General features: G+C 57.5%; 61 protein-coding genes, 4 tRNA genes and 1 pseudogene (1 of these 66 only partly in view). 57 read left to right on the top strand and 9 right to left on the bottom strand.

Going from position 1 to position 52067, the window contains the following annotated elements:
• Window positions 1-85 precede the first annotated feature (85 nt).
• From INT39_RS19030 to INT39_RS18800, 47 genes are all read left to right on the top strand, one after another.
• Window positions 86-400: a hypothetical protein gene (locus INT39_RS19030; RefSeq protein WP_193075562.1), complete on the top strand. Its 315-nt coding sequence runs from the start codon at window positions 86-88 to the stop codon at window positions 398-400.
• A 146-nt stretch (window positions 401-546) separates the two neighbouring features.
• Window positions 547-631 (top strand) — tRNA-Tyr (locus INT39_RS19025).
• 30 nt (window positions 632-661) lie between these two features.
• Window positions 662-735, top strand: a tRNA-Gly gene (locus INT39_RS19020).
• Between the two features lie 22 nt (window positions 736-757).
• Window positions 758-833: transfer RNA gene (locus tag INT39_RS19015), tRNA-Thr, on the top strand.
• Between the two features lie 86 nt (window positions 834-919).
• Window positions 920-2119: an elongation factor Tu gene (tuf, locus tag INT39_RS19010; protein WP_193075552.1), complete on the top strand. Its 1200-nt coding sequence runs from the start codon at window positions 920-922 to the stop codon at window positions 2117-2119.
• A 57-nt stretch (window positions 2120-2176) separates the two neighbouring features.
• Window positions 2177-2252: transfer RNA gene (locus INT39_RS19005), tRNA-Trp, on the top strand.
• Between the two features lie 37 nt (window positions 2253-2289).
• Window positions 2290-2658, top strand: a complete 369-nt coding sequence (gene secE / locus INT39_RS19000; RefSeq protein WP_193075561.1) for a preprotein translocase subunit SecE — start codon at window positions 2290-2292, stop codon at window positions 2656-2658.
• Between the two features lie 10 nt (window positions 2659-2668).
• Entirely contained in the window at window positions 2669-3202 is a 534-nt protein-coding gene (gene nusG, locus INT39_RS18995) for a transcription termination/antitermination protein NusG (RefSeq protein ID WP_090275801.1), read from the top strand.
• Window positions 3203-3318: 116 nt separating this feature from the next.
• Complete coding sequence (rplK, locus tag INT39_RS18990) at window positions 3319-3750, top strand: 50S ribosomal protein L11 (protein WP_193075560.1); 432 nt, start codon at window positions 3319-3321, stop codon at window positions 3748-3750.
• Window positions 3751-4443, top strand: a complete 693-nt coding sequence (gene rplA / locus INT39_RS18985; RefSeq protein ID WP_193075559.1) for a 50S ribosomal protein L1 — start codon at window positions 3751-3753, stop codon at window positions 4441-4443.
• Window positions 4444-4654: 211 nt separating this feature from the next.
• Entirely contained in the window at window positions 4655-5155 is a 501-nt protein-coding gene (gene rplJ / locus INT39_RS18980; RefSeq protein ID WP_193075558.1) for a 50S ribosomal protein L10, read from the top strand.
• Between the two features lie 82 nt (window positions 5156-5237).
• Complete coding sequence (gene rplL, locus INT39_RS18975) at window positions 5238-5606, top strand: 50S ribosomal protein L7/L12 (protein WP_193075557.1); 369 nt, start codon at window positions 5238-5240, stop codon at window positions 5604-5606.
• Window positions 5607-5812: 206 nt separating this feature from the next.
• Complete coding sequence (gene rpoB, locus INT39_RS18970) at window positions 5813-9883, top strand: DNA-directed RNA polymerase subunit beta (protein WP_193075556.1); 4071 nt, start codon at window positions 5813-5815, stop codon at window positions 9881-9883.
• Between the two features lie 65 nt (window positions 9884-9948).
• Window positions 9949-14148, top strand: a complete 4200-nt coding sequence (gene rpoC / locus INT39_RS18965) for a DNA-directed RNA polymerase subunit beta' (RefSeq protein ID WP_193075555.1) — start codon at window positions 9949-9951, stop codon at window positions 14146-14148.
• A gap of 145 nt (window positions 14149-14293) precedes the next feature.
• The gene (gene rpsL, locus INT39_RS18960) at window positions 14294-14665 is read left to right on the top strand and encodes a 30S ribosomal protein S12 (RefSeq protein WP_036993737.1); all 372 of its coding nucleotides are present in this window, start codon (window positions 14294-14296) and stop codon (window positions 14663-14665) included.
• Between the two features lie 98 nt (window positions 14666-14763).
• Window positions 14764-15237 (top strand): 30S ribosomal protein S7, encoded by a 474-nt coding sequence (rpsG, locus tag INT39_RS18955; RefSeq protein WP_193075554.1) that lies wholly within the window; start codon window positions 14764-14766, stop codon window positions 15235-15237.
• 21 nt (window positions 15238-15258) lie between these two features.
• On the top strand, window positions 15259-17361 hold the full coding sequence (gene fusA / locus INT39_RS18950) for an elongation factor G (RefSeq protein WP_193075553.1): 2103 nt from the start codon (window positions 15259-15261) through the stop codon (window positions 17359-17361).
• 33 nt (window positions 17362-17394) lie between these two features.
• Window positions 17395-18594 carry an elongation factor Tu gene (gene tuf / locus INT39_RS18945; protein ID WP_193075552.1) on the top strand — a complete coding sequence of 400 codons (1200 nt, stop codon included), beginning with the start codon at window positions 17395-17397 and terminating at the stop codon, window positions 18592-18594.
• A 156-nt stretch (window positions 18595-18750) separates the two neighbouring features.
• Window positions 18751-19062, top strand: a complete 312-nt coding sequence (rpsJ, locus tag INT39_RS18940) for a 30S ribosomal protein S10 (RefSeq protein WP_193075551.1) — start codon at window positions 18751-18753, stop codon at window positions 19060-19062.
• A 93-nt stretch (window positions 19063-19155) separates the two neighbouring features.
• The gene (gene rplC, locus INT39_RS18935; RefSeq protein ID WP_193075550.1) at window positions 19156-19794 is read left to right on the top strand and encodes a 50S ribosomal protein L3; all 639 of its coding nucleotides are present in this window, start codon (window positions 19156-19158) and stop codon (window positions 19792-19794) included.
• A 12-nt stretch (window positions 19795-19806) separates the two neighbouring features.
• Window positions 19807-20409 carry a 50S ribosomal protein L4 gene (gene rplD / locus INT39_RS18930; protein ID WP_193075549.1) on the top strand — a complete coding sequence of 201 codons (603 nt, stop codon included), beginning with the start codon at window positions 19807-19809 and terminating at the stop codon, window positions 20407-20409.
• On the top strand, window positions 20406-20702 hold the full coding sequence (rplW, locus tag INT39_RS18925) for a 50S ribosomal protein L23 (RefSeq protein ID WP_193075548.1): 297 nt from the start codon (window positions 20406-20408) through the stop codon (window positions 20700-20702). The genes rplD and rplW overlap by 4 nt, the downstream gene beginning before the upstream one ends.
• Window positions 20703-20716: 14 nt before the next feature.
• Window positions 20717-21541 carry a 50S ribosomal protein L2 gene (rplB, locus tag INT39_RS18920; RefSeq protein ID WP_193075547.1) on the top strand — a complete coding sequence of 275 codons (825 nt, stop codon included), beginning with the start codon at window positions 20717-20719 and terminating at the stop codon, window positions 21539-21541.
• Window positions 21542-21556: 15 nt separating this feature from the next.
• Window positions 21557-21832: a 30S ribosomal protein S19 gene (gene rpsS / locus INT39_RS18915; protein ID WP_090275827.1), complete on the top strand. Its 276-nt coding sequence runs from the start codon at window positions 21557-21559 to the stop codon at window positions 21830-21832.
• 12 nt (window positions 21833-21844) lie between these two features.
• A complete protein-coding gene (rplV, locus tag INT39_RS18910; protein WP_193075546.1) occupies window positions 21845-22177 on the top strand; it encodes a 50S ribosomal protein L22 in 333 nt (110 codons plus the stop codon).
• Window positions 22178-22188: 11 nt separating this feature from the next.
• Window positions 22189-22869 carry a 30S ribosomal protein S3 gene (rpsC, locus tag INT39_RS18905; RefSeq protein WP_193075545.1) on the top strand — a complete coding sequence of 227 codons (681 nt, stop codon included), beginning with the start codon at window positions 22189-22191 and terminating at the stop codon, window positions 22867-22869.
• An 11-nt stretch (window positions 22870-22880) separates the two neighbouring features.
• Entirely contained in the window at window positions 22881-23294 is a 414-nt protein-coding gene (gene rplP, locus INT39_RS18900) for a 50S ribosomal protein L16 (protein ID WP_036993714.1), read from the top strand.
• Window positions 23294-23485: a 50S ribosomal protein L29 gene (rpmC, locus tag INT39_RS18895; RefSeq protein ID WP_036993711.1), complete on the top strand. Its 192-nt coding sequence runs from the start codon at window positions 23294-23296 to the stop codon at window positions 23483-23485. Before rplP ends, rpmC begins: the two co-directional genes overlap by 1 nt.
• A 2-nt stretch (window positions 23486-23487) precedes the next feature.
• Window positions 23488-23751 (top strand): 30S ribosomal protein S17, encoded by a 264-nt coding sequence (gene rpsQ, locus INT39_RS18890; RefSeq protein ID WP_193075544.1) that lies wholly within the window; start codon window positions 23488-23490, stop codon window positions 23749-23751.
• 44 nt (window positions 23752-23795) lie between these two features.
• A complete protein-coding gene (rplN, locus tag INT39_RS18885) occupies window positions 23796-24164 on the top strand; it encodes a 50S ribosomal protein L14 (protein WP_036993708.1) in 369 nt (122 codons plus the stop codon).
• Between the two features lie 11 nt (window positions 24165-24175).
• The gene (gene rplX / locus INT39_RS18880) at window positions 24176-24490 is read left to right on the top strand and encodes a 50S ribosomal protein L24 (protein WP_193075543.1); all 315 of its coding nucleotides are present in this window, start codon (window positions 24176-24178) and stop codon (window positions 24488-24490) included.
• Window positions 24491-24507: 17 nt separating this feature from the next.
• Window positions 24508-25047 (top strand): 50S ribosomal protein L5, encoded by a 540-nt coding sequence (gene rplE, locus INT39_RS18875; protein ID WP_090275840.1) that lies wholly within the window; start codon window positions 24508-24510, stop codon window positions 25045-25047.
• A gap of 10 nt (window positions 25048-25057) precedes the next feature.
• Window positions 25058-25363 (top strand): 30S ribosomal protein S14, encoded by a 306-nt coding sequence (gene rpsN, locus INT39_RS18870; RefSeq protein WP_193075542.1) that lies wholly within the window; start codon window positions 25058-25060, stop codon window positions 25361-25363.
• Window positions 25364-25402: 39 nt separating this feature from the next.
• Complete coding sequence (gene rpsH, locus INT39_RS18865) at window positions 25403-25795, top strand: 30S ribosomal protein S8 (protein ID WP_193075541.1); 393 nt, start codon at window positions 25403-25405, stop codon at window positions 25793-25795.
• A gap of 12 nt (window positions 25796-25807) precedes the next feature.
• Complete coding sequence (rplF, locus tag INT39_RS18860) at window positions 25808-26338, top strand: 50S ribosomal protein L6 (RefSeq protein ID WP_193075540.1); 531 nt, start codon at window positions 25808-25810, stop codon at window positions 26336-26338.
• A 10-nt stretch (window positions 26339-26348) separates the two neighbouring features.
• Window positions 26349-26699, top strand: a complete 351-nt coding sequence (gene rplR / locus INT39_RS18855) for a 50S ribosomal protein L18 (RefSeq protein ID WP_193075539.1) — start codon at window positions 26349-26351, stop codon at window positions 26697-26699.
• 10 nt (window positions 26700-26709) lie between these two features.
• A complete protein-coding gene (gene rpsE / locus INT39_RS18850) occupies window positions 26710-27213 on the top strand; it encodes a 30S ribosomal protein S5 (protein WP_036993694.1) in 504 nt (167 codons plus the stop codon).
• A 6-nt stretch (window positions 27214-27219) separates the two neighbouring features.
• Window positions 27220-27402 carry a 50S ribosomal protein L30 gene (gene rpmD / locus INT39_RS18845; protein ID WP_193075538.1) on the top strand — a complete coding sequence of 61 codons (183 nt, stop codon included), beginning with the start codon at window positions 27220-27222 and terminating at the stop codon, window positions 27400-27402.
• A 3-nt stretch (window positions 27403-27405) separates the two neighbouring features.
• A complete protein-coding gene (gene rplO / locus INT39_RS18840) occupies window positions 27406-27840 on the top strand; it encodes a 50S ribosomal protein L15 (RefSeq protein WP_193075537.1) in 435 nt (144 codons plus the stop codon).
• 7 nt (window positions 27841-27847) lie between these two features.
• Window positions 27848-29176, top strand: a complete 1329-nt coding sequence (secY, locus tag INT39_RS18835; protein ID WP_193075536.1) for a preprotein translocase subunit SecY — start codon at window positions 27848-27850, stop codon at window positions 29174-29176.
• A 24-nt stretch (window positions 29177-29200) separates the two neighbouring features.
• Complete coding sequence (gene rpmJ / locus INT39_RS18830) at window positions 29201-29317, top strand: 50S ribosomal protein L36 (protein ID WP_076939769.1); 117 nt, start codon at window positions 29201-29203, stop codon at window positions 29315-29317.
• 172 nt (window positions 29318-29489) lie between these two features.
• Window positions 29490-29846 (top strand): 30S ribosomal protein S13, encoded by a 357-nt coding sequence (gene rpsM / locus INT39_RS18825; RefSeq protein WP_090275859.1) that lies wholly within the window; start codon window positions 29490-29492, stop codon window positions 29844-29846.
• Between the two features lie 20 nt (window positions 29847-29866).
• Complete coding sequence (rpsK, locus tag INT39_RS18820) at window positions 29867-30256, top strand: 30S ribosomal protein S11 (protein WP_193075535.1); 390 nt, start codon at window positions 29867-29869, stop codon at window positions 30254-30256.
• A gap of 15 nt (window positions 30257-30271) precedes the next feature.
• Entirely contained in the window at window positions 30272-30892 is a 621-nt protein-coding gene (gene rpsD, locus INT39_RS18815; RefSeq protein WP_193075534.1) for a 30S ribosomal protein S4, read from the top strand.
• A gap of 26 nt (window positions 30893-30918) precedes the next feature.
• The gene (locus tag INT39_RS18810) at window positions 30919-31920 is read left to right on the top strand and encodes a DNA-directed RNA polymerase subunit alpha (protein ID WP_090275863.1); all 1002 of its coding nucleotides are present in this window, start codon (window positions 30919-30921) and stop codon (window positions 31918-31920) included.
• 25 nt (window positions 31921-31945) lie between these two features.
• Window positions 31946-32329, top strand: a complete 384-nt coding sequence (gene rplQ / locus INT39_RS18805) for a 50S ribosomal protein L17 (RefSeq protein ID WP_036993680.1) — start codon at window positions 31946-31948, stop codon at window positions 32327-32329.
• Window positions 32330-32544: 215 nt separating this feature from the next.
• Window positions 32545-34005: a catalase gene (locus INT39_RS18800; protein ID WP_193075533.1), complete on the top strand. Its 1461-nt coding sequence runs from the start codon at window positions 32545-32547 to the stop codon at window positions 34003-34005.
• Window positions 34006-34211: 206 nt separating this feature from the next.
• Here INT39_RS18800 and INT39_RS18795 read toward each other — a convergent pair whose 3' ends face one another.
• The 4 genes from INT39_RS18795 to uvrA form a co-directional block, all read right to left on the bottom strand.
• Window positions 34212-34985 (bottom strand): MetQ/NlpA family ABC transporter substrate-binding protein, encoded by a 774-nt coding sequence (locus INT39_RS18795; protein ID WP_193075532.1) that lies wholly within the window; start codon window positions 34983-34985, stop codon window positions 34212-34214.
• 42 nt (window positions 34986-35027) lie between these two features.
• Window positions 35028-35693, bottom strand: coding sequence for a methionine ABC transporter permease (locus INT39_RS18790; protein ID WP_193075531.1), 666 nt, complete (start codon window positions 35691-35693; stop codon window positions 35028-35030).
• Window positions 35690-36694: a methionine ABC transporter ATP-binding protein gene (locus tag INT39_RS18785; protein ID WP_193075530.1), complete on the bottom strand. Its 1005-nt coding sequence runs from the start codon at window positions 36692-36694 to the stop codon at window positions 35690-35692. Before INT39_RS18785 ends, INT39_RS18790 begins: the two co-directional genes overlap by 4 nt.
• Before the next feature lie 96 nt (window positions 36695-36790).
• A complete protein-coding gene (uvrA, locus tag INT39_RS18780) occupies window positions 36791-39628 on the bottom strand; it encodes an excinuclease ABC subunit UvrA (protein ID WP_193075529.1) in 2838 nt (945 codons plus the stop codon).
• 202 nt (window positions 39629-39830) lie between these two features.
• Between uvrA and INT39_RS18775 the strand changes: the two genes are divergently transcribed.
• From INT39_RS18775 to INT39_RS18760, 4 genes are all read left to right on the top strand, one after another.
• Window positions 39831-41201 carry an MFS transporter gene (locus tag INT39_RS18775; protein ID WP_193075528.1) on the top strand — a complete coding sequence of 457 codons (1371 nt, stop codon included), beginning with the start codon at window positions 39831-39833 and terminating at the stop codon, window positions 41199-41201.
• Between the two features lie 28 nt (window positions 41202-41229).
• Entirely contained in the window at window positions 41230-41730 is a 501-nt protein-coding gene (gene ssb, locus INT39_RS18770; RefSeq protein WP_193075527.1) for a single-stranded DNA-binding protein, read from the top strand.
• Window positions 41731-41840: 110 nt separating this feature from the next.
• Window positions 41841-42518, top strand: coding sequence for a histidine phosphatase family protein (locus INT39_RS18765; protein WP_193075526.1), 678 nt, complete (start codon window positions 41841-41843; stop codon window positions 42516-42518).
• 71 nt (window positions 42519-42589) lie between these two features.
• Entirely contained in the window at window positions 42590-43471 is an 882-nt protein-coding gene (locus tag INT39_RS18760; RefSeq protein ID WP_193075525.1) for a sugar nucleotide-binding protein, read from the top strand.
• A 72-nt stretch (window positions 43472-43543) separates the two neighbouring features.
• On the opposite strand, the gene INT39_RS18755 is transcribed toward INT39_RS18760, so the two are convergent.
• Window positions 43544-44227 carry an OmpW family outer membrane protein gene (locus tag INT39_RS18755; RefSeq protein ID WP_193075524.1) on the bottom strand — a complete coding sequence of 228 codons (684 nt, stop codon included), beginning with the start codon at window positions 44225-44227 and terminating at the stop codon, window positions 43544-43546.
• 194 nt (window positions 44228-44421) lie between these two features.
• On the opposite strand from INT39_RS18755, the gene INT39_RS18750 reads away from it, so the two are divergent.
• Genes INT39_RS18750 through INT39_RS18725 form a run of 6 tightly spaced genes read left to right on the top strand, consistent with a single transcriptional unit; the run spans window position 44422 to window position 49267 of the window.
• A complete protein-coding gene (locus INT39_RS18750; RefSeq protein ID WP_193075523.1) occupies window positions 44422-45189 on the top strand; it encodes a DUF3450 domain-containing protein in 768 nt (255 codons plus the stop codon).
• On the top strand, window positions 45186-46532 hold the full coding sequence (locus tag INT39_RS18745; protein WP_193075522.1) for a MotA/TolQ/ExbB proton channel family protein: 1347 nt from the start codon (window positions 45186-45188) through the stop codon (window positions 46530-46532). Before INT39_RS18750 ends, INT39_RS18745 begins: the two co-directional genes overlap by 4 nt.
• Window positions 46525-47040, top strand: coding sequence for a MotA/TolQ/ExbB proton channel family protein (locus INT39_RS18740; RefSeq protein WP_319021390.1), 516 nt, complete (start codon window positions 46525-46527; stop codon window positions 47038-47040). Before INT39_RS18745 ends, INT39_RS18740 begins: the two co-directional genes overlap by 8 nt.
• A 12-nt stretch (window positions 47041-47052) precedes the next feature.
• Window positions 47053-47466, top strand: a complete 414-nt coding sequence (locus INT39_RS18735; RefSeq protein ID WP_193075521.1) for an ExbD/TolR family protein — start codon at window positions 47053-47055, stop codon at window positions 47464-47466.
• Complete coding sequence (locus INT39_RS18730) at window positions 47466-48155, top strand: energy transducer TonB (RefSeq protein ID WP_193075520.1); 690 nt, start codon at window positions 47466-47468, stop codon at window positions 48153-48155. The genes INT39_RS18735 and INT39_RS18730 overlap by 1 nt, the downstream gene beginning before the upstream one ends.
• 2 nt (window positions 48156-48157) lie before the next feature.
• On the top strand, window positions 48158-49267 hold the full coding sequence (locus INT39_RS18725; RefSeq protein WP_193075519.1) for a tetratricopeptide repeat protein: 1110 nt from the start codon (window positions 48158-48160) through the stop codon (window positions 49265-49267).
• Window positions 49268-49275: 8 nt separating this feature from the next.
• Here INT39_RS18725 and INT39_RS18720 read toward each other — a convergent pair whose 3' ends face one another.
• The 4 genes and pseudogenes from INT39_RS18720 to trxA form a co-directional block, all read right to left on the bottom strand.
• Entirely contained in the window at window positions 49276-49788 is a 513-nt protein-coding gene (locus tag INT39_RS18720) for a DUF3299 domain-containing protein (RefSeq protein WP_193075518.1), read from the bottom strand.
• A gap of 11 nt (window positions 49789-49799) precedes the next feature.
• Window positions 49800-51098, bottom strand: a complete 1299-nt coding sequence (locus INT39_RS18715) for an ABC transporter permease (protein WP_193075567.1) — start codon at window positions 51096-51098, stop codon at window positions 49800-49802.
• Entirely contained in the window at window positions 51098-51808 is a 711-nt protein-coding gene (locus tag INT39_RS18710) for an ABC transporter ATP-binding protein (protein ID WP_193075517.1), read from the bottom strand. Before INT39_RS18710 ends, INT39_RS18715 begins: the two co-directional genes overlap by 1 nt.
• A 139-nt stretch (window positions 51809-51947) precedes the next feature.
• A pseudogene (trxA, locus tag INT39_RS18705) lies at window positions 51948-52067 on the bottom strand (thioredoxin) (its annotated part continues 210 nt past the right edge of the window); the annotation flags it as partial.

Here is a 52067-nt window from a genome sequence, read left to right as displayed (position 1 = left end):
CTTCATGCCTCATTCTCTCAAGAGTTGAGGCCTCCACGAAACCCGGTGCGATTCAGTGGGTGGCGAGCGGCATGCGGTTATTCAATTGTCGGCGCTTCAGGAGCAGGGGATAGACAGCTTCCTGATTACCCGCGGCGAGATGATGGGAAGTCTTTCGCTGGGGGTGTTCTCCCGCGAAGACTATGCGCAGGTCAGGCAAGGGCAATTGCAGCAGTTGGGGCTTGATGTGCGAATACATGCGTTGAGTAAGAAGGATCAGCAGTTCGTCGTCGAGGTAGGGAGCAAAGCCAGACGCCTGGTAGATCAGGCCATGCTGACGCGGTTGCGAGTCGATTTCCCTGGCCTGCAGCATCAATACCAGCCGTGCAAGGGTGTTGCCAACAATGGGGGCATGCCCTAGAATAGCCGCCGCTCCAGCATGACTCCCAGATGGTTGATGGGTAGTGGCTAGGGAGATAACACTGAAAAAACTGTTCAAGTTGCGGTTTTTTCTAAGAAAAGTGTTGACACGGCGGCGCCAACTGATGAAAATGGCGCCTCTTTTACGGAGGGGTTCCCGAGCGGTCAAAGGGATCAGACTGTAAATCTGACGGCTTAGCCTTCGAAGGTTCGAATCCTTCTCCCTCCACCAGATTTAGTATTACCGGGCAAGTTGCTCCTGGCGGGTATAGTTCAACGGTAGAACTTCAGCCTTCCAAGCTGATAGTGCGGGTTCGATTCCCGCTACCCGCTCCAGTCCGGTAATGCGATGGTATAAGCTCATGTAGCTCAGTTGGTAGAGCACACCCTTGGTAAGGGTGAGGTCAGCGGTTCAACTCCGCTCATGAGCTCCAGTATCAAGGCAGATATGCAAATATCTGCCTTTTATTTAATGGTCGCGTGACTCGCGCATTGCACTCAGCATAGGGGATCTCTCGAGATGGCTAAAGAGAAGTTCGAACGCAGCAAACCGCACCTGAACGTGGGCACCATCGGTCACGTTGACCATGGCAAAACCACTCTGACCGCTGCTCTGACCCGTGTCTGCGCCGAAGTATTCGGTAGCGCCGGTACGTCCAAGGGCTACGATCAGATCGACAACGCGCCGGAAGAGAAGGCTCGTGGTATCACCATCAACACGTCCCACGTTGAGTATGATTCCCCGACTCGTCACTACGCACACGTTGACTGCCCCGGTCACGCTGACTACGTCAAGAACATGATCACCGGTGCTGCGCAGATGGACGGCGCTATCCTGGTTTGTTCCGCTGCTGACGGCCCTATGCCGCAGACCCGTGAGCACATCCTGCTGTCCCGTCAGGTTGGCGTTCCTTACATCGTCGTGTTCCTGAACAAGGCAGACATGGTTGATGATGAAGAGCTGCTGGAACTGGTTGAGATGGAAGTGCGCGATCTGCTGAGCACTTACGACTTCCCTGGTGACGACACTCCGATCATCATCGGTTCCGCGCTGATGGCGCTGAACGGTCAGGATGACAACGGCATGGGCACCACTGCAGTCAAGACTCTGGTCGAGACTCTGGACAGCTACATCCCCGAGCCTGAGCGTGCCATCGACAAGCCGTTCCTGATGCCAATCGAAGACGTCTTCTCCATCTCCGGTCGCGGTACCGTTGTGACTGGTCGTGTTGAGCGCGGTATCGTGCGTATCCAGGAAGAAGTGGAAATCGTCGGTATCAAGGACACCGTCAAGACCACTTGTACTGGTGTTGAGATGTTCCGCAAGCTGCTCGACGAAGGTCGTGCTGGTGAGAACGTTGGCGTACTGCTGCGTGGCACCAAGCGTGAAGACGTTGAGCGTGGTCAGGTTCTGGCCAAGCCGGGCACCATCAAGCCGCACACTCAGTTCGAAGCTGAAGTGTACGTGCTGGGCAAGGATGAAGGCGGTCGTCACACTCCGTTCTTCAAGGGCTACCGTCCGCAGTTCTACTTCCGGACCACTGATGTGACCGGTTCCTGCGAACTGCCCGAAGGCGTGGAAATGGTCATGCCTGGCGATAACGTCAAGCTGGACGTTACGCTGATCGCTCCGATCGCCATGGAAGACGGCCTGCGCTTCGCGATTCGCGAAGGTGGTCGTACCGTTGGTGCCGGCGTGGTTGCCAAGATCATTGCTTAATTAGTAATTGATCTTGAACTGTTGAGCCGGTATCATTGCCGGCTCAACTGCGATTACAGGCCAGTAGCTCAATTGGCAGAGCGGCGGTCTCCAAAACCGCAGGTTGGGGGTTCGATTCCCTCCTGGCCTGCCAGATTATCTGGCAAAGACAAAACAGGATTTTACGATTGATGAGCACCAAGGCAGAGACTAACGACGGCCGCTTAGATGTCCTTAAGTGGATCGCCGTAGCTATACTCGTTTTTGTCGGCGTATACGGTAATCATTATTTCGCAGCCGAATCTGTTTTGTATCGTGCCGTAGCGCTGGTTGCGCTCGGCCTGGTGACGGGCTTCGTGGCCCTGCAAACCGAAAAAGGCAAGGCCTTCTGGGCGCTGCTCAAAGAAGCACGCATCGAGATCCGGAAGGTTGTCTGGCCAACTCGTGCGGAAACCACTCAGACAACTCTCATTGTTGTGGCAGTTGTCCTGGTCATGGCCCTGATCCTGTGGGGGCTCGATACCCTCCTGGGTTGGATTATTTCTAAGTTCATTGGCTAAAGGGTGCTCCGTGTCTAAGCGTTGGTACGTCATACATGCATACTCCGGTTTTGAAAAGCATGTAATGCGCTCGCTCCAGGAGCGCGTGAAGCTGGCCGGAATGGAAGAGCAGTTCGGTGACATCCTTGTGCCCACTGAAGAAGTAGTGGAAATGCGCAACGGCCAGAAGCGCAAGAGTGAGCGCAAGTTCTTCCCTGGCTACGTTCTGGTTCAAATGGAAATGAACGAAGGAACCTGGCACCTGGTCAAGGACACCTCTCGCGTACTGGGCTTTATCGGTGGTACTGCCGATAAGCCGGCGCCAATCACCGACCGCGAAGCAGAAGCTATCCTGCGCCGTGTGGCCGATGGTAGTGACAAGCCCAAGCCGAAGACACTGTTCGAGCCGGGTGAGGTGGTCAGGGTTACTGACGGCCCATTCGCTGATTTCAATGGTGTTGTTGAAGAAGTTAACTATGAGAAAAGCCGGGTTCAGGTGGCTGTTCTCATATTTGGTCGCCCCACACCAGTGGAGCTCGAATTCAGTCAGGTCGAAAAAGGCTGAGTTCAATCGCCCACCTGAACCCTGCAGTGCCCGATGGCAGTGCGGGGTTTTGTTGTCAGTGGGCATTATATTAAGTCGGGGAGCCGCGAGGCGCTATTACCCATTGGAGAGCTAAAATGGCAAAGAAGATTCAGGCTTATATCAAGCTGCAAGTCAAGGCCGGTCAGGCTAACCCGAGTCCGCCAGTAGGTCCGGCCCTGGGTCAGCACGGCGTAAACATCATGGAGTTCTGCAAGGCGTTCAACGCCAAGACCCAAGGCGTTGAGCCAGGTCTGCCGACGCCTGTGATCATCACTGTTTACAGCGACCGCAGCTTCACTTTTGAAACCAAGAGTACGCCTGCTGCTGTACTGCTGATGAAGGCTGCTGGTGTCAAGAGCGGTTCTGCTCGTCCGAACAGCCAGAAAGTGGGCACGGTTACTCGTGCTCAGATCGAAGAGATCGCCAATATCAAGCAGGCTGATCTGACTGCTGCCGGTCTGGAAGCATCTGTACGCACCATCGCGGGCTCTGCTCGTAGTATGGGTCTGACCGTGGAGGGCGTTTAAATGTCCAAGCTGACCAAGCGTCAAAAAGCAATCAACGAGAAAGTTGATAGCACCAAGGTTTACGGCTTCGAAGAAGCTGCAGCCCTGCTGGCCGAAGTTTCCAGCGTCAAGTTTGTTGAATCCGTCGACGTTGCCGTCAACCTGGGTGTTGATCCGCGCAAATCCGACCAAGTCGTTCGTGGCGCAACTTTGCTGCCCCATGGTACCGGCAAAACCGTTCGCGTTGCTGTGTTCACTCAGGGTGCCAACGCTGAAGCGGCTCTGGCTGCGGGCGCTGACAAAGTAGGTATGGATGACCTGGCTGCCGAAATGAAGGCCGGTGATCTGAACTATGACGTCGTTATCGCTTCTCCGGATGCGATGCGTGTTGTGGGTCAGCTGGGTCAGCTGCTTGGCCCGCGCGGCCTGATGCCGAACCCCAAAGTGGGCACGGTTGCTGCTGATGTTGGTACTGCAGTGAAGAATGCCAAGGCTGGTCAGGTTCGTTACCGCACCGACAAGAACGGCATCATTCATTGCTCCGTAGGCAAGGTCGGCTTCGAGCCGGTCAAGCTGAAAGAGAACGTTGAGGCGCTGCTTGCCGACCTGAGAAAGGCCAAGCCGTCGACCTCCAAGGGTGTTTATCTGCAGCGCGTTTCCCTGAGCACCACCATGGGGCCGGGCATCCAGGTCGATCACTCCGCGCTGGACTGATTATTGGTTTAACGACGCGCCTCTCGCGGCGCGTCCATTATTGGGGTCCCTGCCAGTTGGGGGCTATCCAAGACCGTAGGTGGCGAAAGCCTCAAATCGAGGAGTAATCCTCAGGCCTACGCAGATGGTGCTCACGATTCAGTGCAGGCTGGATCAGACACCAAAACATATCGCCCCAGGGCGATCAATGGTAAATCCAGGAGTAGAACCCGTGGCAATTAAGCTCGAAGACAAAAAGGCCATCGTCGCTGAAGTCAACGAAGCTGCCAAAGGTGCGCTGTCTGCCGTTGTGGCTGATGCCCGCGGTGTAAGCGTATCTGCCATGACTGGTCTGCGCAAAGATGCACGTGAAGCTGGTGTTTATGTACGCGTTGTACGTAACACCCTGCTGCGTCGTGCGGTTGAAGGCACTCAGTATGACTGCCTCAACGACGTCTTTGTCGGTCCGACCCTGATTGCGTTCTCCAACGAACATCCGGGCGCTGCTGCCCGTTTGTTCAAGGACTTCGCAAAGGGTCAGGACGCATTCCAGATCAAGGCAGCTGCGTTTGAAGGCAACTACCTTTCAGCTGACCAGATCGACATTCTGGCCACGCTGCCAACTTACGACGAGGCGATCAGCCAGCTGATGAGCGTGATTCAAGGCGCTACCAGCAAGTTCGTTCGTACATTGGCTGCTGTCCGCGATCAGAAGGAAGCCGAGGCGGCCTAATTTGCCTGCTGACGCTTTACTCTTTTGCTTTTAATGTTTTGACAGCCCAAAGGGTTGTCCCCCAATACAGGAATAGTGAGTCATGGCTCTGACCAACGAAGATATCATCAATGCAGTATCCGAAATGTCCGTTATGCAGGTCGTTGAACTGATCAGCGCAATGGAAGAGAAGTTCGGTGTTTCCGCTGCCGCAGCTGTTGCTGCTGGCCCAGCTGCCGGTCCGGCTGCTGCTGAAGAGCAAACCGAATTCAACGTCATCCTGACTGCTGCTGGCGAGAAGAAAGTTAACGCCATCAAGGCAGTGCGCGAGCTGACCGGTCTGGGCCTGAAAGAAGCCAAGGCTATGGTTGACGGCGCTCCTGCTACCGTCAAGGAAGGTGTTTCCAAGGACGAAGCCGAAGCAGCGAAGAAGACGCTGGAAGAGGCTGGTGCAACGGTCGAGCTCAAGTAAGCTTGCGCGACCTTGCGTCGACAGTCTGATCAACGGTCAGATTGATGGCTGGTGGCCTGTGTGCCACCGGCCTTTTGCCGTTCCAGCCTGATCTCAGGCGAACGGATCCACTCCAAGCGAGTGAGCAAGACTAGGTCTTGCAAGCATTTTCAGGCTTTCCCGTCAGGGGGAGCCAATCAAGCAGGTGACCAAGCTGGGGAACGCTGATGGCTTACTCATATACTGAGAAAAAACGTATCCGCAAGGACTTTGGCAAACTGCCGCATGTGATGGATGTGCCTTATCTGCTGGCGATTCAGCTGGATTCCTATCGGGAGTTCCTGCAGGCCGATGCAGGCAAGGACAGCGTTCGTGATATCGGTCTGCACGCGGCCTTCAAATCTGTCTTCCCCATTATCAGCTATTCCGGTAATGCGGCGCTCGAATATGTCGGTTACCGGTTAGGTGAGCCGGCTTTCGATGTCAAGGAATGCGTGCTGCGTGGTGTGACCTATGCGGTCCCGCTGCGGGTGAAAGTGCGCCTGATCATCTTTGATCGCGAATCCGCAAGCAAGGCGATCAAGGACATCAAGGAGCAGGAAGTCTACATGGGTGAAATACCCCTGATGACTGAGAACGGTACCTTCGTGATCAACGGTACCGAGCGTGTGATCGTATCCCAGCTGCACCGCAGCCCGGGTGTGTTCTTCGACCACGACCGTGGCAAGACGCACAGCTCCGGCAAGCTGCTGTATTCCGCTCGCGTGATTCCTTACCGTGGGTCGTGGCTGGATTTCGAGTTTGATCCCAAGGATGCGGTCTTTGTTCGTATCGACCGTCGTCGCAAGCTGCCGGCGTCTGTCCTGCTGCGTGCGCTGGGTTACCAGACCGCAGAAATCCTCGACATTTTCTATGACACCAACAAGTTCGAAGTGCATGGCGAAAGTCTGCAGCTGGAACTGGTGCCGCAGCGTCTGCGTGGTGAGATCGCGACTATCGATATCACCGATGGCAAAGGCAAGGTCATTGTCGAGACAGGTCGTCGGGTTACCGCGCGCCACATCAATCAGCTGGAAAAAGCGGGCATCAACAGTCTGGAAGTGCCGTATGACTACCTGATTGGCCGCACCATCGCCAAGACAGTTGTACATCCGGCCACCGGTGAGATTCTTGCGGACGGCAACGCCGAGGTGACTGCGGACCTGATCGACAAGCTGATCAAGGCCCAGGTTGACCATATCGAGACGTTGTACACCAACGATATCGATTGTGGTCCGTTCATCTCCGATACGCTGCGCATCGATAACACCACCACTCAGCTTGAAGCGCTGGTGGAAATCTATCGCATGATGCGTCCTGGCGAGCCGCCAACCAAGGATGCAGCCGAAACCCTGTTCAGCAACCTGTTCTTCAGCAGTGATCGCTACGATCTGTCTGCCGTTGGCCGGATGAAGTTCAATCGCCGTATCGGTCGTGAAGAGATCGAAGGCGCGGGTGTGTTGAGCAAGGAAGACATCATCGAGGTGCTCAAGACCCTGGTTGATATCCGTAACGGCAAGGGTGTGGTTGATGACATCGATCACCTGGGTAACCGTCGTATCCGTTCCGTCGGGGAAATGGCCGAGAACCAGTTCCGTGTGGGCCTGGTGCGTGTCGAGCGCGCGGTCAAGGAACGTCTGTCCATGGCCGAAAGCGAAGGCCTGATGCCGCAGGATCTGATCAATGCCAAGCCGGTTGCGGCGGCAGTGAAAGAATTCTTCGGTTCCAGCCAGCTGTCCCAGTTCATGGACCAGAACAACCCGCTGTCCGAGATCACTCACAAGCGTCGTGTATCTGCGCTTGGGCCAGGCGGTCTGACCCGGGAACGTGCCGGCTTCGAAGTGCGTGATGTCCACCCGACCCACTATGGGCGTGTATGTCCGATCGAGACGCCTGAAGGTCCGAACATCGGTCTGATCAACTCGCTGGCCACCTATGCGCGCACCAACGAGTACGGCTTCCTGGAAAGCCCGTATCGTCGCGTCAAAGATGCCGTGGTGACCGACGAGATCGTCTTCCTGTCGGCTATTGAAGAGTCTGACCATGTGATCGCCCAGGCCAGTGCCGAAGTTCGCGACGGCCGCTTGGTTGAAGAGCTGGTAACCGTTCGCCACATGAACGAATTCACCGTCAAGGCTCCGGAAGATGTGACTCTGATGGACGTGTCGCCGCGCCAGGTTGTGTCGGTGGCTGCCTCGCTGATTCCGTTCCTCGAGCACGATGATGCCAACCGTGCACTCATGGGTTCCAACATGCAGCGTCAGGCCGTACCGACACTGCGTGCAGAGAAGCCGCTGGTGGGTACCGGCATGGAGCGCAACGTGGCTCGCGACTCCGGTGTTTGTGTGACTGCTCGCCGCGGCGGGGTAATCGACTCAGTCGATGCCAGCCGTATCGTTGTGCGCGTCAATGACGACGAAGTCGAAGCCGGTGAAGCCGGGGTGGATATCTACACCCTGACCAAGTACACCCGCTCCAACCAGAACACCTGCATCAACCAGCGTCCGCTGGTGAAAAAAGGCGAACAGGTTGCGGCCAGGGATATTATGGCTGACGGTTCTTCCGTTGATATGGGTGAGCTGGCTCTGGGTCAGAACATGCGCGTGGCGTTCATGCCGTGGAACGGCTACAACTTCGAAGACTCCATTCTGGTGTCCGAGCGTGTGGTCCAGGAAGATCGCTTCACCACTATCCATATTCAGGAGCTGACCTGTGTTTCCCGTGACACCAAGCTGGGGCCAGAGGAAATCACCTCCGATATCCCCAACGTCGGTGAAGCGGCACTGGGCAAGCTGGATGAAGCCGGTATCGTCTACGTGGGTGCTGAAGTCGGCACTGGCGACATTCTGGTCGGCAAGGTTACGCCCAAAGGCGAGACTCAGCTGACACCGGAAGAGAAGCTGCTGCGTGCGATCTTTGGTGAGAAGGCGTCCGACGTCAAGGATACCTCCCTGCGCGTGCCGACTGGCACCAAGGGTACGGTTATTGATGTTCAGGTGTTCACTCGAGACGGCGTCGAGCGTGACACGCGTGCGTTGGCCATCGAGAAAGAACAGCTGGATGAGATCCGTAAGGATCTGCAGGAAGAGTTCCGGATCATCGAAACGGCAACTTTCGAGCGTCTGAGTGCTGCGCTGATCGGTCACACTGCTGAAGGCGGTGCTGGCCTGAAGAAGGGCACCGAGCTGACAGCCGAGATTCTCGAGGGTATCGAGCGTGGCCAGTGGTTCAAGCTGCGCATGAGCGAAGACAATCTCAACGAACAGCTGGAGCGGGCGCAGGCTTACATCATCGACCGTCGCAAGCTGCTCGATGAAAAGTTCGAAGACAAGAAGCGCAAACTGCAGCAGGGCGACGACCTGGCGCCGGGCGTACTGAAGATCGTCAAGGTCTACCTGGCGATCAAGCGTCGCATCCAGCCGGGTGACAAGATGGCTGGTCGTCACGGTAACAAGGGTGTCATCTCGGTCATCATGCCGATCGAAGACATGCCCCATGACGAGAACGGCACGCCGGTGGACATCGTCCTCAACCCGCTGGGTGTACCTTCGCGGATGAACGTCGGACAGATTCTGGAAACCCACCTGGGCCTCGCGGCCAAGGGCTTGGGTGAAAAGATCAACCTTATGCTCGAAGAGCAGCGCAAGGTTGCTGAGCTGCGTGAGTTCCTCGACGAGGTGTACAACAAGGTCGGTGGCCGTCAGGAAAATCTGGAGTCGTTCAGCGATCAGGAAATTATCGAGCTGGCCAATAACCTGCGTGCCGGTGTGCCTATGGCGACTGCCGTGTTCGACGGTGCCGAAGAGGTTGAGGTCAAGCACATGCTGCGCCTCGCGGACCTGCCGGATAGCGGGCAGATGCGCTTGTACGACGGTCGTACCGGTAACGCCTTCGATCGCCCGGTCACTGTCGGTTACATGTACATGCTCAAGCTGAACCACTTGGTCGACGACAAGATGCACGCTCGTTCGACCGGTTCGTACAGCCTGGTAACACAGCAGCCGCTGGGTGGTAAGGCTCAGTTCGGCGGACAGCGCTTCGGGGAGATGGAGGTCTGGGCACTGGAAGCCTATGGCGCCGCCTACACCCTGCAGGAAATGCTGACCGTCAAATCGGATGACGTTAATGGCCGTACCAAGATGTATAAAAACATCGTGGACGGTGACCATCGCATGGAGGCCGGGATGCCCGAGTCCTTCAACGTGTTGGTCAAGGAGATTCGCTCTCTGGCCATCGACATCGACCTGGAATCCGAATAACCACCGACTGCCCACGTCTCGGGCGGAGTTTCTCCGCCCTTGAGACACTGCGAGGAGTATAGGCCTTGAAAGACTTATTGAACCTGCTCAAGTCCCAAGGACAAGTTGAAGAGTTCGATTCCATTCGAATCGGCTTGGCATCACCGGAAATGATCCGGTCATGGTCCTACGGCGAAGTCAAAAAGCCGGAAACCATCAACTACCGGACATTCAAGCCGGAGCGTGATGGTCTGTTCTGCGCCAAGATCTTTGGCCCGGTAAAGGACTACGAGTGCCTGTGTGGCAAGTACAAGCGCCTCAAGCACCGTGGCGTCATCTGTGAGAAGTGCGGTGTTGAAGTCGCACTGGCCAAGGTGCGTCGTGAGCGCATGGGTCACATTGAACTGGCGTCGCCGGTTGCGCACATCTGGTTCCTGAAGTCCCTGCCGTCCCGGATCGGTCTGCTGCTGGACATGACCCTGCGTGACATCGAGCGGGTGTTGTATTTCGAAAGCTACGTCGTGATCGAGCCTGGTCTGACCACGCTGGAGAAAGGCCAGCTGCTGAACGATGAGCAGTACTTTGAAGCGCTGGAAGAGTTCGGTGACGAGTTCGACGCCCGTATGGGTGCCGAAGCGGTCTACGAGCTGCTGACTGCCATGGATCTGGAGCACGAGGTTTCCCGTCTGCGTGAGGAAATTCCACAGACCACCTCGGAAACCAAGATCAAGAAGCTGTCCAAGCGTCTGAAGCTGATGGAAGCCTTCCAGGGTTCTGGCAATAAGCCGGAATGGATGGTTCTGACTGTTCTGCCAGTACTGCCGCCGGACCTGCGTCCGCTGGTACCGCTGGATGGTGGCCGTTTCGCGACATCCGACCTGAACGATCTGTACCGTCGGGTGATCAACCGTAACAACCGTCTGAAGCGACTGCTGGACCTGTCCGCGCCGGATATCATCGTGCGCAACGAAAAGCGCATGCTGCAGGAATCGGTTGATGCGCTGCTGGATAACGGTCGTCGTGGCCGTGCCATCACCGGCACCAACAAGCGTCCGCTGAAATCCCTTGCCGATATGATCAAGGGTAAGCAAGGCCGTTTCCGTCAGAACCTGCTCGGTAAGCGTGTCGACTACTCCGGTCGCTCGGTGATCGTGGTGGGTCCGACGTTGCGTCTGCATCAGTGCGGTCTGCCGAAAAAAATGGCTCTGGAGCTGTTCAAGCCGTTCATCTTCGGCAAGCTGGAGCACCGTGGTCTGGCGACCACCATCAAAGCTGCGAAGAAGATGGTCGAGCGCGAACTGCCGGAGGTCTGGGATATCCTGGCTGAAGTCATTCGTGAGCATCCGGTCCTGTTGAACCGCGCACCGACCCTGCACCGTCTGGGTATCCAGGCGTTCGAGCCGGTACTGATTGAAGGTAAGGCTATACAGCTGCACCCGTTGGTCTGTGCGGCCTATAACGCCGACTTCGACGGTGACCAGATGGCCGTGCACGTTCCGCTGACCCTTGAGGCTCAGCTGGAAGCACGCGCCCTGATGATGTCCACCAACAACATCCTGTCCCCTGCCAGTGGCGAGCCGATCATCGTGCCGTCGCAGGACGTGGTACTGGGCCTGTACTACATGACCCGCTCGCGCATCAATGCGCGTGGCGAAGGCATGCGTTTCGCCAGTATCGCTGAGGTCGAGATGGCCTATCGCAGTGGTCAGGTTGATCTGCACGCTCTGGTCAAGGTGCGTATCGAGCAAACCGTCAAGCACAAGGACGAGAGCTGGACCACGGAGTCGAGCATTATCGACACCACTGCTGGCCGTGCGTTGCTGTTCCAGATTCTGCCCAAGGGTCTGCCGTTCGAGCTGGTTGACCAGCCGTTGAAGAAGAAGGCGATCTCCAAGCTGATCAATACCTGTTACCGGGTTGTCGGGCTCAAAGAGACGGTCATCTTCGCTGATCAGCTGATGTACACCGGTTTTGCCTATTCGACGATCTCCGGTGCCTCCATCGGTGTGAATGACTTCGTCATTCCCGACGAGAAAGCACAGATCATCGAAGACGCCACTGCCGAGGTGAAGGAAATCGAAGACCAGTACGCTTCCGGTCTGGTTACCGCCGGCGAGAAGTACAACAAGGTCATCGACTTGTGGTCCAAGGCCAACGACGAGATCTCCAAGGCGATGATGGACAACCTCAAGTCCACTCGCGTGCTGGATCGCGATGGCAAAGAGGTCGAGCAGGAGTCCTTCAACTCCATGTACATGATGGCTGATTCGGGGGCGCGGGGTTCCGCTGCTCAGATCCGTCAGCTGGCCGGTATGCGTGGTCTGATGGCCAAGCCGGACGGCTCGATCATCGAGACGCCGATTATCGCCAACTTCCGTGAAGGTCTGAACGTACTTCAGTACTTCATCTCGACCCACGGTGCGCGTAAGGGGCTGGCGGATACGGCGTTGAAAACCGCCAACTCCGGTTACCTGACTCGTCGTCTGGTTGATGTGGCGCAGGACCTGGTTATCACCGAAGTCGACTGCGGAACAGATCGCGGTCTGGTGATGAAGCCGCATATCGAAGGCGGGGACATCGTTGAGCCGCTGGGTGAGCGCGTTCTGGGTCGAGTCATCGCCCGTGATGTGTTCAAGCCGGGCACTGAAGACATCATTGTCGCCGGTGGCACCCTGGTCGACGAGCAGTGGGTCGAGTTCCTCGAAACCAACAGTGTCGACGAAGTGATCGTGCGTTCGCCGATTACCTGTGAAACCCGCTACGGCGTGTGCTCCACCTGTTACGGTCGTGACCTGGCGCGTGGTCACCAGATCAATATCGGTGAGGCGGTGGGTGTTATCGCGGCCCAGTCAATCGGTGAGCCGGGTACCCAGCTTACGATGCGGACGTTCCACATCGGTGGTGCGGCGAGCCGGACCGCTGCTCAGGACAGTATTCAGGTCAAGAGTGCCGGTACCATTCGCCTGCACAACCTGAAGCACGTAACCCGTGACGACGGCGCCCTGGTTGCCGTATCCCGCTCCGGTGAGCTGGCTCTGGCGGACGAGTTCGGTCGTGAGCGCGAGCGTTACAAGCTGCCCTATGGTGCCGTGATCTCCATTCACGAAGGGGACAAGGTGCAGGCAGGCCAGGTTGTGGCCAAGTGGGATCCGCACACTCACCCGATCGTCACCGAAATTGCCGGTACGGCGCACTTCGTGGGTATGGAGGAGGGGATCACCATCCGCCGCCAGACCGACGAGCTGACCGGCTTGACCAACATTGAAGTGATGGCGGTGCATGAGCGTCCAACTTCCGGCAAGGACATCCGTCCGACCGTAAAACTGCTGGATGCTGACGGTAAGGAATTGATGCTGCCAGGTACTGACGTACCGGCTCAGTACTTCCTGCCCGAGAAAACGCAGGTCAACCTGTCCGATGGCGTGCAGGTGAGCATTGGTGACGTCCTGGCACGTATTCCACAGGAAACCTCCAAGACCCGCGACATCACCGGTGGTCTGCCGCGTGTTGCCGACCTGTTCGAGGCGCGTCGTCCGAAAGAGCCGTCCATTCTGGCGGAAATCAGCGGTACGATTTCCTTCGGTAAGGAAACCAAGGGCAAGCGTCGACTGGTCATTACTCCGAACGATGGCAGCGATCACTACGAAGAGCTGATTCCGAAGTGGCGTCACCTGAACGTGTTTGAGGGTGAGCAGGTCAGCAAGGGTGAGGTTGTCTCCGATGGTCCGAGCAACCCGCACGATATTCTGCGTCTGCTGGGTGTCAGCGAGCTGGCCAAGTATATCGTCAATGAGATTCAGGACGTTTACCGCCTGCAGGGTGTGAAGATCAACGATAAGCACATCGAAGTGACTATTCGTCAGATGCTGCGCAAAGTCGAGATCACCGAATCGGGCGACTCCCGCTTCATCAAAGGTGATCAGGTCGAGCTGACCCACGTGCTGGAAGAAAACGAGACGCTGGCGGGGCAGGACAAGTTCCTGGCCAAGTACGAACGTGTACTGTTGGGTATCACCAAGGCATCGTTGTCGACCGAATCCTTCATCTCGGCTGCCTCCTTCCAGGAGACAACGCGGGTACTGACCGAGGCTGCCGTTACCGGCAAGCGCGATCACCTGCGTGGTCTGAAGGAAAACGTGGTAGTTGGACGACTGATTCCGGCCGGTACCGGTCTGGCTTATCACGCCGAGCGCAAGCGTAAGCGCATGGCAGACAAGCCGAGCAAGGTAAGTGCAAGTGAAGTCGAGCAAGCCCTGTCGGATGCGCTGAATTCCAGCAGCAGCTGATAGGTGTCACCCGTCGTAGCGTAAGGCGGGTGAGCTTGACGGTGAGGGGAGGTCTCTATAGAATTCCGTACCCCTAAAATAGGCGGGGCGTTTGGCCCTGCCGTTTTATTTAATATGTCCCAGGACATCAGTGGAGTTTTGCTAGATGGCAACAATCAACCAGCTGGTTCAAAAGCCGCGCAAGCGTGTTGCTGAAAAAAGCGACGTGCCCGCGCTGCAGAACTGCCCGCAGCGTCGTGGAGTATGTACTCGCGTATATACCACCACGCCGAAGAAGCCGAACTCGGCTCTGCGTAAAGTCTGCCGTGTGCGCCTGACCAACGGCTTTGAAGTTTCTTCCTACATCGGTGGTGAAGGTCACAACCTGCAAGAGCACAGCGTCGTTCTGATTCGCGGCGGCCGTGTAAAAGACTTGCCAGGTGTGCGTTACCACACGGTTCGCGGTTCGCTGGACACCTCCGGTGTCAAAGACCGTAAGCAGGGTCGTTCCAAGTACGGCGCGAAGCGTCCGAAGTAAGTTTGAATTCATTTAACCTGAGTCGATAAGAGTAAGGTCAGGCGTAACACAATTGTTGCAGTCCTGAGCTAACCTGAAGACCGTTTGAGGGGCTTATCATGCCAAGACGTCGTGTAGCGGCAAAACGTGAGATCCTGCCAGAACCTAAATATGGCAGCCAGGTTCTCGCTAAATTCATGAACCATGTAATGGAAAGCGGCAAGAAATCGACCGCAGAGCGCATCGTGTATGGTGCTCTGGAGAAGGTCAAAGAGCGCGCCAAGACCGATAATCCGGTCGAGCTGTTTGAAAAGGCGCTCGATGCCATCGCTCCGCTGGTTGAGGTCAAATCTCGCCGTGTAGGTGGTGCCACCTACCAGGTTCCGGTTGAAGTGCGTCCCTCCCGTCGCAATGCTCTGGCAATGCGTTGGTTGGTAGATGCTGCCCGTAAGCGTGGCGAGAAGTCGATGGATCTGCGCCTTGCCGGCGAACTGCTTGATGCATCTGAAGGCAAAGGTTCTGCGGTCAAGAAGCGTGAAGACGTGCACCGTATGGCTGAAGCGAACAAAGCATTCTCCCACTACCGCTTCTAAACAACGACTCAGGAGACTATCGTGGCTCGTACAACCCCGATCAATCTGTACCGAAATATCGGTATTTGTGCGCACGTCGATGCGGGCAAAACCACAACCACGGAACGGATCCTGTTCTACACAGGCGTCAACCATAAAATGGGTGAAACCCATGATGGTGCCAGTACCACTGACTGGATGGCTCAGGAGCAGGAGCGTGGTATTACCATTACCTCTGCTGCTGTAACCGCTTTCTGGCAGGGTTCCGAGAAGCAGTACAAGCAACACCGCATCAACGTCATCGACACCCCTGGTCACGTTGACTTCACCATTGAAGTAGAGCGCTCGCTGCGCGTGCTTGATGGTGCGGTCGTGGTGTTCTGTGGTACCTCCGGTGTTGAGCCGCAGTCCGAAACCGTATGGCGTCAGTGCAACAAGTACGGTGTGCCGCGTATTGTTTACGTGAACAAGATGGACCGTCAGGGTGCCGACTTCCTGCGCGTTGTTGAGCAGATCAAGAAGCGCCTGGGGCATACCCCTGTGGCGGTTCAATTGCCGATTGGCTCGGAAGAGAACTTCGTTGGCCAGATCGATCTGCTGCGCATGAAAGCGATGTACTGGAGCGATGCCGACATGGGCATGGCTTTCCGCGAGGAAGAGATTCCTGCGGACATGCTTGAGCTGGCTGAAGAGTACCGCGAGAAGCTGGTTGAAGCGGCCGCCGAAGCCAATGAAGAGCTGATGAATAAGTACCTGGAAGGTGGCGAGCTGACTCTCGAAGAGATCAAGGCTGGCCTGCGTCAGCGTACGCTGGCCAATGAAATCGTTCCGGCTGTCTGTGGTACTTCCTTCAAGAATAAGGGCGTGCCGCTGGTACTCGATGCTGTTATTGACTTCCTGCCGGCTCCGGATGAGGTTGTGGCCATCAAGGGTGTACACCCGGATGATGACGAGAAAACCGATCAGCGTATCTCCAGTGATGAAGAGCCCTTTGCTGCTCTGGCATTCAAGATCGCTACCGACCCCTTCGTTGGTACTCTGACCTTCGTTCGCGTTTACTCTGGCGTGCTGTCTTCCGGTGACTCGGTGATCAACTCGGTCAAAGGCAAGAAAGAGCGCGTTGGTCGTATGGTGCAGATGCAAGCCAACGATCGTGCCGAGATCAAGGAGCTGCGCGCGGGTGATATTGCTGCCCTGATCGGCATGAAAGACGTCACCACTGGTGACACTCTTTGCGACCTGGACAAGCAGATCGTTCTCGAGCGTATGGACTTCCCTGAGCCGGTGATTCACGTTGCCGTCGAGCCGAAGACCAAAGCCGACCAGGAAAAAATGGGCGTCGCTCTGGGTAAATTGGCCCAGGAAGATCCTTCTTTCCGTGTGCGCACCGACGAAGAGTCCGGTCAGACCATCATTGGTGGTATGGGCGAGCTGCACCTGGATATTCTGGTTGACCGCATGAAGCGCGAGTTCAACGTTGAAGCCAACATCGGCAAGCCGCAGGTGGCTTACCGTGAAGCGATTCGCAATACCTGCGAGATCGAAGGCAAGTTCGTGCGTCAGTCCGGTGGTCGTGGTCAGTTTGGTCACGTCTGGATCCGCTTCGAGCCGGCTGATGACGCCGCTGAAGGCCTGATCTTCGTCAGTGAAGTGGTTGGTGGTACGGTGCCGAAGGAATACATTCCGGCGGTACAGAAGGGCATTGATGAGCAGATGAAAAACGGTGTTCTCGCCGGCTACCCGCTGCTCAGCCTCAAAGCAACCATCTTTGATGGTTCTTATCATGATGTTGACTCGAACGAAATGGCGTTCAAGATCGCTGCTTCCATGGCCACCAAGCAATTGGCCCAGAAGGGTGGTGCTGTTCTGCTCGAGCCCATGATGAAAGTTGAAGTAGTGACCCCCGAGGACTACATGGGTGACGTGATGGGTGACCTTAACCGTCGTCGTGGTCTGGTCCAGGGAATGGAAGATTCTCCTTCCGGGAAAATCATCCGAGCTGAGGTTCCGCTGGGTGAGATGTTTGGTTACGCCACGGATGTACGCTCCATGTCCCAGGGACGCGCGAGCTACGCCATGGAGTTTTCCAGATACGCCGAGGCTCCCTCGAACATCGTTGACGCTATCATCAAGAAGCAAGGTTGATTGCTTCCTGGCTAATTGAAGAGGTTACTAATCGTGGCAAAAGAAAAGTTTGAACGCAGTAAACCGCACCTGAACGTGGGCACCATCGGTCACGTTGACCATGGCAAAACCACTCTGACCGCTGCTCTGACCCGTGTCTGCGCCGAAGTATTCGGTAGCGCCGGTACGTCCAAGGGCTACGATCAGATCGACAACGCGCCGGAAGAGAAGGCTCGTGGTATCACCATCAACACGTCCCACGTTGAGTATGATTCCCCGACTCGTCACTACGCACACGTTGACTGCCCCGGTCACGCTGACTACGTCAAGAACATGATCACCGGTGCTGCGCAGATGGACGGCGCTATCCTGGTTTGTTCCGCTGCTGACGGCCCTATGCCGCAGACCCGTGAGCACATCCTGCTGTCCCGTCAGGTTGGCGTTCCTTACATCGTCGTGTTCCTGAACAAGGCAGACATGGTTGATGATGAAGAGCTGCTGGAACTGGTTGAGATGGAAGTGCGCGATCTGCTGAGCACTTACGACTTCCCTGGTGACGACACTCCGATCATCATCGGTTCCGCGCTGATGGCGCTGAACGGTCAGGATGACAACGGCATGGGCACCACTGCAGTCAAGACTCTGGTCGAGACTCTGGACAGCTACATCCCCGAGCCTGAGCGTGCCATCGACAAGCCGTTCCTGATGCCAATCGAAGACGTCTTCTCCATCTCCGGTCGCGGTACCGTTGTGACTGGTCGTGTTGAGCGCGGTATCGTGCGTATCCAGGAAGAAGTGGAAATCGTCGGTATCAAGGACACCGTCAAGACCACTTGTACTGGTGTTGAGATGTTCCGCAAGCTGCTCGACGAAGGTCGTGCTGGTGAGAACGTTGGCGTACTGCTGCGTGGCACCAAGCGTGAAGACGTTGAGCGTGGTCAGGTTCTGGCCAAGCCGGGCACCATCAAGCCGCACACTCAGTTCGAAGCTGAAGTGTACGTGCTGGGCAAGGATGAAGGCGGTCGTCACACTCCGTTCTTCAAGGGCTACCGTCCGCAGTTCTACTTCCGGACCACTGATGTGACCGGTTCCTGCGAACTGCCCGAAGGCGTGGAAATGGTCATGCCTGGCGATAACGTCAAGCTGGACGTTACGCTGATCGCTCCGATCGCCATGGAAGACGGCCTGCGCTTCGCGATTCGCGAAGGTGGTCGTACCGTTGGTGCCGGCGTGGTTGCCAAGATTATCGCTTGATGATCTGAAGCCATACGCAAAAGCCCCCGATTGATCGGGGGCTTTTGTATTATGGTTGACACGTGACTGGCGCATCAGTAGAATTGCGCCTCCCTTGGATGGGCCTGCCCAGTAGTGGGTGTGCTCTGAAAAATGAAGCTTGGAGTTTCTGGTCAAATGCAGAACCAACAGATTCGTATTCGGTTGAAGGCTTTTGACCATCGCCTGATAGATCAATCAACCCAGGAAATCGTGGATACCGCGAAACGTACTGGGGCTCAGGTGCGTGGTCCGATACCTTTGCCGACGCGCAAAGAGCGTTTTACAGTGCTGACTTCTCCTCACGTCAACAAAGATGCCCGGGATCAATATGAAATCCGTACCCATAAGCGGGTGCTGGATATCGTTCAGCCTACCGACAAGACTGTCGATGCGCTGATGAAACTGGACCTTGCAGCTGGCGTTGAGGTTCAAATCAGCCTCGGCTGATAGCCCCAAACGACGGGGGCTATCGGTCGTGCAACGCCCTGAAATGGGCGGCCATAGCGGGTAATAGCCCCGTGCACTTATGAGGTTTACAACATGACTATCGGTTTAGTCGGCCGGAAATGCGGTATGACCCGCGTTTTCACTGAAGATGGTGTTTCCATTCCTGTTACGGTGGTTGAAGTCGAGCCAAACCGTATCACTCAAGTCAAGTCCCGCGACACGGATGGCTATAGCGCCATTCAGGTCACTGTGGGTGAGCGTCGCGCCAGTCGCGTCAGCAAGCCGATGGCTGGGCATTTTGCCAAAGCGAATACTGCTGCAGGTCGCAGCGTATGCGAATTCCGCCTGGAAGACGGCGCTGAATTCGAAGCGGGCGCAGAAATCAATGTCGGTATTTTCGAAGCGGGCCAGAAAGTAGACGTTACCGGTCAGTCCAAGGGTAAGGGCTTTGCCGGTACCATCAAACGCTGGAACTTCCGCGGTCAGGATGCCACCCACGGTAACTCTGTATCCCACCGTGTTCCCGGTTCCATTGGCCAGTGCCAGACCCCGGGTCGCGTATTCAAGGGTAAGAAGATGGCCGGCCACATGGGTGCTGAGCAAGTGACCGTGCAGACCCTGGAAATCGTACGCGTTGACGCCGAACGTAACCTGCTGCTGATCAAGGGCCCGGTTCCCGGTGCGCCTGGTAGCGACGTCATTGTTCGCCCGGCAGTCAAGGCCAAGGGTTAAAGGGGAGTTCACATGAATTTGAATGTAGCTGGTGCAAATGCGATCGAAGTATCTGATCTGACCTTTGCCACCGAGTTTAATGAAACCCTGGTTCACCAAGCCGTTGTTGCTTATATGGCTGGTGGTCGTCAGGGCACCAAGCAGCAAAAGACCCGTTCTGAAGTGTCCGGTGGCGGTAAGAAGCCATGGCGTCAGAAAGGTACTGGCCGTGCTCGTGCCGGTACTATCCGCAGCCCTATCTGGCGCGGGGGCGGTACCACTTTTGCGGCTCGTCCGCGGGACCATGAGCAGAAGCTGAACAGGAAGATGTACCGTGGCGCTCTGCGCTCGATCCTGTCCGAGCTGGTGCGTCTGGATCGTCTGGTCGTGGTTGAGAGCTTCGCAGTTGAAGCCCCCAAGACCAAGGCTCTGGTAAGCAAGCTCAAGGAACTGAATCTGGAGAAGGTGCTGATCGTAACTGACAGCCTGGACACCAATCTGTACCTGGCTGCGCGCAACCTGCCCCATGTCGATGTACGTGATGTGCAAGGTTCTGATCCGGTCAGCCTGATCGCTTACGACAAGGTACTGATCACTGTGCCTGCTGTTAAGAAGTTCGAGGAGATGCTGGGATGAACCAAGAGCGCATTTTCAAAGTATTGCTCGGCCCGCATGTATCCGAAAAGGCTACCGTGCTGGCTGACAGCAAAAACCAGTTTGTCTTCAAGGTGGAATCCACCGCGACCAAGCTGGAAATCAAGAAGGCCGTTGAGCAGCTGTTCAGCGTCGAGGTTGATAGTGTTTCGACCTTGAATGTCAAAGGCAAGACCAAGCAAACCGTTCGCGGACTGGGCAAGCGTAATGACTGGAAGAAGGCGTATGTCAGCCTGAAAGCCGGTCAGGACCTCGACTTCGCCAGCGCTGAATAAGAGAGGGGTACATCATGGCAATTGTTAAATGTAAACCTACTTCCGCTGGCCGCCGCTTCGTTGTAAAGGTCGTGAACTCAGACCTGCACAAGGGTGCTCCTTATGCACCTTTGCTTGAGAAGCAAAGCAAGTCTGGTGGACGTAACAATAATGGCCGCATCACCACGCGTCATCGCGGGGGCGGTCATAAGCAGCACTACCGTCTGGTCGATTTTCGTCGTAACAAGGATGGCATTCCAGCCATCGTTGAGCGTATCGAATACGATCCGAACCGTACCGCTCATATTGCTCTGCTGCTGTATGCCGATGGCGAGCGCCGCTACATCATCGCACCTAAGGGTGTGACTGCTGGCGACCAGGTGATCTCAGGTGCTGATGCGCCGATCAAGCCGGGCAACACTCTGCCACTGCGTAATATTCCGGTGGGTAGCACCATCCACGCGATCGAACTGAAGCCCGGAAAGGGTGCTCAGGTTGCTCGCAGCGCCGGTGCCTCCGTGCAGCTGGTTGCTCGTGAAGGCGCTTATGTCACCGTTCGCTTGCGTTCCGGTGAAATGCGCAAGGTCCTCGGCGAGTGCCGTGCCACCCTGGGTGAAGCATCCAACGGTGAACACAGCCTGCGCTCCCTGGGCAAAGCCGGTGCCAGTCGCTGGCGCGGTGTTCGTCCGACCGTTCGTGGTGTTGCCATGAACCCGGTTGATCACCCGCATGGTGGTGGTGAAGGGCGTACTTCTGGTGGTCGTCATCCGGTGTCGCCTTGGGGCTTCCCCACTAAGGGTGCCAAGACTCGGTCAAACAAGCGCACAGACAATATGATTGTCCGTCGTCGCAGCAAGTAATAGAGGGGAAACGACGTGCCGCGTTCTCTGAAGAAAGGTCCTTTTATCGATCTTCACCTACTGAAGAAGGTCGAAGTTGCAGCAGAAAAGAACGATCGCAAGCCGGTGAAAACCTGGTCGCGCCGCTCGATGATTCTGCCGCAGATGGTTGGTCTGACCATCGCAGTACACAACGGTCGCCAACATGTCCCGGTTATTATTTCCGAAGACATGGTCGGTCACAAATTGGGCGAATTCTCTGCTACACGGACCTATCGTGGTCACGTGGCAGACAAGAAAGCCAAGCGCTAAGGGGTTAGGAAGATGGAAGTAGCCGCTAGTCATAAAGGCGCCCGACTCTCTGCCCAGAAAGCGCGCTTGGTCGCTGACCAGATCCGCGGGAAGAAAGTGGATGAGGCCCTGAATCTGCTGACTTTCAGCAACAAGAAGGCCGCTGATGTCATCAAGAAAGTTCTCGAGTCGGCAATTGCCAACGCTGAACACAATGATGGCGCAGACGTGGATGACCTCAGGGTCTCCACCGTGTTTGTCAACGAAGGTCGCTCTCTGAAGCGCATCATGCCACGTGCCAAAGGCCGTGCTGATCGCATCATCAAGCGGTCTTGCCATATCACGGTCAAGGTTGCTGACAAGTAGGAGTCGATCACATGGGTCAGAAAGTACATCCGACGGGCATTCGCCTCGGTATTGTTAAACAGCACACTTCGGTGTGGTATGCAGACGGTCGCACCTATGCTGACTATCTGTTCACTGATCTGAAAGTACGCGAGTACATTCAGAAGAAATTGAAAAGCGCTTCTGTCAGCCGCGTTGATATTCAGCGTCCTGCTCAGACTGCCCGTATCACCATTCACACTGCCCGTCCGGGTATCGTGATTGGTAAGAAAGGTGAAGACGTCGAGAAGCTGCGTCAGGAACTGACCAGCCAGATGGGCGTGCCGGTGCACATCAACATCGAAGAGATCCGCAAGCCGGAACTCGACGCTGCCCTGGTTGCACAGAGCGTTGCTCAACAGCTCGAGCGTCGTGTGATGTTTCGTCGCGCCATGAAGCGTGCCGTACAGAACACCATGCGTATCGGTGGTAAAGGTATCAAGATTCAGGTAAGTGGTCGTCTTGGCGGTGCCGAGATTGCCCGTACCGAATGGTACCGTGAAGGCCGTGTGCCGCTGCACACTCTGCGTGCCGATATCGACTACGCAACGGCTGAAGCCCACACCACTTATGGTGTGATCGGTGTGAAAGTTTGGATTTTCAAAGGCGAGATCATTGGTGGTCAGCCTGAAGAAGTCAAAACGTTCGCGACCAAGAAAAAAGCTGCTAAGTAAGGGGTACGCACATGTTACAACCCAAGCGTACGAAGTTCCGCAAGCAGATGACTGGCCACAACCGTGGTCTGGCTCATCGCGGCAGTAAAGTGAGCTTTGGCGAATACGCACTCAAATCCGTCAGCCGTGGTCGTTTGACCGCTCGTCAGATTGAAGCGGCGCGTCGTGCTCTGACTCGTCACGTAAAACGTGGCGGTAAAATCTGGATCCGTGTCTTCCCTGACAAGCCGATCTCCAAGAAGCCTCTCGAGGTGCGGATGGGTAAAGGTAAGGGTAACGTCGAATACTGGGTAGCCCAGATTCAGCCGGGCAAGGTCCTGTATGAGATTGAAGGTGTTTCCGAAGAGCTGGCGCGCGAGGCATTTGCCCTGGCTGCTGCCAAGCTGCCGCTGGCAACCACCTTCGTTAAGCGGACGGTGATGTGATGAAAGCGACAGAACTTCGTGAAAAATCTGCCGAGCAGCTGAACGAGCAGCTGCTTACCCTGCTGCGCGATCAGTTCAACCTGCGCATGCAGAAGGCAACCGGTCAACTGGGTCAGAGTCACCTGCTGAAGCAGACTAAGCGTGACATCGCTCGAGTCAAGACCGTGCTCAATCAGAAAGGTGGTAACTGATCATGGCCGAGAACATTGTAGTTCGTACCGTTACTGGCCGTGTGGTCAGTGACAAGATGGACAAAACCGTTACTGTTGTTATCGAGCGTCAGGTAAAGCATCCGCTGTACGGTAAGTACGTACGCCGCTCTACTAAGCTGCATGCGCACGATGAAAACAACGAATGCCGCATCGGCGATCTGGTCACCATTCGGGAAACCCGTCCCTTGGCTAAAACCAAGAACTGGACCCTGGTGCAGATCGACGAGCGCGCGGCGCACGTATAAGCCCCGCGCTGTTATAGCGGATTATTTAAGGGTCGGAGAAAGTTATGATTCAGACTCAATCCATGTTGGATGTAGCTGACAACAGTGGTGCACGTCGCGTTATGTGCATCAAGGTTCTGGGCGGTTCTCACCGCCGCTACGCCGGCATTGGCGATATCATCAAAGTTACCGTCAAGGAAGCAATTCCGCGCGGTAAAGTAAAGAAAGGCCAGGTGCTGACTGCTGTCATCGTGCGTACTCGTCACGGCGTTCGCCGTACCGACGGTTCGCTGATTCGTTTTGATGGCAACGCTGCTGTTCTGCTCAACAACAAGAATGAGCCGATCGGTACCCGCATCTTTGGGCCAGTGACGCGTGAATTGCGTAATGAGCAGTTCATGAAGATCGTTTCCCTCGCGCCCGAAGTGCTGTAAGGAGCTCGGTCATGCAAAAGATCAAACGTGACGACGACGTAATCGTCATCGCCGGTAAAGACAAAGGCAAGCGCGGTAAGGTCCAGAAGGTCCTGACTGACAATCGCCTGGTTATCGCCGGCGTCAACATTATCAAACGCGCTACCAAGCCGAACCCTATGGCTGGTTTGCAGGGCGGTATTGTTGAGAAGGAGGCGCCAATCCACGTCTCCAACGTGGCTATCTTCAACCCTGAGACCAGCAAGGCCGACCGCGTCGGCTTCAAGGTCGAAGACGGTAAGAAGGTTCGTATTTTCAAGTCGACCCAAAAAGCGGTCGACGCTTGAGAATCTAGGTGCTTACCATGGCAAGATTGAAAGAGCATTACCGGAGCAACCTGGTTCCCCAGATCAAAGAAGAGCTTGGCCTGGCGAATGTGATGGAAGTTCCGAAGATCACCAAGATCACCCTGAACATGGGCCTTGGTGAAGCGGTAGGCGACAAGAAAGTCATTGAAAACGCTCTGGCTGACCTGGAGAAGATCACTGGCCGTAAAGGCATCGTGACCTACTCCCGCAAGTCGATTGCCGGCTTCAAGATTCGTGACGGCTGGCCGATCGGTGTCAAGGTGACACTGCGTCGTGAACAGATGTATGAGTTCCTGGATCGTCTGCTGTCGATCTCGCTGCCGCGCGTACGTGACTTCCGTGGTCTGAATGCCAAGTCCTTCGACGGTCGTGGCAACTACAGCATGGGCGTCAAGGAGCAGATCATCTTCCCGGAAATCGATTACGACAAGATTGATGCCCTGCGTGGTCTGGATATCACTTTGACCACCACCGCTCGGACGGACGACGAAGGCCGCGCGCTGCTGCGTGCGTTCAAGTTCCCGTTCCGTAACTAGGAGTCAGGCAATGGCTAAAGTCAGCATGAAGAACCGCGAGGCCAAACGGTCTCGCCTGGTTGCCAAGTACGCTGCAAAGCGTGCTGAGCTCAAGGCTACTGTGGGCAACATCAACGCATCGGTTGAAGATCGTTGGAATGCTCAGGTAGCTCTGCAAAAACTGCCGCGTGATGCGAGCCCGGTTCGTCAGCGTAACCGCTGCCGCATCACTGGCCGTCCGCACGGCGTATACCGCAAATTCGGTCTTTCCCGCATCAAACTGCGCGAAGCTGCCATGCGCGGTGATGTACCCGGTCTGGTCAAGGCCAGCTGGTAAACAAGACCTTAATTACTCAGTTTCAGGAGCACAAAGCCCATGAGTATGCAGGACCCGTTAGCTGATATGCTAACCCGTATCCGTAATGCCCAGATGGCTGAAAAGTCCAGTGTCAGCATGCCTTCGGCAAAGCTGAAGGTGGCTGTCGCCAAAGTACTTACCGAAGAAGGCTATGTCGCTGGTTACGAAGTGCAGGGCGACGCCAAGCCTGTTCTGTCGATCGAGCTCAAGTACTTCGAAGGCAAGCCGGTAATTGAAGAAGTGAAGCGCGTTAGCCGTCCAGGCCTGCGCCAGTACAAGTCCGTTGACCAGATTCCTAAGGTCAAGGGTGGACTGGGTGTCTCGATCGTCTCCACCAACAAAGGTGTTATGACTGATCGCGCTGCTCGCGCTGCCGGTATCGGCGGTGAAGTACTCTGCACCGTATTCTGATAGGGGGTTACGATGTCTCGCGTCGCTAAGAACCCTGTCACATTGCCACAGGGTGTAGAAGTAAAAATCGATGGTCTGGATGTTTCTGTCAAGGGCCCCAAAGGCTCGCTGGCTCTGAATCTGCATCCGGCCGTTGAAGTAACCCAGGAAGAGGGTGTGCTGCGTTTTGCGCCCCGTCCTGGTAGCGTCAATGCAGCCATGGCCGGCACTACACGTGCACTGGTCAACAATATGGTCGTCGGCGTCAGCCAAGGTTTTGAGCGCAAGCTTCAGCTGGTTGGTGTAGGATACCGGGCTCAGGCGAAAGGACAGGTTCTGTCCCTGGCTCTGGGGTTCTCCCACCCGATCGACTATCAGTTGCCGGAGGGTATCACTGTTGAGACCCCTAGCCAGACTGACATCATCATCAAAGGTATCGACAAACAACTGGTTGGCCATGTAGCTGCGGAGATCCGTGATTTCCGTCGCCCAGAACCCTATAAGGGCAAGGGTGTTCGCTACTCCGACGAGATCGTGCGTCGTAAAGAAGCCAAGAAGAAGTAGGGCATAGAAAATGAGCGATAAAAAAGTTATTCGTCTCCGTCGAGCTCGTCGTTCGCGTCTGAAAATGCGCGAGCTGGAAGCCGTACGTCTGTGCGTGTACCGTTCTTCGCAGCACATGTACGCACAAGTGATCTCGGCCGACGGCTCCAAGGTTCTGGCCAGCGCCTCCACCCTTGACGCAAGCTTGCGCAGTGGCACTACAGGCAACAGCGAAGCCGCTAAACAAGTGGGTCTTCTGGTTGCTGAGCGTGCCAAGGCCGCCGGTGTAACTAAGGTCTCCTTCGACCGTTCCGGCTTCAAGTATCATGGCCGCGTGAAAGCGCTGGCCGACGCCGCTCGTGAAGGCGGGCTGGAATTCTAAGGGTAGAGCTATGGCTAATTTCGATCAAAAGCGTGACGAAGGTTACATCGAGAAACTCGTACAGGTTAACCGCGTCGCCAAAGTAGTTAAGGGCGGTCGGATCTTTGCCTTCACAGCGCTGACAGTAGTCGGCGACGGCAACGGTCGCGTGGGTTTCGGACGTGGCAAGGCGCGTGAAGTGCCTGCCGCTATCCAGAAAGCCATGGAAGCCGCACGTCGTAACATGATCCAGGTGGATCTGAATGGCACCACCATTCAGTACCCGCTGCGGGCTGCACACGGAGCCTCCAAGGTCTTCATGATGCCAGCTTCGGAAGGTACCGGTGTTATTGCCGGTGGCGCGATGCGCGCCGTTCTGGAAGCCGCTGGCATCCATAACGTACTGGCTAAATGTTACGGTTCCACCAACCCGGTCAACGTCGTTCAGGCTACCTACAAGGGTCTGAAGTCAATGCAGTCTCCCGACTCTGTTGCGGCCAAGCGTGGCAAGACCGTCGAAGACATCGTGGGGTAAGCTGTCATGGCTAATGCAAAAATCAAAGTGACCCTGTTCAAGAGCGTGATCGGGCGTCTGCCGAGCCACAAGGCTTCCGTAAAGGGTCTTGGTCTGCGTCGCATCGGTCACACCGTCGAAGTCGAAGATACTCCGGCTATCCGTGGGATGATCAACAGTGTCTCCTACATGGTCAGGGTTGAGGGTTAAGACATGAAACTGAATGATCTGAGTTCCGCGCCCGGTTCACGCCCAGCTAAGCTGCGCGTCGGTCGTGGTATCGGTAGCGGCCTGGGCAAGACTGCCGGCCGCGGCCACAAAGGTTTGACTTCCCGCTCTGGCGGTAAGGTCGCTCCCGGTTTTGAGGGTGGTCAACAGCCGTTGCATCGCCGTCTGCCGAAGTTCGGCTTTGTTTCCAGAATTGGTATGGTTACCACCGAGATCCGCACCAGCGAGCTGAACAAGCTGGATGTTGATGTCATCGACCTGCAAGCTTTGAAAGATGCCAATATCATTGGCGACAAGTTTGTGCGGGCCAAGGTTGTTCTGTCCGGCGATATAACCAAAGCGGTTACTATCAAAGGACTGAAGGCGACCAAGGGCGCTCGTGCAGCGATCGAAGCAGCTGGCGGTAAGATCGAGGAATAAGGACTACATGGCTAAGCAAGGCGCTCTCTCTGGAATGAATCAAGGCGGCCTGACGGAACTGTGGGGGCGCTTGCGCTTCCTGTTCCTGGCAATCATCGTTTACCGAATCGGCGCGCATATACCGGTACCCGGTATCAACCCTGATCGCCTGGCTGATATGTTCAGACAGAATGAGGGGACCATTCTTAGCCTGTTCAACATGTTCTCTGGTGGTGCCCTGGAGCGGATGAGTATCTTCGCTCTGGGGATCATGCCGTACATTTCTGCATCGATTATCATGCAGTTGATGACGGCCGTGAGTCCCACGCTGGAACAGTTGAAGAAGGAAGGCGAGTCCGGTCGCCGCAAGATCAGCCAGTATACTCGATATCTCACACTGGTTCTGGCGTTGATCCAGGCAGTGGGGATGTCGGTCGGTCTGGCCAGTCAGGGTGTGGCCTTTGCCAACGATTTCGGCTTCTATTTCATAGCAGTCACTACTTTCGTGGCCGGTGCCATGTTCATGATGTGGCTGGGTGAGCAGATCACCGAGCGCGGGATCGGCAACGGTATATCCATGCTGATCTTCGCCGGTATCGTTGCCGGCCTGCCTGGCGCGATAGGGCAGTCCTTCGAGGCAGCTCGTCAGGGTGATATCAACATCTTCGCACTGATTGCAATTGCCTTGCTGGCGCTGGCGATGATTGCGTTCGTGATCTTTGTCGAACGTGGTCAGCGGCGGATTACCGTGAACTACGCCAAGCGGCAACAGGGTCGCAAGGTGTTCGCTGCCCAGACCAGTCACTTGCCGCTGAAGGTGAACATGGCCGGTGTGATTCCGGCGATTTTTGCCAGCAGCATTCTGTTGTTCCCGGCTTCATTGGGAACCTGGTTCGGTCAGGGTGAAGGCATGGGTTGGCTGCAGAGCCTGTCCCAGGCTATTGCCCCAGGTCAGCCGTTGAACATCATTCTGTTCAGTGCAGGGATCATATTCTTCTGCTTCTTCTATACAGCGCTGATGTTCAACCCCAAGGACGTGGCTGACAACCTGAAGAAGTCAGGCGCTTTCATTCCGGGTATCCGCCCGGGTGAGCAGTCCGCCCGCTATATCGATGGCGTGCTGACTCGTCTGACCATGTTCGGTGCCCTGTACATGACTGCGGTCTGTCTGTTGCCGCAATTCCTGGTGGTATCGGCCAACGTGCCGTTCTATCTGGGTGGGACTTCACTGTTAATCGTTGTTGTGGTTGTTATGGACTTCATGTCCCAAGTACAATCGCACCTCGTTTCTCAGCAGTATGAGTCTCTTTTGAAGAAATCGAACCTGAAAGGCTACGGCAGCGGCATGCTGCGCTGATATTTCAGGATTCTGGAGAACGTTATGAAAGTTGCAGCATCAGTCAAGAAGCTTTGCCGTAACTGCAAAATCATCCGTCGCAATGGCAGCGTACGGGTAATTTGCAGTGCTGAGCCTCGTCACAAACAGCGCCAAGGTTGATTAATCAACCCGCTCTGATTGAAGACTACGTCTCAGGATAACCGCCGCCCGGCCAGTTAATTGGTCGGGTGGTTGATTTTTTTTTATGTTAGCGCTACCCTACTGCACCCTTTTTCACGCAACCTAGTTACGTTTGGGTTGAGTCAGGTAGCTGTCAGACGGAGTAATTTGGATGGCCCGTATTGCAGGCGTCAACATCCCGGATAACAAGCATGCTGTTATCTCTCTGACCTATATCTTTGGTATCGGTCAAACCAAGGCACAACAGATCTGTGCTGCCACTGGCATTGAGCCCAGTGTAAAAATCAAGGATCTAAGCGAGGAGCAGATTGATCTGCTGCGTAACGAGGTCGCCAAAAGTAACACTGAAGGTGACCTGCGCCGCGCGATCAACATGAACGTCAAGCGTCTCATGGATCTTGGCTGCTATCGCGGTCTGCGTCATCGTCGTGGTCTTCCGGTCCGCGGCCAGCGTACCAAGACCAACGCTCGTACCCGCAAGGGTCCGCGCAAGCCGATCCGTAAGTAATCGCGAAGGAATATACAGATATGGCTAAGCCTGCTGCTCGTGTTCGTAAAAAAGTAAAAAAGACAGTGGTTGATGGGATCGCCCACATCCATGCGTCTTTTAACAACACCATCATCACCATCACCGACCGTCAGGGCAATGCTCTGAGCTGGGCGACTTCCGGTGGTTCCGGTTTCCGTGGTTCGCGTAAAAGCACACCCTTCGCTGCCCAGGTGGCTGCTGAGCGTGCTGGTCAGGCGGCTCTGGAATACGGCCTCAAAAACCTCGACGTTAATGTGAAGGGCCCTGGCCCGGGTCGTGAATCTGCAGTGCGTGCGCTGAACTCTTGTGGTTACAAGATCAGCGGCATTAACGATGTCACCCCCATCCCACATAACGGTTGTCGCCCGCCCAAGAAGCGCCGCGTGTAATCAGGAGACGGTAAAATGGCTAGATATATTGGTCCCAAGTGTAAGCTGTCTCGTCGCGAAGGCACTGATCTGTTCCTCAAGAGCGGTGTTCGCGCCCTTGATTCCAAGTGCAAGCTGGAGAGTCCTCCTGGCGTGCATGGTCAGCGTCGCGGTCGTCTCTCCGAGTACGGCACTCAGCTGCGCGAGAAGCAAAAAGTTCGTCGTATCTATGGCGTTCTCGAACGTCAGTTCAGCAACTACTACAAGGAAGCTGCCCGTCTGAAGGGCGCTACCGGCGAGAACCTGCTGCAACTGCTCGAGCGTCGTCTGGATAACGTTGTATACCGTATGGGTTTTGGCTCCACGCGTGCCGAATCTCGTCAGCTGGTTTCCCACAAGGCCATCAGCGTCAACGGCAAGACCGTGAACATCGCTTCTTACCTGGTTTCCCCAGGTGACGTAGTAGCCGTTCGCGAGAAAGCCAAGAACCAGCTGCGCATTGGCGGTTCGCTGGATCTGGCAGCTCAGCGCGGCCAGGCAGAATGGCTGGAAGTGGATGCCGCCAAGAAGGAAGGTGTCTTCAAGAGCCTGCCCGCCCGGAGTGATCTGTACGCCGACATCAACGAAAACCTGATCGTCGAGCTCTACTCCAAGTAAGCGATAGTCAGCAAAAGGTGCCTTTCATGCAAAATTCGGTTGCCGAGTTTCTTACTCCGCGTCATATCGACGTTCAAGAAACCTCGCCCACGCGCGCCAAGATCACTCTTGAGCCGCTGGAACGTGGTTTTGGTCATACCCTGGGCAATGCGCTGCGGCGCATTCTGCTCTCGTCCATGCCCGGTTGTGCCGTGGTTGAGGCGGAAATCGATGGCGTTTTGCATGAGTACAGCGCCATCGAAGGCGTTCAGGAAGATGTCATCGAGATCCTGCTTAACCTTAAAGGTGTAGCGATCAAGATGCATGGTCGTGATCACGTCACCCTGACCCTTTCCAAAAAGGGCCCGGGTGCGGTCACCGCTGGCGATATTCAGCTGGATCACGATGTGGAGATTGTTAACCCCGATCACCATATCGCCACGCTGTCCGACAACGGTGTTCTGAACATGAAGCTGACTGTTGCGCGCGGCCGGGGCTATGAGCCTGCTGATGCGCGTCAGTCGGATGAAGACGAAAGCCGTTCAATCGGTCGTCTGCAACTCGACGCTACCTATACTCCGGTTCGCCGCATAGCTTATGTAGTCGAGAGCGCTCGTGTTGAGCAGCGTACCAACCTGGACAAGCTGGTCATCGAACTGGAAACCAACGGTACTCTGGATCCGGAAGAAGCGATCCGTCGTGCCGCTACCATTCTGCAGCATCAACTGGCTGCCTTCGTTGATCTGAAGGGTGACCAGGAGCCTGTAGTGGAACAGCAGGAAGACGAGATCGATCCGATCCTGCTGCGCCCGGTTGACGATCTGGAGCTGACTGTTCGTTCGGCCAACTGCCTGAAGGCTGAAAATATTTACTATATTGGCGATCTGATCCAGCGTACCGAAGTGGAACTGCTGAAGACCCCTAACCTGGGCAAGAAATCCCTGACTGAAATCAAGGACGTTCTGGCTTCGCGTGGTCTCTCACTGGGTATGCGTCTGGACAACTGGCCGCCTGCAAGCTTGAAGAAGGACGACAAGGTTACGGCCTGATCGTCTGACACCGAGGAATTGAGAGATGCGTCATCGTAAAAGTGGTCGTCACCTGAGTCGGACCAGCTCGCACCGCAAGGCCATGTTCCAGAACATGGCGGTGTCGCTGTTCGAGAATGAACTGATCAAAACCACTCTGCCCAAGGCCAAGGAATTGCGTCGTGTTGCAGAGCCGCTGATCACCCTGGCGAAAGAAGATACTGTAGCTAACCGTCGTCTGGCGTTTGACCGCACCCGCAGCAAAGAAGCTGTAGGCAAGCTGTTCAACGACCTAGGCAAGCGCTACGCAGACCGTCCCGGCGGCTATGTTCGTATTCTGAAGTGCGGTTTCCGTGCTGGCGATGCGGCTCCCATGGCTTACGTGGAACTGGTTGATCGTCCTGAGCTGGCTGCTGCTTCTGAAGAGTAAGCTGTAGTCTGTTCAAAGAAAACCGGGCATATGCCCGGTTTTTTTATGTCTGAAAATCAGGCTGCCAATACTATCGGGCAAACAGCTCATGTGTATTTGCTATCGTTCGAGTTGAATCAACTTATTGGGTCTATTGGTTCTGGCTCTTTATCATTTCTCCAACGCCACCGGTTCGCTTCCGCTGGCCGCCGAATTGATCCAGGAGAAAGAGCAATATGACTGACAAGCCAAAACTCACCACAGTGGCCGGTGCGCCGGTATCCGAGAACCAGAACGCGATGACGGCCGGACCGCGTGGCCCGATGTTATTGCAAGACGTCTGGTTTCTGGAAAAGCTCGCACACTTTGACCGTGAGGTGATTCCTGAGCGTCGCATGCACGCCAAGGGCTCCGGCGCCTTCGGTGAGTTCGTCGTGACTCATGACATCACCGAATACACCAAGGCGCGTCTTTTTGCCGAGGTAGGCAAGAAAACGCCGATGTTCGCCCGGTTCTCCACCGTCGCCGGCGAGCGCGGCGCAGCCGATGCCGAGCGCGATATCCGCGGTGCTGCTTTGAAGTTCTACACCGAACAGGGCAACTGGGATCTGGTTGGTAACAACACCCCGGTGTTCTTCTTCCGCGACCCGCTGAAATTCCCTGACCTCAACCACGCGGTCAAGCGTGACCCGCGCACCAATATGCGCAACGCCAATAACAACTGGGACTTCTGGACCGGCCTGCCAGAAGCGCTGCACCAGATTACCTATGTGATGGGCGACCGGGGTATTCCGGCTGGCTACCGCCATATGCATCTGTTTGGTTCGCACACTTACAGTTTCATCAGTGCCGACAACCAGCGCTACTGGGTCAAGTTCCACTTCAAGACTCAACAGGGCATCAAGAACCTGACCGATGAACAGGCCGCTGCGGTGGTTGCCGGGGACCGCGAAAGCTCCCAGCGCGACCTGTACGACGCGATCGAGAACAGCGATTTTCCGCGCTGGACCATGTTCGTACAGATCATGCCGGAAATCGAGGCTGAGGATTACCGCTTCCATCCGTTCGATCTGACCAAAGTCTGGTCGAAGCAGGATTACCCGCTGATTGAAGTGGGTTACATGGAGTTGAACCGCAACCCGGACAACTATTTCCAGGACGTGGAGCAGGCCGCTTTCACGCCGGCCAACGTGGTACCGGGCATCAGCTTCTCGCCGGACCGCATGTTGCAGGGGCGCCTGTTCTCCTATGGCGACGCACAGCGCTACCGTCTGGGTGTGAACCACCATCAGATCCCGGTGAATGCGCCGCGTTGCCCGGTACACAGCTACCATCGCGACGGTGCCATGCGGGTGGATGGCAACCAGGGGAGCCGTCTGCACTACGAGCCGAACACTTATGGTGAGTGGCAGGAGCAGCCCGACTTCAGCGAGCCGCCGATGGCGCTGGAGGGTGCGGCCGCGCGCTATGACTTCCGTGCGGACGATGCAGACTACTTCACTCAGCCTGGCAATTTGTTCCGTCTGATGTCGTCTGAGGAGCAACAGCGACTGTTCCAGAACACTGCGCGAGCCATGAATGGTGTTGAGCGTCATATCATGATTCGCCACATCACTCATTGCTACAAGGCCGATCCGGCTTATGGCAAAGGGGTGGCGACAGCGCTTGGGGTGCCGATGTCTGAAGTACCGGTCTGATAACGACTGGTGATTGGAAGCAGCCCGCGACGTAGTTTAGTCGCGGGCTTTTTTATTGGGCACGCTTGGTATTTAAATGCAGGTCGTTGGGGCTAGTGGTTATCAGAAAGCCTTTGCGCCGGGGCGGCCCTGAAGCCCAGCGCCGACTTTCTACAAAAGCCCCAGCCACACTGTAAAAGTGGGTGGGGCTAGGCAAAGAAAGGGAATCAGAACGCAGGGACAACAGCACCCTGATACTTGGACTCAATAAACGCCTTCACCTCGTCACTCTGCAATGCCTTCACCAGCTTCTGCACTGCTTCGTTCTCAGCATCCTGCGCACGGGTTACCAGGATGTTGGCGTAGGGTGAGTCGTCGCCTTCGATGGCCAGCGCGTCTTCGGTGGGGTTCAGGCCAGCTTCCAGCGCGTAGTTGGTATTGATCAGTGCCAGATCCACCTGATCAAGAACGCGGGGCAGGGTGGCTGCTTCCAGCTCGCGAATGCGCAGTTTGTGTGGGTTGTTCTCGATGTCACGCGGGGTGGCGAGGATGTTGGATTTGTCTTTCAGAGTGATCACGCCAGCCTTGTCCAGCAGCAGCAAGGCGCGACCGCCGTTGGTGGCATCGTTGGGGATGGCGACGGTGGCGCGGCTGGAAATCTCGTCCAGAGATTTGAGCTTGCCGGAATAGATGCCGAAGGGCTCCACGTGCACATTGGCGACGCTGACCAGGTCGGTGCCGCGACCTTTGTTGAACTCGTCGAGGTAGGGTTTGTGCTGGAAGAAGTTGGCATCCAGGCGGCCTTCTGCAACCTGGAGGTTAGGCTGTACGTAATCAGTGAATACCTTGATATCCAGATCCACGCCCTGGCTGGCCAGGCCGGGTTTGACGAACTCGAGGATCTCGGCGTGGGGTACGGCGGTGGCGGCGATGCTCAATTTCTCTGCGGCATGGGCGCCGAAGGCAGTAGCCAGGGCCAGAACAGCGACAATCTTTTTCATGGAATGCTCCGAAATGAACGCGGTTGCAGGCTATTGTCCTGCTTATTTACGTGAATAGTGTACGACCAAGCGGTCGCCGATACTTTGCAGAATTTGCACCAGTACCAGCAACAACACAACAGTGACGATCATGACATCAGTCTGGAAGCGCTGATAGCCATAGCGGATGGCGAGGTCGCCGAGGCCGCCGCCGCCGACCACACCGGCCATCGCCGTATAGGAAACCAGCGTAATGGCGATCACTGTTACCGCAGCGATGATGCCCGGGCGCGCTTCGGGCAGCAAGGCACGAGTAATGATCTGGCGGGTGCTCGCGCCCATCGATTGGGTCGCTTCGATGATGCCGCGGTCCACCTCCCGCAAGGCGGTTTCAACCAGACGTGCAAAAAACGGCGTGGCGCCAACCACCAGAGGGGGAATGGCGCCAGCGACGCCCAGTGAGGTGCCGGTGAGAAACTTGGTGAAGGGGATCATCACGATCAGCAGAATGATGAAGGGCAGCGAGCGCAGTGCGTTGACGATAAGAGACAGCACGGCGTAAAGGCCGTTGCGCTCGAACATCTGTCGCGGGCCGGTCAGAAACAACAGGATGCCCAGCGGCAAGCCCAACAGTACGGTGAAGAACAGTGAGCCGCTGAGCATCAGCAGGGTGTCCAGCGTGGCGATCCAGATATCGTACCAGTCGATGTTGGTGAAGAATTCGGTCATCCGCGTAATACCTCAACATGCACATCAGCAGCGGCCAGGCGCGCGCGCGCAGCGGGCAGGTCGCCGCCAATCAGCGCCAGGGTCAATTGTCCATAGGGCAGATCGCGGATGCGATCGATGCGGCCGGCAAGAATGCTGTAGTCCACACCGGTTTCCCGGGCGACCTGTCCCAGCAGGGGAGCGAAAGTGGATTCGCCCTGGAAGGTCAAGCGCAGGATCTGCCCTGGCACGTGACTGAAATCGTCCGCCTGGTCTTCAGCGGATTCACTGCCGAAGACGAAGCTGCGGGTGGTCGGATGCTGTGGATGCAGGAAGACATCGGCGACCGTGCCTTGCTCGACGATACGTCCGCCATCCATCACCGCGACCTGATCACATACCCGACGGATCACATCCATTTCGTGGGTGATCAGCACTATGGTCAGGTTCAGTTCGCGGTTGATTTCCGACAGGAGTTGCAGCACCTGGCCCGTGGTGTGCGGATCCAGGGCGCTGGTGGCTTCATCGCACAGCAGAATGCTGGGCTCGGTGGCCAGCGCGCGGGCGATGCCGACGCGCTGTTTCTGGCCGCCGGACAGTTGCGCCGGGTACTTGTTGGCGTGGTCGCTGAGGCCGACCCGGTCCAGCAGCGATGCGACCCGCGCGGCGATCTGTTGACGGTGGGCGCTGCCGGCCAAACGCAGGGGCAGGGCAACATTGTCGGCGACGGTAGCGGAGGAGAGCAGGTTGAAATGCTGGAAGATCATGCCCACCCGTTGCCGGAAGCGTCGCAGGCCCTCGGCATTCAGGGCGGTGATATCCTCGCCGGCGACCAGAATGCGCCCGCTGCTGGGCTCTTCCAGTCGGTTGATCAGCCGCAACAGGGTACTTTTACCTGCGCCGGAATGGCCGATGATGCCGTACACCTGGCCTGGCTCTATGGTCAGGTCAGTGGCATGCAATGCGGGTATGTCGCGGCCGCCGACTCGGTAGGCCTTGTTTACCTGCTGAAATTCAATCACGTGTCTGTTCGCCGCAAAATATGAGTTGATCGGACTCTCTCAAAAGCGTCGCTGCCGGGTGTTGGGAGAGTCCTTGATGAGCATGGAGTGTGTGCGTTATTTTTCCCGGTCGCGTTCCAGCAACGGGCCGAGAAACTGCCCGGTGTGCGAGTGCGCCATGGCAGCAACCTGCTCCGGGGTACCTGTAGCGATGATCTGACCGCCTTTGGAGCCGCCCTCGGGGCCGACATCGACGATCCAGTCTGCGGTCTTGATCACGTCCAGGTTGTGCTCGATGACCACCAGGGTATTGCCGTGATCGCGCAGGCGATGCAGAACATCCAGCAGCTGCTGAATATCGGCGAAGTGCAGGCCGGTGGTGGGCTCGTCGAGGATGTACAGGGTCTTGCCGGTGTCACGTTTGGACAGTTCCCGGGCCAGCTTGACGCGTTGCGCCTCGCCGCCGGACAAGGTGGTGGCGGACTGGCCCAGGCGCACGTAGGACAGGCCTACATCCATCAGCGTCTGTAGTTTGCGCGCCAGTGCCGGCACCGCATCGAAGAAGGCGCGGGCCTCCTCGATGGTCATCTCCAGCACTTCATGGATGTTCTTGCCCTTGTATTTGATTTCCAGCGTTTCACGGTTGTAGCGTTTGCTCTTGCATACGTCACAGGGCACGTAGATGTCCGGTAGAAAGTGCATTTCCACCTTGATCAATCCGTCGCCCTGGCAGGCTTCGCAGCGTCCGCCCTTGACGTTGAAGGAGAAACGTCCGGCCTTGTAGCCGCGTGAGCGCGCTTCCTGGGTGCCGGCAAACAGCTCGCGAATTGGGGTGAACAGTCCGGTATAGGTAGCCGGATTGGAGCGCGGAGTCCGCCCGATCGGGCTTTGGTCTATATCCACCACCTTGTCCAGGTGCTGCAAGCCGTCGAAGCTGGAATAGGGGGCAGGGTCCAGCGTGGTGGCCCCGTTCAGGGCAGTCGCAGCGATCGGGTACAGGGTGTTGTTGATCAGCGTCGACTTGCCCGAGCCGGATACGCCGGTCACGCAGGTCATCAGGCCGACCGGGATTTCCAGGTTGACCTTCTGCAGGTTGTTGCCGCAGGCGCCTTTCAGGTGTAGCCACTGGTCCTTGCGTGCCGGTGTGCGTTCGGCCGGCACTGGAATCTTCACGGCGCCGGACAGGTACTGGCCGGTCAGAGAGGCCGGATTGTTCATGACTTGTTCCGGTGTGCCGTGCGCGACGATCTGTCCACCATGCACGCCGGCGCCCGGGCCAATATCCACTACGTAGTCGGCCAGCCGGATGGCGTCCTCGTCATGCTCGACGACGATGACCGTATTGCCCAGATCGCGCAGGTGAATCAGGGTGCCCAGCAGACGCTCGTTGTCCCGTTGATGCAGGCCAATGGAGGGCTCATCGAGAATGTACATGACGCCCACCAGGCCGGCGCCGATCTGACTGGCCAGGCGAATACGCTGGGCCTCACCACCAGACAGGGTGTCGGCGCTGCGATCCAGGGCCAGATAGTCGAGCCCGACGTTGACCAGGAACATCAGTCGCGCGCGAATTTCCTTGAGGATCTTCTCGGCGATTTCACCGCGACTGCCCGGCAGTGTGAGTTGCCCGAAGTATTCCGCCGCAGCGCCGACCGGCATGGTGGTGATGCCGGACAGGTTGCGTTCGTCGATGAATACATGACGTGCCTCGCGGCGCAGGCGAGTGCCGTGGCAGTCGGGGCAGGGCTGGGTGCTGAGGTATTTGCTCAGCTCTTCGCGCACGCTCTGTGATTCCGTCTCCCGGTAGCGACGCTCCAGGTTGGGCACAATACCTTCGAACGGATGCTCGCGCTTGACGATGTCGCCGCGGTCATTGAGGTAGCGGAAAGGGATCTTGTCAGTGCCGGTGCCATTCAGAATCAGTTTGCGGTGCTTGTCGCTCAGATCATCGAAAGGCTGGTCCAGATCGATACCGTAATGCTGGGCCAGCGAACTGAGCATCTGGAAGTAGTAAACGTTGCGTCGGTCCCAACCGCGAATGGCGCCTTCGGCCAGTGTCGACTCGCCATTCACCAGCCGACGATTGTCGAAGAACTGTTTGACCCCCAGCCCATCGCAACCCGGGCAGGCGCCGGCTGGATTGTTGAAGGAGAACAGGCGCGGTTCGAGTTCGCTGATTGAATGACCGCACTGGGGGCAGGCAAAGCGAGCGCTGAAGGTGACTTCCTCGCCTTCTTCACCTTCCATGGGGGCGACAATGGCGATGCCGTCGGCCAGATTCAGGGTGGTCTCGAAGGATTCGGCCAGACGCAGCTGCAGGTCTTCGCGCACCTTGAAACGGTCGACGACCACTTCGATGGTGTGCTTGCGCGTCTTCTCCAGTGCCGGTGCTTCGTCCAGGTCGTAGATGCGCCCATTGATACGCGCACGAACGAAACCCTGAGCACGCAGTTCGTCGAGCAGGGCCAGGTGCTCGCCCTTGCGTTCGCGCATGACCGGCGCCAGCAGCATGAGCTTGCTGCCTTCGGGGCGGGCCAATACCTGATCGACCATCTGACTGACGGTTTGCGCGGCCAGCGGCAGGTCATGATCAGGACAGCGCGGCTCGCCGACTCGGGCGAATAGCAGTCGCAGGTAATCGTAGATCTCGGTGATGGTACCGACGGTGGAGCGCGGGTTGTGCGAAGTAGACTTCTGCTCGATGGAAATCGCCGGGGACAGGCCTTCGATATGATCGACGTCGGGCTTTTCCATCATCGACAGGAACTGCCGGGCGTAGGCCGATAGGGACTCGACATAGCGTCGCTGGCCTTCGGCATACAACGTATCGAACGCCAGCGAGGACTTGCCCGAACCGGACAGCCCGGTGATGACGATCAGTTTGTCGCGTGGCAGGTCCAGATCAATGTTTTTCAGGTTGTGGGTACGCGCCCCACGTATCAGGATAGTATCCACAGCACATTTACCCGCAGCCAGCAAAGCTCGACAGTATACGTGTTTCGGGGGTGTCCCCGCAAAAAACGCCCGCCGAAAGGTTGTGTCGGCGCTGCGTCAACGGCTATAGCCCAGGCCATCGCCGCAGCGGACGTACGATACCTGTTTCGACCGCTCAAGCATGCTAAAATGCCGGCCTTTTGTTCACCGCAGCGGAGAATCCATGTACCCGGCAGATACCATGTCGTCCCAAGAGCGTCGCGCTGCGTCGTCCCTGGCTGCGGTTTTTGCCTTTCGCATGCTCGGTCTGTTCATGGTGCTGCCGGTGCTGGCGACCTACGGACAGGACCTGCAGGGAGCCACGCCGTTGCTGATCGGCATGGCTATCGGCGCCTACGGCATCACCCAGGCTTTTCTGCAGATTCCCTTCGGCATGCTGTCCGACCGTATCGGCCGTAAGCCGGTGATCATCGGCGGTCTGCTGCTGTTTGCTCTGGGTGGTCTGCTGGCAGCCCAAGCCGACAGCATCGCTGGCGTCATCGCGGGGCGCGTGTTGCAGGGCGCGGGCGCCATCGCCGCGGCGATCATGGCGCTGGTCGCCGATCTGACCCGTGATCAGCACCGCACCAAAGCCATGGCCATGATCGGCATGAGCATCGGTCTGTCATTTGCCGTGGCCATGGTCGCCGGGCCGCTGATCGCCGGGGCTGCCGGCCTGCCGGGCGTGTTCTATACGACGGCGGTGCTGGCGCTGGTGGGTATCGCCCTGGTTGCGCTGGTGGTACCGACGCCGGTGCAGGCGCTGCATCATCGTGACGCCGGAGTGGCCAAAGGCGCCTTCCTACCGGCCTTGCGCAATCCCGATCTGCTGCGCTTGAACTACGGCATCGCGGTATTGCATGCTTTGCTGATGGCCTGTTTTGTTGCCATCCCGCTGGCGCTCCAGGAGCAAGCCGGGTTGGTGCGAGAGAGTCACTGGTGGGTCTATCTGACCGCACTGCTGCTGTCCTTCGTCGGCATGGTGCCGCTGATCATTTATGCCGAGCGCCAACGCAAGATCAAGCGGGTGGTGCTGAGTGCGATTCTGCTGCTGGCGCTGGTGCAGCCGATGATGTGGCTGAGCATGACCTCCCTGCCTTGGCTGGTGGCGGCCATAGTGCTGTTTTTTGTTGCTTTCAACGTGCTGGAAGCGACCTTGCCGTCTCTGCTCAGCAAGATTGCACCAGCGGGCAGCAAGGGCACGGCCATGGGCATCTATTCCACCAGTCAGTTTGCCGGCGCGGCCCTCGGGGGTGTGCTGGGCGGCGCGGTTTATGGGAGCTTCGGCCTGGTCGGAGTGTTCGCCTGTTGCGCGCTGCTGGCACTATCCTGGTTCGGAATTGGTGTTACCATGGCCGAGCCTCCGTACGTTACCAGCCTCCGCCTGGCGTTGGCCCCGACGCTGGTTCGGGATGAGGCGTTGCACCGGAGAATACTGGACGTACCGGGAGTGGCCGAGGCAGTTATCGTGGCTGACGAACTAGCCGCTTATATCAAAGTCGATACACAGGTGCTGGATCGCGAACAACTGGACCGGATCGTCAATCCGATCTGAATACACCAGACACCCGAGGAGAGTGAGAATGGCCAGAGGCATCAATAAAGTAATCCTGATCGGTAACGTGGGCGGTGACCCGGAAGTGCGCTACATGCCCAATGGCAACGCAGTAGCCAACGTCACCCTGGCGACGACCGACAGCTGGAAGGACAAGCAGAGCGGCCAGCAGCAAGAGCGTACCGAGTGGCACCGTGTGGTGTTCTTCGGTCGTCTGGCGGAAATCGTCGGCGAATATGTACGCAAGGGCTCCAAGCTGTACATCGAAGGTCGCCTGCAAACGCGTGAGTGGGAAAAAGACGGTGTGAAGCGCTACACCACCGAGATCGTGGTTGATATCGGCGGTCAGATGCAGTTGCTCGATGGTCGCCCCCAGGGTGGCGAAGGCATGGCCCCGCGCCCACAGCAGTCGCGTCCGGCACCCCAGCGTCAGGCAGCGCCGCAACAGCAGGCTCAGCAGCCAGCGCAGCAACCTCAGGCGCAGCAGATGCCTGATTACGACAGCTTTGATGACGACATTCCGTTCTGATATAGAGCTGTCTGAACAGCCCGGTATGCCTGAGGATGAGAACATCCAAGGGCAGCCGGGTTTTTTTTGCCGGCCTTTTTGTCTCCCAAGAAAAACAAGTGGAATCATGCATGTCTGAGATCTATTTTGTACGCCACGGCCAGGCTTCCTTCGGCTCCAGCAACTATGATCAGCTATCGGAGTTGGGGCATGAGCAGGCACGCCTGCTGGGCGAATATTTTCGCGAACGGGATATGCTGTTCGACCACATCATCACCGGGGACATGGTTCGCCACCGTGAAACCGCCGAAGGCATCTGCGCCGGCATGGGGTTGGCTGAGCAGAGTTTCGAGGTGTATCCGGAACTGAACGAGTTCGACTTTCATTCAGTGCTGCGGGCCTATACCGCCCAGTTCCCCGAGCATGCACTGCCGGAAAAACCGGTGGCGCTGGATTTCTTTCGGCGCCTGAAGCAGGGCATTCTGCTGTGGTCCACGGGCGAGCTGGAAGGGGAGCTGCCGGAAACCTGGGCCAACTTCGAACAGCGTCTGGCGGCATTCCGGGAAGGCGTTCAGCAGCGCCATGCGGGCCAGCGCCTGCTGGTGGTCAGCTCCGGTGGAGCCATTGCCATGCTGGTGCGGCAATTGTTGCAAGCGCCCGAATCGACCATGGTCGATCTCAACCTGCAGACCCGCAACACGGCGGTGACTCATTGCCGATTCAATAACCGCAACATGCGCTTGAGCAGTTTCAACAATATCCCGCATCTGGACCGGTCTGATCGCCAATCAATGATTACCTATACCTGACACACCTTGATGACGTGAACCGCTGAACGTTGCACAATGCAACACATCAACAGTATCGACAGGTTATGTGAATGCGAATGCGGGTGTTGCTGCTCGGTGGGGAAAACAGGCTCGGGCAGGCGTTGCTGGCTCAGGCGGCGGCGGAGTTTATCCAGCTGGAATCGGTCGAGCGCCCGGAGCAGGGCTGGCAGCCGGATATGGCTGATGACCTGCTGACCGGCGCCAAGCCGGATCTGGTGTTGAATCTGGCGTTCTATCGCGAGCAGTTTCAATTGGGTCTGGAAGATGCTGCGGTACTGCAGGCCCAGCAGCAGTTTGACGAGCGATTGATCCGAGGCTGTGCGAGCAAGGGCGTGACGCTGATGATGCTCTCCAGTGCCCGCGTGTTCGATGGCAGCAAAACGACCTCCCATACCGAGAAGGATGAGCCGCGGCCCACAGGTGCGCTGGGCCGGTTGCAAGCGCAGCTGGAAGACAGCCTGCGCACACAGTGTCCGAAACATATCATTCTGCGTTTCAGCTGGTTGCTGGATGCCGCGCCGGAAGGGCCGTTCGGGCAATTGATAGCCGGGCTCAAAGGCCCCTCTCCGTTGACGCTGCCTGAAGAATGGCGTGGCAATCCGACCCCGGTCGCGGATGCGGCGCGGGTCATGTTGTCGCTGCTGAAGCAGCTGGATTGCGCTGCGTCAGTGTATGGCACCTATCACTACGGCAGCAGCGAAGTGACTACCTGGATCAGCTTTGCGCAAAATGTGATGCAGGAGCTGATCGGTCGCGGTGTGCTTTCCGGAGATGTGGTATTCCAGCCAGTGGCCTACGGCAGTCTGCCTGAGCTGCGCGGCCGGCCGCAGAATGCGGCACTGCTGGGGCGCAAGCTGATGCTGGTGTTCGGCATCAAGCCGCGGACTTGGCGTAGCCAGTTGCCGGCGCTGTTGGATGAGCTGGAAAGCTGAGTGGGGAACAGATAACTGAGTTGTATAAATAGAAACGGCCGCATCAGCGGCCGTTTCTATTGCGGGCGGGTTTTAGAACTTATAGCCCAGACCGACCATATAGACGAAGGGGTCGACGTCAACATCTACCTTGACCCGTTCACCAGCCAGGCTGGTCTTGCCGGTGGTGTCGATATCGATATAGCGTACCTGAGCATTGACCATCCATCTGTCGTCGAGCATGTAGTCAGCACCGACCTGCAGGGCCAAGCCCCAGGAGTCGTCCAGCTCCAGGCCGCTGAAACCTTGTTGTTTTCGCTCACCGCTCAGGCCTTCATCAAAGAACGTGGTGTAGTTGATACCTGCACCCACGTATGGCTGGAAGGCGGATTGGTTGTTCAGCGGATAGTAAACCACGCTCAGGGTAGGCGGCAGATGCTTGATGTCGCCCAGTTTTCCATCCAAACCGCCGCCCAAGCCTTTCAGACCCACGTCATGGCTAAATGGCGTGGCTGCCAGCAATTCGATACCCACTTGGTCAGTCAGCATATAGGCGAAGTTCAGACCCAGCTGGGTATCGCTGTCCAGGGTAGCCTTACCGCCAAGATTACCTAAGGTGTTGTGTTTTATACCCGAACTGTCCTCACGCGGGTCAACCGTAATCGCACCTGCGCGAACAATGATGTCACCAGCCTGATGAGCTTGAGCGATGGAAGCAGCCAGCAGAGCAGGGGCGAGCAGCAGGCCGAGAGCAAACTTTGATGCAGTGCGCGACATTGAGATGTCTCCTTGGGTATCGGGTATGGGCCTACTCTAGGCATCCCGCCCGCATCGTTTATTGATCTGGAGCAATTGTTTGCCTTGTGTTCTTGCGACAGGATGCCGCAGTTGAATTCTGCTGTCGGGAAGATGATAATGCTTCTCTTTTGTGGCGAGGCTATCGAGTCTCATCATGACCCTGGAGGAACTGGATGAGAGCGGTTTGGATATTCTTGATGGCCGGGCTGTTGCCGACCGTGGTGTTGGCGCAAGGCGCAGGAGAACGTGCTCTGGTCGAAGGCGAGGCCATGATGACTGACGCCCAGCGTTCACAGCAGCGTATCGATCAGCTGGACGACGCTACCCGCGACGCTCTGAACCGCTACCGCCAGGCGATCCAGCAAAAGGATCAGCTTGCCGAATACAACCAGCAGTTGAGCAAGATGGTCGATTCCCAGCGCAGTGAGCTGGAAGACCTGCAGGCCCAATTGGCGACCGTCGAAGAAACCCAGGCTGAAGTGATGCCGATGCTGCAGCGCATGCTCAGGTCGCTGGAGCAGTTTGTTGAGCTGGACCTGCCGTTTCTGGAAGATGAGCGAGCCGATCGGCTGGCGCAACTCCAGGCGTTGATGATCCGTCCGGACGTTACCGTTGCGGAGAAGTATCGCCGGGTGCTTGAGGCTTATCAGATCGAAAGCGATTATGGTCGCACCCTGGAAGCCTGGCGCGGCGCCCTGGACATCGATGGCAGTCAACGCGTGGTGGAGTTTCTGCGGTTGGGGCGGTTGGTGCTCTTCTATCAGAGCCTGGACGGTCACACGCAGGGCTACTGGAATGCTGAAGCCCAGCAGTGGCAGGCTTTGCCCGCCGGTTACCACCGTACGCTGGCACAGGGGCTGAGAATCGCCCGTCAGCAGCAGACCCCGGTGATGCTGCGTTTGCCTTTGCCGCCGGTCAGTGAACAGGGAGTTGCACAATGAAACGTCTGTTGATTGCTTTTGCCGCGGCCCTGATCAGCCCGCTGACGCTTGCCCAACCCGCCTCTCTCGACCAGTTGCTGCAGGACATTCGCGAGATCCGCAGCAGCGAGCAGGCCGCCATGCGTGAGCGCGAAGCACAATTTTTGCGTGAGCGGGACAACCAGCAGGGTCTGCTGGCACAGGCCGAGCGTGAACTGGCGCCGATCAAGGCTGAAGCTGACCAGCTCAAGGCGGAGTTCGATCGGCTGGAGAAGGAGCTGACCGATACCGAGGCGCAGATGCGGGAGCGCAGCGGCAATCTCGGTGAGCTGTTCGGTGTGGTACGACACATGGCCGGTGACACCCGCAGTCAATGGCAGGATTCGCTGTTGAATATGCAGTTCCCCGAGCGCCTCGCTCAGCTCGACCGACTGGCTTCCACGGCGCAGATTCCGACGGTGGAAACCCTGGAGCAGTTCTGGTTCATGTTGCAGGAAGACATGACCGCCAGTGGCAAGATCAGCAAGGTCAGTGCACCGGTTATCGGGCGGGATGGTCAGCAGCATGAGCAGCCGGTCGTGTTGGTCGGTCCCTTTGCCGCGCTGGCTGAAGGGGAGTATCTCAGCTACCAGTCTGAAGCCGATACCCTGCAGGTGGCTGACAAGCAGCCTGACGGCCGCGGCCTGATCAGTGACTTTGTGGCACCGCGCAGCGAGCTGGCTGACCTGGTGGTCGATCCCACTCGCGGTACCGTGATCAGTCAGATGCAGCTCACGCCTTCCTTCATGGACCGGGTACGCCAGGGTGGCCTGGTGGGTTACGTGATTATTGCTCTGGGTGTGCTGGGTGTGGTGCTGGCGCTGGTCAAGCTGGTCTGGTTGCTGGGTATCTCCCGGAAGGTGGAACAGCAGGCCAACAGCTTGGATCAATTGCGCGATGACAACCCGCTGGGGCGCATTCTCGGTGTGATCGGCAGCAAGCCGCGACTGGAGGAGCTGGACACGCTGGAGCTGAAACTGGACGAAGCGATCCTGCGTGAAACCCCGGCGCTGGATCGCGGCAACGGACTGATCAAGCTGCTGGCTGCCGTCGCCCCGCTGCTGGGCCTGCTCGGTACCGTCACCGGCATGATCGCGACCTTCCAGGCTATTACCCTGTTTGGTACAGGTGACCCGAAGTTGATGGCCGGCGGTATTTCCCAGGCACTGGTGACCACGGTGCAAGGCCTGGTGGCAGCCATCCCGCTGCTATTCCTGCATGGCATGCTGGCTTCGCGCAGCAAGGCGCTGATCCAGCTGCTTGAGCAACAGAGTGCGGGTTTGATAGCGCTGCATCTGGACACCGGAGAGCGGCGGGGTGAGTGAAGCCCTGTGGATGCTCAGGGACTTTCTCGACAGCGGCGGCTGGGTGCTGTGGACGATCCTGTTCTTCACCATAGTGCTGTGGACGCTGATGGTCGAGCGGCTGTGGTATCTGTGGCGCATTTTCCCCAAGCGCTCGGCCAGCCTGCAGAACCGCTGGTTGCGCCGCACAGATCACAGCAGTGCGGCGGCCCGGCATATTCGTGAAGCCTGGCTGTCTATAGCGCGACAGCGGCTGAATCGGTTTATGCCGATGATCCGAGTCATGATTGCCATGTGCCCGTTGCTCGGACTGCTGGGTACGGTGAGCGGCATGATCCAGGTGTTTGACGTGTTGTCGGTCAGTGGCACCGGCAATCCTCGGGCGATGGCGGCGGGTGTGTCCCGCGCCACCGTACCGACCATGGCCGGGATGATGATTGCCATCAGCGGATTATTTTGCCTGGCGCGACTCGATGCAGCGTCGCGGCTGGCCATGCAGCGGCTTACTGACCGCCTGCGTCACGAATAGGAATACTTGACCATGCGCATGCGCAGACACTCGGCAGGAAACGACGATGAAGCCGGCATTGACCTGACCCCCATGCTTGACGTGGTGTTCATCATGCTGATCTTCTTCATCGTCACCAGCACCTTCATCAAAACGACCGGTATCGAAGTCAACACCCCGACAGCGGACAGCTCCGAAGAGCAGCCCAAGGGTAATATCCTGATCGCCGTGGACCCCAATGGCGAGATATGGATCGATCGCCAGCAGGTGGATATCCGCGCGGTACGCGCTGCAGTGGAACGTATGCGGGTGGATCAGCCTGAGAGTAGCGTCGTGGTGCAGGCAGATCAGGATGCACGCAGTGGCCTGGTCATTCAGGTAATGGATCAGGTGCGCATGGCGGGTGTGCAGGATGTGGCGCTGGCTGCCACGGTGGGAGCCAACTGATGCGCCTATTGGTCAGCTTTGCCGGTGCCTTGCTGGTAACGCTGGCGTTGTTCGCCTTGATGATGGTGCTGATCATGCCACCACGGGACACTCGTGATCAGGGTGCGGAACTGGCGCGTGTCAGCTTTGTACGCAGCGTCGCTGACACGCCCAGCGATAGCCGCCAGCGTCAGCAACGCCAGCCGCCGGAGCAGCCGCAGCCGCCGGACGTGCCGCCACCCCAGCCAGCGCCGCCGCAACCGCAGGTCGAAACCAGCGTGCAGCTGAATATTTCCGTACCGAATCTGCCGACGCCGGGTATCAACGTGGCCGTTACCCCCACCTTGGCCGGCATTACCGCGGCGCAGGCACCAGCACCAACCCCGGCACCTGCAGTGCCCGCGGCGCCGGCCGCATCGAGCAGCCCGTCCACCGCTGAAGAAGTCAGCCCGCTGGTGGATATACCACCCAACTATCCGCAGCGCGCGTTGGCGGCGGGTATCGAAGGTGAGGTAACGCTGGCGTTCACCATTTCTCCCGACGGGCGAGTGGAGAATCTGCAGGTGACGGCAGCCAAACCCAAAGGGGTGTTCGAGCGTGAAGCGCGCCGTGCCGCCAACCGCTGGCGCTTTGCACCGCGTCGGGAAAACGGCCAGGCAGTGGCGCGTGAAGCAACCAAAACCTTGTATTTCCGTCTGGAGGACAGATGACCATGGGCGTCGCAAACCTCTATCGTAGTGCGGCATTGGGTCTGACGCTGTTATTGGTTCCGGGACTGGTGATGGCCCAACAGGCTATCAATCCGGTGGTATTCCAAGCCCTGACGGCGGCGCAGAAGGCGCAGCAGAGTGGTGATCTGGGTAAGGCGCGGACGGCGTTGAATCAGGCTTTGGACAGCGTCGAGGCGGGCAGCCTGGAGCTGGCGCTGATCCAGCAGCGACTGGGTTATGTCGCCATTGCCGCCAAGCAGAACGGGCAGGCAGTCGACTGGCTGCGCAAGGCACTGGCCCACGACAAGTTGGATGCGCCAGCGGCTCGCCAGGATCAGCTCAATCTGGCCCAGTTGCTGGCGGTTGAAGGTCAGTATGGCGAGGCTGCCCGACTGTTGGAGCGCGCGCAGGCGGGTGGTGCCCTGTCATTGGAGCAGAAGCAGCTGCTGGTCCAGTGTTACAGCCAGACCCGCCAGTACGCCAAGGCCATTCCACTGGCGGAGCAGGTAGTGCGGGCGGATTCCGGCGCGGCGGATATCTGGTATCAATTGCTGGTGGGCATGAATTATCAGCAGGAGCGCTATGACAGTGCCGCCCAATGGCAGAAGGTATTGCTCAAGCGCGCGCCACAGAACCGAGAGCACTGGCGCCAACTGGCGGGGCTGCAGAGCCAGGCCGGCAAGCAGCCGGCGGCGGCCGCCACTCTGCGGCTGGCCCACGAGGCCGGTGTTGGCCTGACCCAGGCCGATCTGGACAACATGGTAGCGTTGCAGGTCAACGCCGGTGCGCCCTGGCAGGCGGCGCGCCTGCTGGAAGAGCTGATGGCGCAGAAACTGTTGCCCACCGATGCGGCACGGCAGGAGCGGCTGGCGCAGCTCTGGACCCTGGCCCGTGATCGCAACCGGGCGCGTGAGGCCTGGGTCGCTGTGGCCAACGGCAGCGGTCGCTCCGATCATTGGTTGCGGCTGGCCAATATCCAGTTGGAAGATGGCCAGTGGTCGGATCTGCTGACTACCCTCAAGCGAGCCCAGAGCGGCGCCAGCAGTCAACAACGTCAGCTGATCCGGCAGTGGGAAGGCTATGCCCGGTCGGCGATGGAAGACAACAGCTGAGCCGGCGATCAGAAACCCTGATATGGCTCCACGCTGGCATTGTTGATGCGATAGCCCGCGTCCACCAATTCACTGTGCATGTGCTCGACGCGGAGCACGCCGCTGATCCAGAACGGCTGATACAACTGCCGCAGCTCGATGCCGGTGGCGCTGATCACATGCACGATCTGGTTCGAGGGCGGCGGCGGTACATGGATGCAAGCGCCGAAATAGGGCACCAGCAAAAACTCTTCCACCTGTCCTTCATCGCTCAGGCCCAGCGGTACGATATACCCCGGTAGCCTGATGCTGCGTCCATCCATGGCAGCCACGACCGGCGCCAGCGGTTGCTGTTGCACCGCCGGATCGCCGAACGTTTCGTCCAGGTTGCCGAGCTGAGACAGGTCATGCATCGGTTGCGGCGCTTCCATCCTGACGCCCTCCGGCAACAGTTCACCCCAGGTGATTTCCTGAGCTGCGCCGGCGGTCATGGCCGCCAGCATCAGCAGGCAACCGTTCAAGAGTATCCAGCCTGAGCGCATCTTCCCTGTCCTCACGTGCGAATCGACAATCCATCGACCAGCGATTGACGGTAAGCGCGCCATGCCGGCACGCATCCCATGACGATCCCCGCTGCCAGAATAAGACCCAGCAGACTCCAGTCTCGTGAGCCCGGCGCTGTCAGCGGGATAAACAGGCCATACTGCGACAGAATCAATGGCTGCGCCAGCCACAGTGCCAGATACATCAAGCCCAGCCCCAGCAATATACCCAATGCTGACAGGCTGGCAGCCTCCAGCAACAGCAAACTGAATACATGCCGCGGCCGGGCGCCGACCGAGCGCAGGATGGCCATTTCTCGGCGCCGTTCGTTGAGGCTGGCGAGAATGGCGGTGAGCATGCCGACCAGCCCGGTGAGTACGACGAACACCGAGACGATGAACAGGGCCTTTTCCGCTACGCCGAGCAGGCTCCAGAGTTCCTGCAGGGCAACGCCGGGCATGATGGCCATCAGTGGCTCGTCGGGGAAGCGGTTGATATCGCGCTGTACCGTGAAGGCGGCGACACGGTTGGTTAGGCCGAGCAGCGCGGCATTGATGGTGGTCGGGGTGAGATCGTGGTTGTCGGCGTGCCCATGCTCATGCCCATGATGAGCATGGTCGTTATGGTCGTTATGGTCGTTATGGGCGGCGGCTGCGGACCGCCCATGATGCCAGTCCGCATGCACCGCCTCCTGGCCCGCCAGGCTGATATGCAGGGTGCGATCCACCGGCGTACCGGTGCGCGCGAGAATGCCGCTGACCCGGAACGGGTGGTCATCGTGCTTGATAAAGCTCACCGAACCGGTGCCGTGCCCGAGTACCAGCTCGTCGCCCAGAGCATAGCCTTGCTCGCGGGCGACATCCGCGCCGATGACCGCGTCGTACAGATCATCGAACGGCTGTCCGTCGGTGAAGCTGAGTTGACGGTCGCGGCCATGGCGAAAATGGGTGAAGTAATCCGCACTGGTGCCGAGCACCGCATAACCGCGGTGCGAATCACCCAGGGAAATCGGGATCGCCCAATCCACCCGCGGATGGGCGGTGATTTTCTGGAAACTCTCCCAGGCCATGGTGCTGGTCGGATTGCCGATGCGAAATACCGAATACAACAGCAGTTGCACCGAACCGGTACGCGGACCGACGATCAGGTCGGTGCCGGAAATGGTTCCGGCAAAGCTGGCGCGGGCCTCGGTACGAACCTTCTCCACCCCCAGTAACAGGGTCACGCTCAAGGCGATGGTCAAGATGGTCAGCAGTGCGGAAAAACGTCGATTGGCCAGGCTGCGGAAGGCCATGCGCAACAGATATATCATGTGGTCTCCCTGGTGCTGGCACGATTGAGTTCGTTCATATTCAGGCTACGATCGAACAGCGACTCCAGCGCAGCGTCATGACTGACAAACAGCAGGCTGCTGCCCACCGCCTTACATTCAGCAAACAGCAATTGGAGAAAGGCTTCGCGGGTATCGGCATCCAGTGCCGATGTCGGCTCGTCGGCAATGATCAATTCCGGGCTACCGATCAATGCCCGGGCGGCGGCGACGCGTTGTTGCTGACCGATGGACAGTTCGGCCACGGGTTTGTCGCACAGCGCGGATTGACTCAGACCCAACTGTTGCAGCAGGTCGGCTGCCGCCGCCGCCACCGAGCCATGACGTTCTATTGCGCGCTGCTGGCGCAGGCGCGAGAAGTGGCAGGGCAAGGCGATGTTCTCGGTAATCGACAGGTAGGGCAACAGATTGAACATCTGGAATATATAGCCGCTGTGGTCGGCACGAAATCGATCGCGTGCCGAGCTGGACAGGCCCGCCAGATCCTGGCCAAGCAGGCGGATATACCCATGCGCCGGCAACTGCACACCACCGAGCAGGCTCAACAAGGTCGTCTTGCCGCTGCCGGAGGGACCCTTGAGGAACACCCGTTCGCCGGGCTGCAAAGTGAAGGTGTCGATATCCAGTAGCGTTGGTTGGCCGGGCCATGCGAAGGTGGCGTGTTCAAGCTGTATCACGGGTGGGGACATGGAGCGGGCGATCCTGCAGAATATTTAAACGTTATCTTATAACGCTATTTCTCAGGGTCAAGCGGTACCTGTCACTCTGAACACGTCTCTGGGAATGTCAGCGTGCTTGGCCCAGCTGTTTACCAGCGGTTGTTAAAAAATGAGGTTCGAGCGCCGCGCGAATATCGCTTTCAGGCTGGATACCGGCAAAGCCATCCACCGGCTGCCCGTTTCTGAACAGCACCACAGTCGGCAGGCTGCGGATACCGAAGCGCTCGGT

Source organism: Pseudomonas sp. FME51 (assembly GCF_014897305.1).
Note: the sequence above shows the minus strand (reverse complement) of the source record. Positions and strands in the feature narration are given on the sequence as shown.

Excerpts from the sequence above, each read along its gene's own strand:
- tuf (WP_193075552.1), top strand. The coding sequence starts at position 920 with ATGGCTAAAGAGAAGTTCGAACGCAGCAAACCGCACCTGAACGTGGGC.
- INT39_RS18765 (WP_193075526.1), top strand. The coding sequence starts at position 41,841 with ATGTCTGAGATCTATTTTGTACGCCACGGCCAGGCTTCCTTCGGCTCC.
- rplA (WP_193075559.1), top strand. The coding sequence starts at position 3,751 with ATGTCCAAGCTGACCAAGCGTCAAAAAGCAATCAACGAGAAAGTTGAT.
- rpsC (WP_193075545.1), top strand. The coding sequence starts at position 22,189 with ATGGGTCAGAAAGTACATCCGACGGGCATTCGCCTCGGTATTGTTAAA.
- INT39_RS18775 (WP_193075528.1), top strand. The coding sequence starts at position 39,831 with ATGTACCCGGCAGATACCATGTCGTCCCAAGAGCGTCGCGCTGCGTCG.
- rpsM (WP_090275859.1), top strand. The coding sequence starts at position 29,490 with ATGGCCCGTATTGCAGGCGTCAACATCCCGGATAACAAGCATGCTGTT.
- INT39_RS18730 (WP_193075520.1), top strand. The coding sequence starts at position 47,466 with ATGCGCCTATTGGTCAGCTTTGCCGGTGCCTTGCTGGTAACGCTGGCG.
- rpsG (WP_193075554.1), top strand. The coding sequence starts at position 14,764 with ATGCCAAGACGTCGTGTAGCGGCAAAACGTGAGATCCTGCCAGAACCT.
- rplP (WP_036993714.1), top strand. The coding sequence starts at position 22,881 with ATGTTACAACCCAAGCGTACGAAGTTCCGCAAGCAGATGACTGGCCAC.
- rplN (WP_036993708.1), top strand. The coding sequence starts at position 23,796 with ATGATTCAGACTCAATCCATGTTGGATGTAGCTGACAACAGTGGTGCA.
- rpsD (WP_193075534.1), top strand. The coding sequence starts at position 30,272 with ATGGCTAGATATATTGGTCCCAAGTGTAAGCTGTCTCGTCGCGAAGGC.
- rpsL (WP_036993737.1), top strand. The coding sequence starts at position 14,294 with ATGGCAACAATCAACCAGCTGGTTCAAAAGCCGCGCAAGCGTGTTGCT.
- INT39_RS18750 (WP_193075523.1), top strand. The coding sequence starts at position 44,422 with ATGAGAGCGGTTTGGATATTCTTGATGGCCGGGCTGTTGCCGACCGTG.
- rpsQ (WP_193075544.1), top strand. The coding sequence starts at position 23,488 with ATGGCCGAGAACATTGTAGTTCGTACCGTTACTGGCCGTGTGGTCAGT.
- INT39_RS18735 (WP_193075521.1), top strand. The coding sequence starts at position 47,053 with ATGCGCATGCGCAGACACTCGGCAGGAAACGACGATGAAGCCGGCATT.
- INT39_RS18710 (WP_193075517.1), bottom strand. The coding sequence starts at position 51,808 with ATGTCCCCACCCGTGATACAGCTTGAACACGCCACCTTCGCATGGCCC.
- rplO (WP_193075537.1), top strand. The coding sequence starts at position 27,406 with ATGAAACTGAATGATCTGAGTTCCGCGCCCGGTTCACGCCCAGCTAAG.
- INT39_RS18800 (WP_193075533.1), top strand. The coding sequence starts at position 32,545 with ATGACTGACAAGCCAAAACTCACCACAGTGGCCGGTGCGCCGGTATCC.
- rplL (WP_193075557.1), top strand. The coding sequence starts at position 5,238 with ATGGCTCTGACCAACGAAGATATCATCAATGCAGTATCCGAAATGTCC.
- rpsH (WP_193075541.1), top strand. The coding sequence starts at position 25,403 with ATGAGTATGCAGGACCCGTTAGCTGATATGCTAACCCGTATCCGTAAT.
- INT39_RS18810 (WP_090275863.1), top strand. The coding sequence starts at position 30,919 with ATGCAAAATTCGGTTGCCGAGTTTCTTACTCCGCGTCATATCGACGTT.
- rplW (WP_193075548.1), top strand. The coding sequence starts at position 20,406 with ATGAACCAAGAGCGCATTTTCAAAGTATTGCTCGGCCCGCATGTATCC.
- INT39_RS18720 (WP_193075518.1), bottom strand. The coding sequence starts at position 49,788 with ATGCGCTCAGGCTGGATACTCTTGAACGGTTGCCTGCTGATGCTGGCG.
- rplK (WP_193075560.1), top strand. The coding sequence starts at position 3,319 with ATGGCAAAGAAGATTCAGGCTTATATCAAGCTGCAAGTCAAGGCCGGT.
- rplC (WP_193075550.1), top strand. The coding sequence starts at position 19,156 with ATGACTATCGGTTTAGTCGGCCGGAAATGCGGTATGACCCGCGTTTTC.
- rpsK (WP_193075535.1), top strand. The coding sequence starts at position 29,867 with ATGGCTAAGCCTGCTGCTCGTGTTCGTAAAAAAGTAAAAAAGACAGTG.
- rplE (WP_090275840.1), top strand. The coding sequence starts at position 24,508 with ATGGCAAGATTGAAAGAGCATTACCGGAGCAACCTGGTTCCCCAGATC.
- INT39_RS18760 (WP_193075525.1), top strand. The coding sequence starts at position 42,590 with ATGCGAATGCGGGTGTTGCTGCTCGGTGGGGAAAACAGGCTCGGGCAG.
- rpsE (WP_036993694.1), top strand. The coding sequence starts at position 26,710 with ATGGCTAATTTCGATCAAAAGCGTGACGAAGGTTACATCGAGAAACTC.
- rplB (WP_193075547.1), top strand. The coding sequence starts at position 20,717 with ATGGCAATTGTTAAATGTAAACCTACTTCCGCTGGCCGCCGCTTCGTT.
- ssb (WP_193075527.1), top strand. The coding sequence starts at position 41,230 with ATGGCCAGAGGCATCAATAAAGTAATCCTGATCGGTAACGTGGGCGGT.
- rplR (WP_193075539.1), top strand. The coding sequence starts at position 26,349 with ATGAGCGATAAAAAAGTTATTCGTCTCCGTCGAGCTCGTCGTTCGCGT.
- rplF (WP_193075540.1), top strand. The coding sequence starts at position 25,808 with ATGTCTCGCGTCGCTAAGAACCCTGTCACATTGCCACAGGGTGTAGAA.
- rpmC (WP_036993711.1), top strand. The coding sequence starts at position 23,294 with ATGAAAGCGACAGAACTTCGTGAAAAATCTGCCGAGCAGCTGAACGAG.
- rplV (WP_193075546.1), top strand. The coding sequence starts at position 21,845 with ATGGAAGTAGCCGCTAGTCATAAAGGCGCCCGACTCTCTGCCCAGAAA.
- INT39_RS18745 (WP_193075522.1), top strand. The coding sequence starts at position 45,186 with ATGAAACGTCTGTTGATTGCTTTTGCCGCGGCCCTGATCAGCCCGCTG.
- rpsN (WP_193075542.1), top strand. The coding sequence starts at position 25,058 with ATGGCTAAAGTCAGCATGAAGAACCGCGAGGCCAAACGGTCTCGCCTG.
- rpmD (WP_193075538.1), top strand. The coding sequence starts at position 27,220 with ATGGCTAATGCAAAAATCAAAGTGACCCTGTTCAAGAGCGTGATCGGG.
- rpoB (WP_193075556.1), top strand. The coding sequence starts at position 5,813 with ATGGCTTACTCATATACTGAGAAAAAACGTATCCGCAAGGACTTTGGC.
- INT39_RS18795 (WP_193075532.1), bottom strand. The coding sequence starts at position 34,985 with ATGAAAAAGATTGTCGCTGTTCTGGCCCTGGCTACTGCCTTCGGCGCC.
- rplX (WP_193075543.1), top strand. The coding sequence starts at position 24,176 with ATGCAAAAGATCAAACGTGACGACGACGTAATCGTCATCGCCGGTAAA.
- INT39_RS18755 (WP_193075524.1), bottom strand. The coding sequence starts at position 44,227 with ATGTCGCGCACTGCATCAAAGTTTGCTCTCGGCCTGCTGCTCGCCCCT.
- secE (WP_193075561.1), top strand. The coding sequence starts at position 2,290 with ATGAGCACCAAGGCAGAGACTAACGACGGCCGCTTAGATGTCCTTAAG.
- INT39_RS18790 (WP_193075531.1), bottom strand. The coding sequence starts at position 35,693 with ATGACCGAATTCTTCACCAACATCGACTGGTACGATATCTGGATCGCC.
- rpmJ (WP_076939769.1), top strand. The coding sequence starts at position 29,201 with ATGAAAGTTGCAGCATCAGTCAAGAAGCTTTGCCGTAACTGCAAAATC.
- INT39_RS18725 (WP_193075519.1), top strand. The coding sequence starts at position 48,158 with ATGGGCGTCGCAAACCTCTATCGTAGTGCGGCATTGGGTCTGACGCTG.
- secY (WP_193075536.1), top strand. The coding sequence starts at position 27,848 with ATGGCTAAGCAAGGCGCTCTCTCTGGAATGAATCAAGGCGGCCTGACG.
- rpsJ (WP_193075551.1), top strand. The coding sequence starts at position 18,751 with ATGCAGAACCAACAGATTCGTATTCGGTTGAAGGCTTTTGACCATCGC.
- rplD (WP_193075549.1), top strand. The coding sequence starts at position 19,807 with ATGAATTTGAATGTAGCTGGTGCAAATGCGATCGAAGTATCTGATCTG.
- rplQ (WP_036993680.1), top strand. The coding sequence starts at position 31,946 with ATGCGTCATCGTAAAAGTGGTCGTCACCTGAGTCGGACCAGCTCGCAC.